This is a genomic window from Chryseobacterium soldanellicola (assembly GCF_900100115.1).
Taxonomy (GTDB): Bacteria; Bacteroidota; Bacteroidia; order Flavobacteriales; family Weeksellaceae; genus Chryseobacterium; species Chryseobacterium soldanellicola.
Genome location: NZ_FNKL01000001.1, coordinates 922,742 through 980,412 on the forward strand (window position 1 = coordinate 922,742; position 57,671 = coordinate 980,412).

Below are 57,671 nucleotides of genomic sequence, written 5' to 3' on the forward strand. Positions count from 1 at the left end.
ATTCTTTTAATGTGGCATCGCTGTCACGTTTTACAAAGACTACACTTCCGTCTTTTCTTTCAAAAGAATTCGTCATCCATTCAAAAAGATCCGTAGAGCCTGTCCCTTCGATGACAACCTCAATTTTTCCGCCTCTTGTTACGGTAGATGGCCTTCCCGTTGCATCAGTTTCCTGAAATAATCCGTAGCTTACATTTAAAATATTGTATTCTTTTCCTGCTACTTTTAATTTTGCTTTAAATGACATAATATGTGTTTTTTATATTAATTTATAATTGTTTTTGTAATAATATTTTTTAGAAGCCGGTAGTTTTTCTTCATTAATATATTTCCCTGATATTTATGAATTGACTGAAGATATAAAGCATTCCGTCCTCAAGCTTTAATTATTTTTTTGTTATAAAAGAACGGGCAATAAATTATTCATTACCCATTCAATACTAATCAACTATGAGATGTTATACCCATTCATTGACGTGTTTACCAGTCCCTAGCTGTATTTCCTTAGCCGAAAGAGTAAATGTTTCGGTTAAAGGATTTACTCCTGTAGAGTCAAAATTTTCACGATACTGATTAATATAAGCTTCTTTGAATTTAAGTTCTTTTAAAGTAGCGTTTCCATCACGTTTATAGAAAACGACGCTTCCGTCTTTCCGTTCAAATGAGTTGGTCATCCATTCAAAAAGATCAGTTTCACCGGTTCCTTCAACCGTGATTTCTATTTTTCCGCCTCTGGTAACGGAAGACGGCCTTCCTGTGGGATCAGTTTCCTGTAACAGGTCGTAATTAATGGACAATACGTTGCGGTCTTTCTCGGCAACATTAAGTTTGGTTTTAAATGACATAATAAATATATTTTGTTTAATAAATAATACCAAGAATGGAAATATATTTACGCTCAAAATTATGAGCTATTTTCCATTTTACAAGCTTTGGGGTTATTATTTAAAATTTAATCTAATATTCGCTAGAATTAACATAATAATCAATAAATTATTAATTACTTTTGCTCATATTCAGTATTCCATTCGTTTCCTTCATCACCTTTATGGCCATCCATTTTAATAAGAAAATTTTTCGCAGGAAAATATGGTTTCATATGAATATCTAAATGAATTCTGTCTTTTTGTAAAGGATCTTGCTCAAATTTCTTTATTTCAAAGTTTTCAATTAATTTTCCCGGGCCTGTAATATCATCAAGAAAACGAACAATCTGTCCCATAATTTCTTTTCTGGTAACGGCTGTAAAGTTTTCAAAGGCTCTCCTGTTCAGGAAATCCATCAAAACCTTGGTCACATAATCAAAAACCCTTACCACGGAATAAGTCTGAAGCCCTAAATTATCTCCACTGAACAATGTTTTTCCGGAGAAGGCCATTACTTTTCCGTATTCATTTACCATAGGAATTAATCCAAGGTTTTCAAGATTGGCAATTTCACTTTTCTTTAAATCAAATTTTACTCCGTCGATCTCGTTAATTCCGCCAAACTTTTTACCTGCAGTAACCTGCGACATTAATGTCTGATAAATTTTGCCCGCCAAAGCTCCCGAAGGCGGTATAAAAAGATCTTCATTTTCGTTAATTTCCTCAAATCTTCCTCTGCCAACCAGCCAGTTGCATGTCATCAGAACATTTGCCCTGTAAATATCCCCACCCGTAAGATATGCCTGGTCAAACATTTCCATTACATCATCCGGCTCATCCAGATGCTCAAAATCCGTTACCAGCATTACCTTATTTTCATGCGCGATCTTGGCCCATTTTTCAACAACTTTATTTGAACCCAGATATCCAGGGATGACCAGAATTCCGTAATTATTCTTAAGATCCAATCTGTCATAATTATCGGCAAGCTCGGCATGAATAGAATCGATGAACCTTGTATTATCAAGATCTTTCAATTGCTCAAGATTGGCATTGACTATGGTAACATTTTTTACTTTTTCGGCATCTGTATTTTTGTAAAACATGGCGACCGTTCTGTAATTGGCTTCAAGATCTCTCGTTACTTCGACAGCTTTGGAGAGATTTTTTGTTAATAATTCTTCCGCATGCTTTCTCTGATCTTCGCAATCTGCCACCATATCAGTTAAAGAATCACTTTTATTAATTACTTCAACCCAAAGCTGTAATGTTTTTCTGAGTGTTTCTCTTTCCTTTTCCTTACTTTTTTCGGTTAAGAAAATTTTTCGCCTTGCCTTTCTGTCCGGGTTAATATTCTGCACTCCTTCAATGGAAGTTTCCAGAAGATCGAAACCTCCGTATTTTACTAATTTTTCTAAACTTTTTTCTACGGAAATTTTTTCAGAATATATTTTCTGATCTTCTAAAGCTGCTGTTTCCGTATTTTGCATTTGTGGTTTATTCGACATAATTTCTTTTTTTGTGATTTTTATTTATTATTCTCTAATTCGTTTATCAGAGATTCCAACGTGTTGTACAAAGCTTTTTTGGCATCGGGATCTTCAAGAGCAGCCTTTAAAATTTTGTTTGATTTTAACTGTTTAATTATTTTCTGATACTGATCCTTTTCAGTCTCTAAATCCGAAAGAAAATTACTTTGCCCCGTAATTCCTTTTGTTCCGAAATCACCAAGATTTCTGAATCTCAGATTTTCCATTTTCACGGCTCCGTTGCTGTCTTCAAAATCTACCCTGAACTCCGGCTTAAAATGCTCAAATACTTTATCAATAGTGTTGAGACCTTCTACTAGCTCGGGTTTTACAGGATCTTCCGCTGTAAGCTTGTGAGCAATTAATGTTCTGTTTTGAGGAATCTCAGCGATTGCCTCATTTGCGTCGCGTGGAACTTCATTTCCACCAATACCTTTGTTTGATAACATAATGTATGTGTTTTAAAAAATTGTTTATGATTTATTTTTCGAAAATTCTATAAGGATAAATATTTGCAGATTTTTTTTTGAGATTTAATAAAAAGCTTTCACATAGATAATCCCATTCCGATTCTGTTAAATTCTGTATTGTCTCATTATTTTTGATGAGATAAACATCTATTGTACGGCTAAAACCGCCTTTGAGTGAAACTTCTTTTTTGGTTCCTTTTTTCACTTCAATATCTTTGATTATACTTTTAAAATGGCTCATCCCAAAAGCTCTGATATCCGCTACGGTTACTAATCTGCCTCTTGTAAGAAGTGAATTTCTGTACTCCAGGATTTTATCTTGTGAAGAAAGGCTTTTTCGTCCTCCTACAGACGCTTTTATGATGACGGCAGATTTCGAATTCCCTGATTCTTCTGCAGAAAGTACAGTGCCCGGTTTTATATCATTTCCCTCATCGGCGAGGGTAAGCCAATAAGAAATGCTGCAGGTAACTTCTTTTTCCTGGGCATTTGACGTGATCACTAAATATGGATTATTTGCCTGGGCAAAACTTTTTTCTTTCGCCAACTGATGAAGCGCGGCAATATTCTGACTGATCTGCCGTAAAGTTTCCTTTGCAGAATCGCCGCCAATGCCTGCAAATGCTGCCGTTTCGTCTTTTATTAGTTCAAGCATATATTGTAAAAGCTCTGAAGCGCTTCTTTGATCAAACCTGGAAATCCCGCCTTTTCTTAAGACAACGGAAATATCCTGACCTTCAGCATTGTAATTTTTAAGGTCATATCTTTTTCCCATTTCATCTGAAACAAAATCAATATCCAGAAAATTATTCTCGGAAATAATCGGGATAATATTTAATCTTCCGGTTACCCGGTGAAATGATTTTGAATTACTGATATTTACAGCAGGAACACAATTCAGCGAAATATGTATATTCTCTAAAATATCATCTGTAATTGCTTCAGAAAATTTAAATTTAAGCCAAACAACCGTATCGTCTTCCGAAAGCTGATTATCAGTGAAATATTTGGTAAAAAGCTCTTTATTTTCCTGTTTTTTATGACTTAAATTACCGTTTAGTGTGAAAAAATTCGGGTAATAATATTGATTAACGTCGGTATAAATCTGTTCCAGGTCAGAATAATTTTTAGTGATAATATTTTCAAGATTTAAATCCTGATTATCTACGTTATATCCTTCTGATAAAGGAATTTCATGATCTTCAAAATACACTTTTGCCTGCTTTAAATAATAGAAAAAAATCTCCTTCTGATAGTTGTTATTGATATCAATATACAACATGAGCCGAGTAAGATCTTCTTTATTCGTGCACTTCAATCCCAACCATAATTCGCCGGATGGAATATATCGTTGGCTTTTTGCAATGGTTTTGCTGAAAAAGAAGCTCTCAATATGGTTCAGAACATTGCCATACGCAATATATTCTGCTTTGGCAGTGGTTAAATTTGCTTCTAAAGTCGGCGTAAAATATACATCTTTATGAAGATTTTCGGCAGGATTGTAAACATTATGAATTCTTTTTGAAGTCTTGAAATGATTGTATAATGAAACTTGAGCATTGTTTTCCAGAGGGGTAATCTGAAGGAGTGTTCTTGCCGGAATAACTCCGGAAACCTCTTCCGGGAACATAACTTCCAGAACGCGCTCAATAATTCTTGATCTTGAGCTTTCCAGCTCAAAACCCAATTTTTCCAATTCGGAGGCCACGGCCGACAGCAATAAGCTGACAATCGGGTCAAATGAAGTTTCTGCTTCGAGCTCATTGTATCCCCAAAGCCTGGCGGCGCGGCGGAGAATTCGGTCTTTAATTCTTTCCTGATTCATTTGTGTATTTTTTGTGTTTTAATTTTTATCCAAAGAAGTCCCAAAAAGCTTTCTTTTTAATCGGCTCCGGCTCATCTTCTGCCAGAAAGCTATTTTTTCTTTTTGGTCTATTCGCGAATTCCTGTTTTTGCTCTTCTGTAGGAATGTAACCCACTCTCCCATTAACTTTTATAAAATCCCAGCCGTTTATTTTATTTACATATTCTATTTCTCCTTTGGGCTGTATCTCTTTTGAAAAACTTGTAAAATCTGCGCGGTCGTAGATTCGTAAAACAGAAACAGAATTATTATTAGATTTGATTCTGCTTTTATGGATGTATCCTATTTTTCCTTCTTTAGTTTTTACATTGCACCAGTCTCCTGTATTGTCTAAAACCTCTACTTGTTCTCCCGATTGAACTTTTTGTAAAATTTCGGAAGTTGTATTTTTATCTTTTCGGAGGTTAGTATAACCGTCCGGATCACTAATTATCTCTTTATTACTATCTAATTTTATATAAAAATCTGCTAATATTGATAGTACTTTCGCTTCATAAAGTTCTTTTTCAGATTTACTTAGTTTTTCCAAAAAATCATTTCCAAACAATGATGATATATCCGTAAAAAATTCTTTTTTAGTTTCAAAATTAGTATAGAATGAGGGACCTAATTGAATTTCAATTTTTGAAAGTAGATCTATTTTTTTTACTAAAGATTTTAAGGTCAACAACTTAATGCTTTCTGGCTTTAAAAGTAACATATTATTTTTACCTTTCCTTATATATCCTAAATTCATTTCTAAAAATTCTTCATTTATAAGATAAGTTGGAAACATTTTCATAATGTAATCTAATAATGAAGAATCTTTGTATTTTGCACTTTGCTGAATATATAAATAAGGATTTTGAAGAAATGTTTCTATAAGAGTACTCTCATACAATTCAATTCCATTGTAAGAAATGATTTCTTCTTTTGATATTTCTGACAAAATGTAAAAAGCATTACTATCAGACAATTGAAAAATTCTTGTAAGTAATAGCTTACAAATTAATGTTGATTTAAAATTATCGTCTTCGGTTTTAACATCCTTGAGATATTCCATAAAATGAAATCTAAAATTTCTGTCAAGCAAATCTTTTATTTTTATATCTTCCAGATAAGTTTGATTATACTTATACTTCTTTAGATCAAAATCATTTTTATCAAACAAAAAATCACTTTCGAATTTAATCCCGTCTATCAATTTTGTATTATCATCTAGTTTTGTTATTTCGTTCATCGTTTTATTATTTTTTTTATCTTGACAACCAAGTATAAATAATGAAGCAAATAATAATATTGTTGCTAAACTTATTTTTGTCCTCATAGAATTATTTTTTAATTATTACCTTCCCAGGCTTTACATTTGGATTATTTTTATTAAAGTCTACCCACCATTCATAAAATCTTTTAGCATCTTCATCATATATTCTTATGCAGCCCTCAGTCCTTTTTAATGTTTTGAGTGAATATCCATCTTGCCTACCACCATGAATTCGTATTGCAGATCTTTTACTAATATCAGCTTCATCTCCACTACCATTAATAGGTTCAAAAACTAATCGTGGATTTGGTCCATAAGATTTTTTATTTTTATTTGTTGAACTATAGAAAGGTGTGTTTTTATTAATCTGATAAGTTCCATAAGGCACATCTGCACCCGTTTTGCCTCTATCTTCACCTTTTATACCTTCTAAAAGACAATCATTTATAGTTAAAACTATTTTTTGAGTATTATCATATACTTCTATTTTTCCTCTTCTACAATTATTTCTTATTGCTGTTCTTTCTATATGATTACATTTTTGTCCTGTATAGTGCTCTGTAATTATTACATTCCAAAACCCTTTTTCAGTTTCTATATTTGTGACTATTTTTTGTTTAGTACAACTAAAAACATTTGCTTTATTCTTTTTCCCCTTGTCAATATATATTTGAATACCTTTTTTGATTTCTCCTTTGGTTACCATTTTATCATCATTCCCATATTTAGGATTAGTATCAAATCCAGAATTTACTGAATAAGCATTTTTTCTTGCTTTATAATTCTTATCATCTTTATTTAATCCATTTCCATCTTTGCTAAATACAACATGGTCATCCGGTTTTCCCATTGATGCAGGGAATAATATTTTTAAATACAAGTCTACAAATTCATAATTTCTATCTTTTATTGGTGAAAAATATTTTTTAACATAATCTAATTGTCTCACTGCATCCATTTTAGCCAATTCCGCTGTTGTAGTTCCTAAATCCGTAGCCGTATCATTCATAAATTGAATTAAACCTGTTGCAGAAGATTTAGGATTTTTCACAGAAGGACTAAAGCTTTCACCAGTCTCCCATGCCATACATGCCATTAAATTATTTGCCATTTTCATATAATTATTAGGCCACAGATCTTTACAAATAGTAATCACTTTCTTTCTAAATTCACAACTCACCTTATTTCCCCAAATCAAATCATATTCTTTACAAACACAATTCTTATTATCCTTTTCATTATCATTTTTTTTAATCTTAACCGGGCTATTTGTAACACTCCTATTCTGTGTAGGCTCCTTATCCTTCGTGGCTGTTGCCTTTTCACTTTCTGAAAAATCAAAAAGTTCCTTCATCTTATCGATAAATCCTTTTTCCTCTTTCTTACTTTTAGGCTTTTGTTCCGCGGGAGAACCTTTCGCTTTCGGCTGATGACTAACTGAATTCTTTTGAGCAGTCGTATGTTTTGGTTCCTGAGATTTTCCGTAAAGAGGATGAGTTATGGTTACATTTTCAGATTCGTGCTTTTTATTTTTAAAGTATTCTACTGTTACATAAAATTCCAATTGTCCGTCATGCTCACCTCTCATTGCTTTTTTCATTAAACCTTCCGTGAGGGTAAATTCTGCCGTTGCAATTCCGTTGCTCATTTTCACTTTTGCGGTTTTTGAAGCCACCAAAAGATTTTTTGGATCGTGTCCTTTTCCCTTCGCATCATCTTCCCAAAGCGTAAAAAGTAGTTCTTCATTGGCAAGATTCACACAATGAGCTTTGGCAACTACCTTTTCCAGAAAACTAAACGTATTTCCTTTTGCATCATCCGCGTAATGAAGCTCTACTTTACTGATCCCAGGAACTTTATTTTGCTGAGGATTAATAATCAAAGACATCGGTTCCTTACCTTCCGGTGTATGCAGATAGGCCTCCAGCCTGTACGTGTATCTCCATGATTTTTCACCAAACGTAAAACTGTTCACCCCCACTTTTTTAATTCCCGTAGACGTAAATTTTCCGTTATCCCTTTTCCGGAACAGTTCCCAGGTAACTGCTGCAGGATTTCTTTCCAATATGGGTGTATCCGGATACCATTCTGCAATCGCATACAACGTTTCCACGCCTACTTTGGGCGATGTATTTCCGGCTATTCTATAGACTCCTTTTTTCAACATATTCTATAATTAATAAGCATCGATATCCTTTTCTTCCAGATCATCCAAAACCTCATCAACATTCATTAAAGGACTCATTAAATGAATTTTTAAAGAACTAACATTTTTAAGATTCTGCTTTCCGAGCTCTATGGTTTGTCCATGTTTTATAATGGTAATGCAGTCTTTACTTCCCATAGGGCAGGTTGCCTTACTGTCTTCGAGCAAAACTTTTCCGCCATTATCCTCGAGAATAATTTTCTCATAGTAACCGCTCCATTCTGTAACCGTGACCTGACAAGGGTTATTATTCATCTTGGAACAGTTTCCGAAAGTATTATTCTGAAAAGTCTTTCCGATATCTTTATGTGTAGCCGTCAATTTATAACTGCCGTCTTTATCGTTGATATACCGCTTACGCTGTGTTTTTACTTTGAGCTGATCCGGAACAGTCCCAAATTGGCAGGAACAGGTTGCTCCCTGACAGACTAAATATTTTTCACCCATTTTATGTGATTTGTGTTATGACAATATTTAAATTTTCAAACCAGTCTTTTAATTTTATCTCTGCAGACTGGAGAATATGTGTTTTTATATCTATATGATAATCAGCTTCGGCGACAATTTCTTCCGTGTGATCCGGTCTTGTTATTTCCTGCGAAATTGTATATGTCTGATCTTCTTTTTCACCTTTTACAACCCTGTTCATAAGATCAAAATTATAATTCAGCAAATTAATTTTCTTCTGATTTATTCCATCTGCATACCCTCCCAAATACGAATTCAAAAGCAGTTTCCAAAGCAGATTTTCATTCAGCATTTTTTTTAACTTCTCAATATCAGATAAGCTCGATTCTATTTTATCTAAAAATATTTTTCCGATATTTCCTTCAAAAAATTCATACAGATCTTCTTTTTTGCTTTTCCAGTTTGCTTTTAAATCATGAGAATTGTTAATTTTTTCAATGATCCCTAGCTTATTAATTATCAATTCTATCGGAAATAAATTTTCATTAATATCATCCGCCATTTTTTCCACAGAGCTATCGGGCTCTTCATTATTTCCTCTTTTCTGATTGATTTTCAGATGAAACTTTTCTTCATTTTCCATTACATGTTCAATTTCAAGAAGAAATGAACTGCTGTCATTTTTATCATTAACAGTGATCAGATATTGATGTCTACCCTTATAAAAAGGAAAATCAAAATACCTTTTGAGAAGTCTGTTTTGCTGCTTTTCAAACTGTTCATTAATTCTGCTTTTCCGTGTGTCCAACACTTTCAGAATATCTTTTTGCTGAGGAATAAAAAGCTCTTCTCCGGCAGCGACGGTCCACCCGATACAGTTTTTCACATTCGGCACATTGTTATTATGAAAATCGCGCAACATTTCAACCTCAGGAATATTATACATTCCTGCAATAAGCTCCAGGGTTTCTCCTTTTTCAACGATATGTGTTTTTATATAAAAATCCATAATCAATAAGATAAAGGTCCGACGAAAAAAGAGCTTTGAAACAAAAACGGACGATTGGTTTCCAACACAAGACCTTTTACAGAAATATGCACCTGTTTTTTCATTCTCTTTTTTCCTGATGTGCCGATGTTGTGGTCATTAATCAACACATCAACATCTTTTAATTCGAGTCTTTTTTCATGGATTACCACCGCTTTTTTTAATGAATTCCCTATGAATTCCTTCAAAATATTGTCGCTTTTAAGAAGGTCAAAATCCATTTCCCATATCTCTGATCCAAAAGATTCATCAAACTTGCATTCACCCAAAGATGTTGTGGCAATAAGAAATATTTGCTGCGCAATAGAGTTATCTATTGATATTTTTTCTGTATCTTTTCTTTCGGTTATGGCACCGAAATCAACCGGTATTTTATAATAAATTCCTTTCATTTGTGTTGGGTTTTATAAATAAATCAATTTTCTGATTTTTCCTTCTTCATCAATTTCAAAATTCTTCGGAATATTTTTCCTTTTTACAATGTGCAGCTCAATTTTCGGGGTAAGCTTCAGCATTTTTTCTCTGTACATCATGTTTACTATAAAACTTTGCCCATCATTATGATTTACGACGATAAAATATTGAGAGATATTTTCCTGTTTTTGAAAATCATTAATATTTCCTGCATAGATTATTATATTTTTTCCGTTTCCGTTTAATGTATAACTAAGGCTATTTTCTGAAAGGCTTCTATATTTCGACAATTCAAATTTCTCCAGATTTTCAGACTGTGGTTCAAATGGAATATTTTCATATAAAAAAGAAGTTTTATCAAATTTTTTAAACCCTAAAAAAGACAAAAAGCTCATTTTAGTTTTTGTCTGCATAAAATTCAATGTATCCCTTGTCACTTGAAAAACCTCTGTTTCATTGGTTTTATCATCTGTAACTGTTAATTTATAAGTGGGGATTTCAACTTCCTGATTTCCTATTTTCAGTTGAATTTTTCCTGCTTCCTGATCAGAAATTATTATTGTGATCGTGTACGTTTTAAGTTGAGAATCTGTTTTTACAATAATTTCGCCTTCATCTTTCGGTGATGAAGTATGTTGACGCGTTACAATGCCGAGATTCAGATTAAGTTCCGGAAGAGGACACATTTTCTTTTTGTTTTTTAATTTTAACCTGATCTGTTTTTTTCACGCCGTATGCTGAAAGACAATCTATCTGATTATCAAAATTGGTATTATCAGTATCACTTACATAATATTCATAGTTTTTTTTATAGGTATACACTTTAATTAAAGTGATCTCATTTCCGCGTAATTTTTCGAGCTCCTTCTTTGTTAATTGTTTGGCAAAAAAGCCTTCGCAATTCAAGGGATATTCATTTTTAAGAGTAATAATTTCACCTGATTTAAAATAGATATCTACATTTTTATCTTTCTTAATACATACATTTTTCGCTATAATCTGTAAATACAGGAATATTTTATTTTTCCTTTTCCCTAGCTGTATAGTGCTGTATGTAAGCTCCTCATTATTTGCCCTCAACTGCAATGGTGGTGTGCTTGCGAAAAACTCTCTGTCTAATTTCTGTTTATTTTGTACAATTCCGCAATCAAAACTGACAAAAGCAGAATCTGAAGAAAGCTTCTGTGCTTTAAGAAACACAGAAAACAAAAGGCAAAAGAGAATAATTTTAACTTTATTGTTATTCATATTGGAAATTTATTGTGCCTGATAAAGCTGTCTGCAGACTTCTAGATCAGTCTTCATCTTATCATATTCCGCTTTCAGTGTTTTATTGATCGAGCTCAGGCTGTCCATTGTCATTTGATTTCCAGAAAGTTGCTTGATCTGCTTTTTGGCATCAATTAAATCTTTATATCCGATAATCGCATTATTATACATCACTTTATTTTTCAGTGTATCTTTCGGAAGCTGCTTATACATATCCGCAAGAATTGACAGTGCCAGTTTTTCATTAAAAAAATCATTTTGCTGAGGTATGCCGATAGAATCTGTTGCTGCTTTTACTTTTTCCAGTTGAAATGAGAATTTATCCTGAGTTTCCATTTCTTTTTTCATTTTGGCATTTTCAGATTTCAATAAACTGTTTTCCTTAAAAGGAAAATAAGCATTGAATAAAATGGCTGTGACCAGAATAACAACCGTAATAATAAAAAACAGAATGAAGAATGAAAAAGCTTTTGAGCGTTCTTTTTTATTTAGTACTTCCATAATTTGTGTCAAATATTTTAATCCGCGAGGAAAGTTTTACTACGTTTTGCATGAACTACGGAATCCCTTTCATCTGTATTTTCAGATACGAAAATGCTTCCATCCCGTTTTTTACCAATATAATCAAGCCTGCTAAGTACAGAATAGAGCTCTTCCAATGTTTTCATAAACCTCAGAATCTTTGCAATTGTTAAATCCATCTGATTGTGAATATATTCTGTATTGATGACTTCTGAGAAAATTATTTCGAAATTACCCTGGCTTACATTGCACCATTCAGCGAAATAATTTAACATTTCTTCTTTTCCCGAACCGGATCTTGCGTCGATAAAATTTTTGATCGTACGTGCCAATGCGACAACCGACAATAACATGTTTGCAGGCTCAGAATGTGGTGACAGCCATCTGAATCTGTTGATTTCCATTCCAAGATAATTCAATGTTTTGTCTGTCATTAATTCCATCATGACAGCCAGTGAATTTGTTTGTTTTTTACTGTAAATTTTTTGGGCAATCTGTACTGAATACAATTCTATCTGGCCGTAAAACCGATCAATTTCCATATACAATTCCTGTAATTTCCTGTGGCTTGAAACGCAAACACATGGCGGAATATAGTTTTCGTCAATCCGTGATTCGTTTGCACTGACCAATATTTTTCCGATCGTTAAATAATTTGTACCCAGTCCCAACCTATTTTTTATTTCATTTTCGGGAATCAGGTTCAGGGAATATTCCGGTTGCGTAAATGGATATCTCGGAGGGTTTTCATCCGGATCAGGCTCTCCATGAGGCGTTCTTGTAAAATGACTGACAGAAAGACACGCTAAAAGAACGATGCTTTCATTGTCTTTAATTTCATAAGCGGCCTCCGGATAAGGCAAAGAAAGGGCAATCGATTCTGCCGTTCCTTCTCCAATATCAATTCTTGAACCATTGGGAGTAATGGCATAACACTGTTCTACTCTAATTCTTAACAATTTATGATTATCAATAATCAGATTCATCTTAATAGATTCATTTACAGGCAATAACCCGTAATTAATCATTGATGTGTGAATCCCTACCGAATCTCTCACAGAGTCACTTATAAAATCCTGAACCGCAGTGAAATGTGTTTTGTTGATTTTCATTCCGTCGATCCAGTTTACGGGGAAATGGTTTAATTTTTCTATCATTTTGTTGTTGTTTTTTATTTTTTATTTAATTTTTTTACTGTCCTTTTTTAAATAAAACAGTAGTATAACTATTAAATATTTTTTGTAATCTTTCTTTTAATCATTACATCTCTCTAATACAATTGGATTTTTATCTTTACTGAAAGGGTTTTCTAAGAAATCCATTTGATTTTTCTTTAGATTATAAAACCCTAACCATTTAAATTCTAAATGATTATTATCAATTACTTTAATTTCAGCAATTTCATCTTTCATTGAAAAATTATTCCAATCTAGGTCCTTATTTTCACCTGATACCCCAGTAAGAAAATTATATATTATACCGTAAATATTTCCGTTTTTTTTAGACGTTATAGAAATAGATACCCACTTATTTTAGGAGTATAAAAATTAAATTGCCCTTCATCATCTACAAAATAAAAGCTAGGTTTTGACTCAGAGCATTTACCATATTGATAGTTACCTGCAATTATTTTAGAATTTACTGAATCTTTATCTATAATATTATTTTGAGTGTCAATATATGTTTCATCTTCATTTATATAATTTAAAATACTTGCAATATTATTAACTTGTATATCATATATTTTAAAATTTTCTTCTACTTTTAAATAAGTACAGTTTAGTGATTTATCATAACTATTTTTAATGCACATTTTAAATAAATCATCTTTAACATGATTAATATTAATTGACTTCTGCCAGTTGGAATCTACATCTTGAGCATTTATGACTGGATCATAATCCATATCTATTTTTTTAAGTTTTTCATATAGCTTACTTGTCATATATTTTCGCTTAATTAAATCAAGATCATTTTCACTTGTATTATCTACGTTCTCCATTGCAGAAAAATAAAGGCTATAAAATTTATTTAATTCTTTTATTACTTTATCATTATATTGATAACCAATAGTAGGTTCAACCAATTTTTTTGTCGATTTATTTTCTTGACTACGAGCATAAAATGAAACTGTAATCAATAAAAAGATAACTATTTCTTTAATTTTCATATTAATATTGTTTATTTCCATCTATAAATATTATATCTAGGAGGATTATTTCTATATGAAGAGCCTGGCCACATATCTCTTTGTTTAAAATCAGAAAGCCATTGGCTCCCATTATACATACAAATATTATCCTTCTTTACTTAATTTTATCATATGTTTCGTATGGCTCAGTAGATATGGTTGCTTCTCCATTTTTATTTTTAGATAAATATCCCAAATCTCCTTTTATTCAATTTCATTTCCATACAGCGAAATTTTATTTAAAAAATCATGATTCCAATTCTGGATATAAATATTTTGAAGTTCAGATGCCCAACCCGATGTTTCTTTTTTGTCGTTATCAAAATAACATGAAGAATAGTATTTACCCGTAATAAAATTAAATGATTTAGTATATTTATTTTTATTCTCTTTAGAATAGGTCAGATCATATCCAATAATTTGTATTTTCTTACTTTTAAGATTAAATCTAATTTTAATCTTTTCAATTAAATTCTTTTTCTCTCCTGAGTTATTAGGTACTGTAATATGATCTGCATAATCTATCCGAAACTCTATGATTTTATTTTTAATTACAGGATCACTTATATAATACGCTGAATACTTATTATTGTACAAAATACTATTATTTAGTATAGGTATTTCAATTGATTTATTCAATGTAGATAAATGGACAGATAATTTAAAATTTAAAATTTTATTATCAGGTTTTGAAATAATTTCTACCTTATCTTTAATATCATCATCGTCAAAATATAATATTGTGGGTCGTTCAGATAATGTATCTATAGGAGATTTTGTGAAATTATCAATAATACCTTTTTTCTGACAAGAAATATTAATAACTGTTACACACACTACCAAAAAAAATATTTTTTTCATTTTGTTTATTCTTTTATTTCTGTTATTGGAATATTTGAAGAGCCACAGTGTAAATGAGCGCTGTGATGAGAATCTTCTTTGAAAGTTACAACACCACTAGGTTTTTTCAGTTTCATTCCTGGTTTATACAACATAGTTTTAAATCCAAATTTCGCCATGGAATTAACATATTTTTGAGTATTGGGTAAAATCAGATAATCTGTATCTATACTCTCTCCATTAGTATGTGATACACTTGGGAAACATGTACCATCTTTCATTGCAGACCCTTCCGAAATCAAAGACATGTTGCAATTTGCTAATGCTCCAATAAGAGCAGCAAAATGATCTCTTCCCATATAAGTACGAATCGTATTTTCAAATTTTAAATTTATTTTTACACTTTCCGAATTATATGATAAAGGCTCAGGCACTTTAATAATAATAACAGTTTTTCCACCTGCTTTAGCATATTTTCTTGTAATTGTTCCACCTCCTTCTCCTGCATCTCCGGAAGCAATAACTCTTCCATCTGCATATTTATAGACATGTTTCTGATTGACACCTTTGACATTAAATGTTTCGTGAGAAATATAACCTTTCTCAACTATACTTTTTCCAACATGTTTCACCTTATCAATTTCTATCCAATCTACAATGCAGATATCGTATTTTTTATCATTTGAATCATGATAGACATACTTGTATTTTTGCTCATATCCAGCCTTAATTTTTTTAGGAATATGCCTCTCTATCTTACCATCAGCATAAATATGATAAGTAGTAATATCATTTGCATCTACAGGCTGATCTTTTTTACCTCCATGATACCAATCATATTTAAAAATTCCGATCTTTAACAAATTATAATTGCTTTTTCTTTTTTCCCACCCAATTGGCATTCCATCACTCCCTCTTCCATTTAACAAGGCAGAAATCAATTCTAAATATTTATCTTCATAAACTGCCAATTCATTTAAAGATTTACCTAATGTTTCCTCTCCCCATCTTTCTATTGCCTTTGATTTCGGATTGTCTGTCATCTTTTGATTTATACTCCATATCCATCCTCCGCTATCAATAGCATATTGAACATTCGTAGCAATAATTTCAGGATTTCGTACTATATTTTGATCTCGCTTGTAATCAGCATATGATTTGTAAGGACCGGGTTCATTATATAATCCGTCGTTTTTATTTTTTTTAACACCTGTTAATTGTAAAATTCCTCTTCCTTTGTAAATACTTCTACTTGATGCATATTGTCCTTTGGTTTCTTCTGATAAGGTAAATGTTCCGGTCTCCTCACAAACCTGCGCCAGAAAGTGCATTTTTTGAGCACAAGTATTTATATTATATATTTTAAATGAATTGTTTAATACCTTAGTTAAAGTTCCAAAAGATTTGTCACTAATATTACATTCAGCTCTTTTGCCTCCTCTTAAAGCCTGTCCTTCCCAAATTGTTTCTGCTCCTTTCAGAAGTTTAACTAGTTTTCGGACATCTTTTTCTTCAAAATCTTTATTACAAAAACACTTTTCTTCCTTCTTCCGATCTTTCTCATCAGGTTTAGCAACCGTCACCACCTGATTCCCAGTACCCACAGGCGGATTAGTCCCCATTTGCTTTTTAAATTTTCCTTTAATAACAACCTCCTCAATCAAAGTCTCCCCATAAGTTTTCTCAGTATCAACACCACTGCTTACGGTTTGAGAAAAAATATAATCCGGGTTTTGTACTTCTACATTTTTACTTACCGATTTATGTTCGGCAGTTTCCACGACTACATAATATTCATGGAGCTTGTCGTGGCTGCCATCCATAACGGCATTGGAAATTTTTGTAAAATCAATATTCAGTTTAAATTCATGCCACAGAAAACCTTTCTTATTCAGCGCTTTTGTGATGTGGGCTACCCTATTATTCTTATTTTTGGGGCTGTCTCCCCCACCCTGAGCATCATCTTCGTAAAGACTTACTTTTACCATTTCTCCCTGCATGTTTTCGGTATAGACCTTTACTTTTATGGTCTGTCCGTACTTCATGACCGTATCCTCTTTAATAGGACTATTGTCAGCTTTAAAGAGTTCTACGCGCGATATTTTCTTCTTTAATCCGGGCAGAACTTTAATTCTTAATCCCGGAGGAATCCTTTTTTCGGGTTCATAAATGTAAGCTTCCAACATCAGCTCGCTCCCAACCAGCGACTGCTTTGTTATTTTTAATGGAATTCGATAGCCTATTTTGGGAAGCGTTCCCGCTTGAGGTTTCAGCTCGCGCCAGTTATCGTGATGCTTAAAATCTAAAACATACAATTTCCATCTTGCAGCATCCACCTTCTTTTTATCATCCAGGTCATAAATTCGGCTCACTTCGTAATAAGCCGTCTCACCAAGACGAATCTCGGAAGGACCTTTGATTTGTGAAATACCTTTCTTGCTCATGAGTGTCTTTATTTCTGGTTACATATAATCGGCTTCCTCCTCTTCCATTTCCATATCGTCTGCGATCTCCATAAAATCTATGAACGGGCAGATTTCAACCAAAACATCATTATCCGCATTTTTGAAATTCTGGGAAGTCACTTCACTCGTCTGTCCGTGATTGATAATCTCGATACAGTCTTTTCCGCCTATGGGACAGGTGGCTTTGCTGTCTTCCAGCAAAACTTTTCCTTTATTGTCTTCTATGACTATTTTTTCATAATAACCGCTCCATTCTGTGACTACAGCCTGACAGGGATTGTTATTCATTTTGGCACAGCTCCCGAAAGTGTTTTTTTCAAAGGTTTTTCCGAGATCCATATGCGTGGCTGTCAGTTTTTCTTTTCCCTCTTTATCATTGATAAAGCGTTTGGTTTGGGTTTTTACCTTCAGCTTGTCCGGCGTTGTCCCAAATTGGCATTGGCAGATGGCTCCCTGACATACTAAATGTTTTTCGCTCATCTTATTTTGTACTTATTGGGTTCAGTTTAAAATTTATTTTGCGTGTATTTTTTTCTTCATCCTGAAAAAATATTTCTGCATTTACAGAGAAAATAGAACCGTCTGCCCTATTAAATTCATATTCGAAATCTATTTCTCCGGAACATGTACTTTCTTGTACTTCTGTAGCTGTTTTGTTATTGATAATCTGTACAAAACTTCTTACATCTGTACATTTTCCGGACAATTTCAGCTTCAGATTTCCGGTTTCTGTTAATTCCGGTTCTGCAGCAGCTATACTATATCTCACTTTATTTTTGAAAGGAAAAATTGGCAGATACAAATCAAAATCCTTGTCTTCTTCGTTTAAATAATCACGGAACGGCAAAAAATAAAGACGATAAAAAAAACTGTTCAGTATCCTGTTTTGTATTGTATTTTTCGACCCCAATTCATTTTCTGTGCTTGACATCAGCCTTTTCATCTTTTCACCTTGATAATATTCACTAAGCTTTGGTTTCAACGATTTCCAACTGTTGACAATATCTTTCAGGTTACAGATTTGTTTAAGATTTCCGTTCTCTGATGTTTCAACTTCCAAGGGAGAAAAGAGGCTGCCAATTTTCGCTGAAAGCTTCTCTATAACAAGATCCGGAGCTTTATCATTTATCAGGATATTATTCTTTTTGATATTATATTTGAAATGACTAGCCCTTTCAATTTCCGCAAGAAAAGTAATCTTTACTTTCTGTTCACCATTTTCATCAACAGTCTGGACAGCACCATATTCTTTATGAAAAGGATATCTTTTTTCTAAAATTAACTGATTCATTCTACTGATTTTGGTTGATAACTCCTACTTCTTCCTCATTTTTACCCAACCTTTTTCTTTCATCTTCTCTTGTAAATTCGTAATCTGCAGGTAAGACATTGTGGGTTTTCAGGATCACCTGATCTGTCCGCATACAGAAGATCACGCTGTTTTCTTCAATTCCGTTCATATAAAGAGTCAGTTCCGGATCTACGTATTTTGTAGCTTCATACCATTTTGGCTGTAAAAAAAACACCCAGCTGAACAAGCCGTTTTCGTCTTCCGTCTGTATCTGGTTTTCAGTATGCCTTTCATTATAATCCATCACAAAACTGTAAAAAAGCTTCCCAAAATCTATTCGAGTAGGTCCTTTTGCCCTGTAAACACTGTATTTTCTAGCTTCTGTATCCTTGTCTATTAAAAAAGTAAAGACAACCAGATCCCTCATTTCTGCATCATCCAAACCAGCCAGTTGACGATAATTTTGAGGAAATTGCCAGGTTTTATAAATTTTGGGAGGAATCGTAATCGCCCGGTTAAAAGTATCGTTAAGAAATGTCGGAATAAAGAAAACAATGAAATGCCCCAATATCAGGAAAATGAAATCTGCCCCGTTTAAAAAAGTATAGATCAGGGAAAACGGAATTACAGCATAAAATACTGATAATAAAGCAAAAAGATATTCTGCACCTATCTTATCTGTCTCAAATTTTCTGAAAATACTTCTGTAAAAACTGCAATGAATTATTCCTAAAACCAAAGAACTCATTTGATAAAAAACGAATTCATACAATTTTTCATCAGAGAATAATTTATTGTACCCAAGTAAGGCAATCACTACATAAATAAAGGCAAAAGCGAATACATATGTGTAAAATTTACCTTTATATTGCTTAAAGCCGGGCGCTTTTTGACTGAACAGCATTGTCAGGATCACGCAAAGTGCCAAAACGATGAAAACCATCACCAACAGTTTGGGATCAAGAAGGTGTATGAAATATTTTTTGATATTTATTTGTCTCATATCATTTGTTTTAAATTCTGGTATTATATCCTAAAACAGGGCATTCCGAACTGGTAAAATTAAAATTCTGCTGATCTTTAGGGAGAAGAATTATCGTATTTATTTCTACTTCAATAGGAAAAAAATGCTCATAAAACATCCGGACAAATTTTATCCTGTTCCCCTCATGAATATAATTGGTAAAAGAAGAGTTTTTCAAAGGTCCTATCGTGATATCCAGGTGATTTGAATAATCATCATAGCTTGTTCCGGCAATCGTATCCAGGCCAAGCCTGTTTTCACCTAATTCAAAACTTTGATTTTCATCGGTATATTTTTGATGTCCCCGATACGTAACTTTTACTTCTTCTTCTATTAAAACAGAAAGAATATGGCACGTTTGCTCAATATTTCCTACAATTTTATAAGCAAAAGGCAATAATCTGATGAATTTTGAAATCAACAAAACAGGAAAACCTTTATCAATGCCCCAAAAATCATAAAACATTTCTGGAGCGAGATAACTGTTCAATTCAAACAAAAAGTTATTCTCTAAATTTTCAATGCTTACGCCATAGCTGAACATTTCATTTTCAAAGGGTTGAAAAAAATTTCTTGCCTCTTTTTGTTGTTTTTTCTGCGTTTGATATTCTCTTATCATCACATCAACGTCCTTATTGGGAACATCATTACCGGTATGATGCGAAATATTCTCAGGAAGCATATCATAAATGCTGTCTCTTGATATATTCAGTTGCAGAATTTTTTTGCTGTCATAATCAAAATCAACAATTTCAGAGTGTAGAACATCGAAACGATAGGCACGGGAAAATTGACCTTCATTTTGAATAATATATTGATTTTCATCAACTTCATTATTATTAATCAGATCGTTAATAATTACTTCAGCTCTTATATCATGCTTTAAAGCATTGATCTGCTTTGTGATAGAGTCTAAATTTTTCATGATTGCTATTTTTGCTTTAAGCGTCCTGCTGCGACATATCTTAATTGAAAATACTCATCATTAAAGTCATAAATATTCAGGCCTTTTGAAGTACAGGCAACGATTCTGTCATGATGAAGATAGATCCCGACATCTGAAATAGGATGCATTTTATCATATCTGAAAAACAAAATATCACCTTCTTGCAAAAACGTTCTTCCTGTAAAAAGCTGGATATTTTTTGATCTGAAAATACCATCAGGAGTTTTCGAAAAAGTGACTCCGTAAACATCGCTGTACAGCGCCTGGACAAAATAAGAAGTTTCGACACCAACCCCTTTTTCAAGCATATTTTCTTTATAAGGAGTTTCAAGCCATTCATCCAGATAAGCGTATAATTTATAGTTTCTGATATCTTTAGGCATCGCGCCCAAAATAATAGAATATTTTTCTTTTACCCTTAAAGTATCATCATTTAAACCTTCCGAATTGTCTTCTACATTAGAATATCGAGAAGCATCAGGTTCTTTCTGCTGATATTTTTCTTTAAAATATTCATCAGAAGAATAATTATATGGAATTTCTTTAATATATTTTTTACTTTCGCATGAATAAAATACGAAATAAACAATAAATAAATAAAAATATCTATTAATATTCATCATATCACTTGTGTTTATGCAAATATATAAATTTTAGCATTCCATCATTAAATATTTTACAATTTGTTGAATAATATTTTTGCCAGTAAAAAAATACTGGATATATTTGCTTCATAAAACGCAAATTCACTGATGAAAAAAAATAATCGGACATTTTTCCCGAATGTAGATTATAGAATCTATATATGCTTTGGAGGTCTTTTGCTGGTAAGCTTCCTGTTGCTTTTATATCAATTTACAAGACATGTGGATTGTGATGATGCCCGCTTTTTCGTTCATGCAGATGAATATATAATTAATAGTGTTGTAGAATTTCAGGACAATACCGAAGGTGCCAAAAGCTGGGAATGGGATTTTGGTGACAGTACAGCGGTGGATAAAAGACAGGTCACTTTTCATAAATACAGTAAGCCCGGAAATTATCTGGTAAGGTTAAAAATTAATAACAATTGTGTCCACGAAAAAATGCTTACCATTACAAGCATTAGCCAGGAAACCGGATATTTACCTGTAATTCTCTCACCCAATGTTGTCGCTGTCGGAGAAAGCATCCGGTTTGGAGCAGAAAAAGATGGCGGGGAATCTTGGGAATGGAGTTTTGGAGAGACTTCAAATACTGATGCCTTGGGTAAAAACCCCAGTTATACATTCAAATCTGTGGGCGAGAAAAAAATTACATTAATTGTCAATGGCGATATTGAGCATACCGCTGTAAAAACAATTTATGTAGCCCCGAAAACCATTAAAGCAAAGCAAAAAATAGACATCAGATCGTATGAATTTGAAAAATCCGCAGTAGCTTTTTCGTTACCCCGCGGCGCGGCGCAGAAAGATCCGCTGGTTGATATGCTGCAATATATTCCTGTTTCGCCGAGATCAAAATCAGAAAAAGACTCAATAATTTCCGAGAAAAAAGCACCGGAAATTTCAAATGAACAGCTCCAGTTACTTCTCAATCAAGTTTCAGCACAGTTAAAAACAAAAGATGATTTTAAAGATTATCTGTGTGGGAATTTTGAAATTCCCGTCATAATTAACGATAAAAAATTATTGCCTTTCGATCAGTTCTGTCAAAATATTACGGGCAAAAAAATCAAAATATCAGCATTAAGGTTTACTAAGAATTCCAAAAATTGCATTCAGAATATTACTATTCAATACAAGGTTAAAAAATTAATGGTATGGGTAAAAGAATAATGTAGAAATATTGATTAATAAACATTCTTATGAATAACTAGGGATAAAATTTAAAACACAATTATGAATGAGATAACTTACAGCCAGGAAGTAAATAAAGCATTGAATATTGCTCAAAAAATAGGAAAAGAAAACCTTAATAAATATTTTACCGGAGCGCATTTGCTGAAAGCTATGCTTACAAGAGATCTCAGCCTTTTAAAACATCTGGAAACACTGGGTGCAGATGTATTTTATTTGGAAGAGTGGGCAGAAGTAAGGATTGAGGAATGCCCGAAATCTCCTAATCAGCTTTCTTGTGAGCCTCACGAAATTATTGACGAAATCTTTGCTGAAGCCGATTCCGTAAGGAAAATTTTAGGTCAAGATGAAATTTCATTATTTACTATTATCGTTGCAATTAGCTCGCCGGGCGTAGCTTTTAGCTTTGATCAAATGAAAACGTTTCCTATTTCCAGAAGTGAATTATTGAGTGATAATAATATAGATGAAAGAAATGAAAAAAATTTAAATCAATTAAACATAAAACAAAGTAAAAATTTCATTCAAAAATACTGTCTCAATAAAAATGAACTGGTAAAAAAGAAAAATAAAAAAGAACTTCTTGTCGGGCGGGATACAGAGCTTAATAAAATCACAGAAATTCTATGCCGATTCAGCAAACAAAACGTATTAATAATTGGTGATCACGGCATTGGTAAAACATCACTGATCGAAGGATTTACTCAAAAAAACATATTAAACCAACTTCCTGACGTTCTTTCCGGATTACAGATTTTTGAGCTGGAAATAGGAAATCTTATTTCGGGTGCTTCCTATAAAGGTGAAATTGAAGATAGAATTAAAAATATATCATCTGAGTTAAAAACAATCTCAAAATCTGTTTTAATTATTGAAGAATTTCATTCTCTCTTAGGAAATAATGGCTCAGATTCAGGGATTGTTAATCTTTTAAAAAGTGAAATTTCCAATGGCTTAACCATTATTGCAACAACAACAATTGAAGAATACACTAAGAAAATCGAAAAAGAGCAAGGCCTTGCAGGTATGTTTGAGCTGTTAAAACTTGAAGAAACCGAAGACGAAACTCATCTCAGAATGCTGAAGCAAACACTTGGAGATTATCAAAATCACCATAACATACAAATTGATGATGAGACGATGAAGGAAGCTATTCGCCTTTCAAAAAGATATATGAAGGAAAAAAGCCTTCCCGCTTCTGCTATTGATCTGATCGACCATACAATGTCTGTTTTAAGAACCGCAGGCGAATCCTTTTTAAAAGAACAAAATCATCTTCTTAATAAAATTATTGACCTTGAAAGCAACCATCAGAATCTTTCGGAAAAAGACCGGAAAACATATTCCGGGTGGTTTTTGAAAGATTTAACCGAAAAAACAAAATACCTGATCAGCACTACAGAAAATGAGAATGAAAATGATATTTTATACTTTGAAAATGCTGATGAAATTTTAAAGTATTCGCGGAATTTAATTGAAAAAATTCACCAAATTGCCCAACAAAAAAGGACACATATTACAGAATTAGATTTAGGATTAATAATTTCTCAAAAAACCAATATTCCGATCGGAAAATTAAAAGAAGAAGAAAAACAACGGCTTAACGACATGGAAAATGTGCTGGCAAAACGTGTTGTCGGACAAGATCACGCAATTTCCATTGTTTCGGAAGCCATCCTGGAAACCCGTTCCGGATTAAACAAAGCAGGACAGCCAATCGGTTCATTTTTCTTTCTGGGACCTACCGGAACCGGTAAAACAGAACTCGCAAAGTCGTTGGCAGAATTTTTATTTCAGGATGAAAATGCCATTATTCGTTTTGATATGTCTGAGTTTAAAGAAGAACATTCTGCCGCGTTGCTTTATGGCGCGCCTCCGGGATATGTGGGTTATGAAGAGGGCGGACTTCTGGTTAACAAAATTAGGCAAAAACCATATTCTATTGTTCTTTTTGATGAAATTGAAAAAGCACACGCTTCTGTTTTTGATGTCTTTTTACAAATTATGGATGAAGGCAAACTACATGACCGGCTTGGTAAAGAGGGTGATTTTTCAAATGCTATTATATTATTTACATCAAATATTGGTTCGGAATTTATCGTGGAATCTTTCGCAAAAAGGGAAATTCCTCCGTCTTCCAAGCTAATGGAAATAATGAGCCGTTTTTTCCGCCCCGAATTCTTAGGAAGATTAACAGAAACAATCCCTTTTGCCCCGATCAGTAAAGATAATGCCCTGAAAATTTTTGAAATTCATCTGAAAAAAGAGCTTTTAGATCTTGTTAAAAATTTACATATACAATTAAACATCACTCAGGAAGTCAAAGAACTTTTATCTATAGAAGGATACGGCATAAAATATGGTGCAAGACCTTTAAAAGCAGTTATCAGAACACGATTGAGAAGGCCTTTAGCAAAAAAAATCATCTCAGGAGAGTATAAAGAAGGCGATATAATTGAAGTTTCTGTGGAAAATAATAATTTAATCTGGAGGAAAATGAGTTAAATGAAGTAGCTAAAAATATTTAAGTTTTGCTTTACTTTAAGAATGCTTAAAAATAAATTTGACTTTCTTAATTAAACTTACTTAATAAAAGCTCAATGGTTTATCAGTAGAATCTAAAATTTCCTTTTATCGGTAAAAAACGAATTCTGTTCTTTAAAAATTGTATAATTAAACGAATCTGCTATTCCTGCAAAATTCATTTTAATATTTTTCTTCCGGGCTAATTGAAATAAATGATTTATTTTATTTTTAAGTATAAAATACACATTATTTCCTATTAATAGACATAATTTAATTAAATTTACGTCAATAATTAACCTTAATTTTTTGGTTATAAAAACAGCAAGAAAAGAAACCTTTTATGAATAAAAAAAGTGCCACGATATATGATATTTCAAAGAAACTTAATGTAAGTGTGGCTACTGTTTCCAGAGCGCTCAACGACCATCCGAGGATAAGCCAGGCAACGAAAGAATTGGTGAAGAAAACCGCCAAGGAAATGAATTATAAGCAGAATAATCTTGCCAAAGCCCTCAAAAGCGGTGAAACAAAAAACGTGGGAATTATTGTTCCTTTTGTGAATACAAATTTTTTCTCCTCTGTTATCCGGGGAATTGAAGAAGAACTTTCTCCACACGGTTATCACGTTATTATCTGCCAGAGCCATGAAGATGTTATTATTGAAAAAAGGCATCTAAACACGTTGCTGAATGCTCAGGTTGACGGGATTTTCATGTCAGTTTCGAGAACAACAATTGATACCGAGCATATCCAAAGTATTCTGGATACAACCAACACCCCAATCATCTTTTTTGACAGAAAAAAAGACATTGCAGGAATCAGTACCATAACCATTGATGACTATCGAGGCGGTTATATGGCTACTGAACATCTCATTCAGGAAGGTTATAAAAATATTTGTCATTTTGCCGGAGATCTGAATCTTGAGATTTATCAAAATCGTCTTAACGGCTACAAACAGGCCCTGCTCGACAATAATTTCCAGGTAAAAGAAGACAATATTATTTTTACAGGAAGCTCGATCGATGCAGGAATTGATGCCATCAAAAAACTGTGGAACAGCAAATCAATTCCGGACGCGATATTTTCATCGAGTGATTTTGCAGCGTTGGGTGCCTGTCAGGAATTGAAAAAACGCAAGATCAAAATTCCTCAGGAAGTCGCTGTTATCGGGTTTTCTAATGAACCTTTCACCCAATTTATGGAGCTTCCGATGAGCTCTGTAGATCAAACGCCTGTTATTATGGGGAAAATGGCCGGACAGGTATTTTTGGAAAACATAAAAGAAAATGGTTCCGGGATGTCTATTGAGAAAAAAGTGGTGTTGACGCCGCAGCTTTATATTAGGAAGTCTTCGAAAAGGAAGTAGGTTTTTTTGATTTTGATATAAATTTCTTTTGTCTTGAAACAAAAGAAACAAAAATTCAAGACTTGGAAACGAAAAGCTAAAAATAATCTATACTCTCTAAAAATTCTAAAACTTGCGCGAATTCAAGATTTATCCTTCGATTCTAAATTTGTGTCGCGCTTCAAACAGTAGAATTTTCTTAACGTTCGCATAGCTTATTCTATTAACGCATTCGTTTCCTATGTCAATTGACAACTCAACGTATAGTCTGTCATTCTGACAAAGGAAGAATCTAAACTTTATTATTGTTTTGGCTAAAGCCAATCTGGATTCTATATTTATTAAACGGGCTAAAGCCCGTTCCTATTGATACAAGCTTTGTGTTTATTCGTGAAAAACATTTGTGTATTTGTGGTTAAAATCAACCTTAATTTAACCAAAAGAAAATGCCTCCCACAAATGTAGAAAGCATTTTCAACCCTAATATTATATAATTAAAACAATTATAAGCTTACTCCGCGTCTCCAGGGAATAAAATCGTTTTGATTCAAAATTGCGGCTTTTGTTTTTATCTCTCCGCTTGCGACTTCGATGATAAATTCTAAAAGCTCTTCTGCCTTTTCGTCGATTGTTTTTTCGCCTGTAATCACATCACCTGTGTTGAAATCGATGATGTCAGGCATTCTTTGTGACAAAGAAGTGTTTGACGAAATTTTCACTACCGGAACAACCGGATTTCCCGTTGGTGTACCCAAACCTGTTGTGAATAAAACCACATTTGAGCCTGAACCAACCAAAGCAGTTGTACATTCCACATCATTTCCGGGAGTACATAACAAGTTTAAGCCCGGTTCTTTGATGTATTCCGTGAAATCAAGAACGTCATTTATCGGTGATGAACCACCTTTTTTAGCGGCTCCGGCAGATTTCATGGCATCGGTTATTAATCCGTCTTTAATATTCCCCGGCGATGGATTCATATCAAAACCTGAGCCTGCAGCAACGACGGATTCTTCAAAATCCTTCATTAACTGTAAAAATCTTTCGGCATCATCTTCATTCACGCAACGGTTCACCAATTCCTGCTCTACTCCACATAATTCCGGGAATTCTGAAAGGATGGTTGCACCTCCGATTCCTGCCATTAAATCTGATAATTGTCCTAAAACCGGATTGGCAGAAATTCCTGAGAAACCATCTGAGCCACCACATTCCAATCCTAAAACAAGTTTTGAAATGGGTGCCGGTTTTCTTTCGATTTCGTTAGCTTTTTTAATGGCTTCGTAAGAATCTTTGATGATTCCGTTCAGCATTTCATCAACCGTTCCTGATTTTTGCTGTTCGTAAACGATGATCGGCTTTTTATTATTCGGACTTATTTTTTGCAATGCATCTGTAAAAATCTGAACCTGTAAATTCTGACAACCCAAGCTCAAAACCGTTGCTCCGGCTACATTCGGATTATTCACATAACCTGCCAATAACCTTCCCAACGCTTCCGCATCCTGACGAATTCCGCCACAGCCGCCCTGGTGCGTGATGAATTTAACTTCAATATTTTTAAAAACTCTTGAATCCTGGTCTTCTTCAACAACAGTTTCTACCTCAGAATTATTGATCAATGATCTTAATAATAATTGATGCTTTGTTGCTTTTTCGAACAATAATTCTTTTTCAAAAACATCTTTTAAAATCTCAACATTTCTATTTTCACAAAAAACCAAAGGGAAAAACAACCAAACATTTTCTGTTCCGACCTGCCCGTCTTCTCTGTGATATCCCATGAAAGTTTTATCCTTCCATTTATCAACATTCGGAGCAGTCCAAGCCGTTGTTTCTGTTTTGCCTTCTACTTTTGCGCTTTGATGCTTAACATTTTCAGTCGTGATAACCTCTCCTTTTTGGATCGGCTGACTCGCTTTTCCCACCAAAACACCGTACATAATGATCTCGTCTCCAATCGCTAGATCTTCTGTCACGAATTTGTGTTTCGCCTTCGTGTCTTTTATAATGTCATACGTAAGATCGCCTAAAGTAACAGTTTCCCCCTGCGTCAGATCAACCAATGCCACTGCTACATTATCTTTGGGATTTACTTTCAGTACTTTCTTTTGCATAATTTTTAAGAATAAAATTGTATAAAGTTATGATATGCAGTTTCGATATCGTTGTGATCAATTTCCCACAATGCTTTTGCTACTGCAGATTTCAAACCGTTAACCTTTGTAAGGTCTGTATCCCAGAAAGTGGTTTCGCTTAACGCCAATTCTGCGACTTTTTCATAATCTTCGTTTGCCCAGATTTCTTTGAATCTGTTTACTATTGCTTCTTCATCATTTATTGGAAGAGATTTTTCACCAAAATTCCCTTGATAGAATCTGATTAAACTTGCCAATGAGAAGGTTAAATTAAGCGGTAATTTATGGTTAATTTCAACATATTTTAACAGACTCGGAAGAATTCTCACTTTAAATTTAGAAACAAAATATAAAGCGATACTTGCCTGATAATGCTTGATAAAAGGATTTCTGAATCTGTCGAAAACTTCTTCAGCAAAATCTTTCAGTTCATTTTCATCTAAACCTAATGTAGGATTTACTTCATTAAAAATCGTTTCATTTAAAAATTTACCTAAAAATTGATTATCGATAGATTCTTTTACCGTTTCTTTTCCTGATAAAATCGCCGGAGCCAACATCAATGTGTGACCACCATTCAAAATTCTCACTTTTCTTAAACGGTACGGCTGAATATCATCCACGACCAAAATCTGCTCGTCAATTTTATCGAAAGGAATTCTTTCTTTTAAATTTGCAGCATTCTGAATCACAAAAAGTAAAAATATTTCCGAAACGACCATCATCTGATCCTCATAATCCAACTGGTCTTCGTACGTTGCCGCATCATCTTTTGGGTAACCCGGAACGATTCTGTCTACCAGTGTATTATGGAAATAGTTATTTTGTTCAATCCATTGCACAAAGTTAGCTTCTAAATTCCAAAGTTGGGCATATTTTAGGATAATTTCTTTTAAAGCCAAAGCATTGTCTTCAATTAATTCACAAGGAATAATTCTCAACCCTTTATCTTCCGCTCCATTGAAATGTTTGAATCTTTCGTGTAATAAAACCGTCAGTTTCGCAGGGAAATTCTTGTGCGGACCAGCATAATCATTTTCTGATTCGTCGTAAGCAATTCCTGTTTCTGTTGTGTTTGAGAAGACAAATTCTAATTCTTCTTCTTTCGCCAACGCTAAGAATTCATTGTAATTTGTATAAGGATTGATTGACTTTTGGATCGCGGAAATCACCTGTTTTGTATCAATGATCTCGCCTTTTTTAATTCCTCTTGAGAAAAGCGTGTATAAATTATCCTGCTCTTCCAGCTTATGAACCGAACCACCTGCTGTAGGCTGAACGTTTACGATTCCTCCATTAAATCCTGCTTCTTTATTTAATTTATCAATTACGTAATCTGTGAATCCTCTCATGAAATTTCCGCCTCCAAACTGTACAATTTTAATGGGAAGTTTTTCCTGAGAACCTGTTAATTCACGATTTAATTTTTGTTTTGTCTGATTTTCCATCTTTCTATTGATGATTTATTTTTAACGCAAAGTCCGCAAAGATTTTTTGCTTGAAATGCCGTTTATTTTTCGTTCGCAAAGGCATTTGACGACGTCGAATCTTCGATTTCACTCAGCTAAGGGCACTACAACACTTGCTTCTTTATCTATTAAACCATTAAGGTTAATTTATTTACTTATCACTTTATATTTTGGAACTAACGATTTCATCACTACCCATGCAATAAGGTAAGCCACTGCACAGATTGAAAAAATAATCATGTACCCTTTGTCGATTCCGTCTGAAATTACGGCTCCTGACTTTTCCAATTGTTCAAAAAACCCTTCCGGTAAACGATCGTTGATGTATTGGGGATATTTTTCCAACAATGGAACTCCATCAATTGTCGTCCAGGCTTTATGAGCATGGTCAAATAGTAAACCAGATGATTTATTGATTAAAAAAGAACCGATACCGCCCGCCATTCCTCCAATTCCCGTGATGGTTGCAATGGCTTTTTTAGGAAACATATCACCGACGGTCGAGAAAATATTAGCCGACCAGGCCTGATGTGCTGCTCCAGCAATTCCGATAATCAAAACCGGAAGCCAATACGTAATGGTGCCCAAAGGTTGTGCTAAAAGTGCTAGCAAAGGGAAAAATGCGAAAATCAACATTGCTTTCATTCTTCCTGAGTAAGCGTTCATTCCTCTTTTTTCAACAAAATATTTTGGAAGCCAGCCTCCGATGATCGACAATAAAGTGATCATATAAAGTACAAATAATGGCAATGCACTTTGTGTGGAATCCATTTTGTAAACCGAACTTAAATAAGCCGGTGTCCAGAATAAAAAGAACCACCAAACGCCGTCTGTCATGAACTTTCCAAAGGCAAAAGCCCAGGTCTGTCTGTAGCTGAAACATTCTCTGAAAGTAAATACCTTTTCCGGAACAGAAGTATCTTCATTGGGAAGATCGTCTTGATCCTGATTAATATAGGTTAATTCATGCTCGTTAACTCTATGATGTAAATGCGGTTTTTTGTAATAAAATACCCAAAGCCCCATCCATAAAAATCCTAAAGCCCCAATAATGATAAACGCCCATTCCCAACCCATTGATTTTGCAATGAAAGGAATCGTAATTGGCGCTGCCAAAGCGCCAACCGTTGCTCCTGCATTCCAGATACTTGTAGAAAATGCTCTGTCTTTTTTAGGGAAATATTCCGCTGTAGTTTTGATCGCCGCAGGGAAATTTCCTGCTTCACCAATAGCCAATACGAAACGTGCAAAAATAAACAATGTTACACTCGTACTAATAATAGCAGAAGCACTTCCCACGGTTCCTATGATTTGCTTAGCTTCATGAAAACCTACAAACCATTTTCCTGTAAGGATTCCTGAAGTTCCGATTCCGCAGAAAGCGTGTAATACCGCCCCAACAGACCAGATTCCGATTGCCCAAAGGAAACCTTTTTTAGTATCCAGCCAATCCACGAATTTTCCGGCGAAAAGCATTCCTACTGCATAAAATATAGAGAATAATGCTGTGATATTTCCATAGTCATTATTATTCCAGTGAAATTCCGGAGCGATAAAGTCTTTCCATGTTAATGACAATACCTGACGATCCAAATAATTAATGGTCGTGGCAATGAACAGCAAGAAGCATATCGTCCATCTGAATTTACTTGGTTTAAGAGACTTAACTGAACTCATATTAATATTCAGAATTTAGTTATTATTTAAAGTCTGAATAATCTCCAGCACTTTTTTTGTTTCATTTTCAATCGTTGCATAATCTTTAGCAAGCATCAATTCTTTGCTTACCAATTTGCTTCCCATTCCCACGGCAGCAACACCGGCTTTAAACCAGCTTTCAATGCTTTCTTTAGTCGTATCAACACCACCCGTAGGCATAAATTTCAGATTCGGGAAAACATCTTTAATGGCACTCATAAATCCCGTTCCTAAAGCGTTTCCGGGAAATAATTTAACGAAAGTTACTCCTGAATTTTCAGCTTCAATAATTTCTGTCGGAGTCATACAACCCGGACTGTACAATAGGTCTTTTGGAATTAAAAATTCTGCAACTTCCGGCACAAAACCCGGACTGATAAAGAAATCGGCGCCTACTTTGTAATATTCTTCAGCTTGCTGTATATTCTTTATGGTTCCGATTCCCAAAAGCATTTCCGGCATTTCGGCATTACGGATTTCTACCATCTTTGTGAAATTACTTAACGCTGCTTCACCGCGGCTAGTATATTCTACAGCACGGATTCCTGCTTTGTAAAGTGATCTCAATATTTCTAACGTTACCGTTTCATCAGCATTATAATATAGAGGCAAAACGCCTTGTTTGATGATGGTATTTGTAACTGATTGAATTTTTGTCATTTTAATTTTTTTATTGAAATTATTTTCAAAAAATAAAATTGTTTTTTTTTAATCTTTAATAGGATTGCATCCTATTCTGTTTTAAGTCGTCCCTTCGGGACTCCCTCAGGAATTCAGATAATTAGAATTTTTATCTTTTTATTCTTCCGCCCGAATCTCCGTTCATCACTTCCAGAATATCTTCTGCACTGCAGTAATTGATATCTCCAGGAACCGTATGTTTTATGGCGCAGGCTGCATTGGCAAATTTCAATGCTTTTTCGTCATCAAAATTGATTAAACCATAAATCAGACCTGCTGCAAAAGCATCGCCTGTTCCGATTCTGTCGACTACAGGATTTACTTCCAAAAGCTCGGTTTCAAAATAATTTCTATCAACCAAAGCTCTTCCCTGTGTCTGCTGTGAACTTGCTGTAACGCCAATTCTTATCTTGTCAAAAATTTTATGAATAGAAGGAACTTGTTTTTTCAATTCTTCACAAGCTTCAATGAAACCTTGTTGGTCTGATGGAAACTGAGTTCCAAGAATTTCATTAATTTCATTCACTCCACCGATGAAAATCGTTGAGTAAGAAACCAATTCTTTTAAAACTTCGTTTCCGTTTTTGCCGTATTTCCAAAGGTTTGAACGGTAAGCCGGGTCTGAAGTCACTTCAATTCCCAGTTCACGGGCTGTTTGTAAACCTTCTTTCAAACTTTCATAAGCCGATTCGGAAATTCCGGGGCTGATTCCTGTCCAGTGGAAATATTTGCAGTCTTCAAGAGCTTTTTTCCAGTCGATTTGTTCAGGTTTAATGTTGGCGAAAGAACCGTTCAATCTGTTGTAAGCGATTCTGCTGGCACGAACTGATGAACCAACTTCCAAAAAGTACAACCCTAAAGGATGTTCATTTTTGTTGATAAAAGTTGTATCGATTCCAAAACTTTTAATGAAAGAAACCGCCGATTCACCTACGAAATCATCAGAAACACTGCTGATATGTCTTACGTCACAACCCATTGTTGCCAATGAAGATGCTACATTAAGCTCTGTACCGCCGAAAAAAAATTCCATTTCGTGGCTTTGCTTCATTGTTCTGTTTCCGGGTGGCGAAAGTCGCATGATGATTTCTCCGAAAGTGACTATTTTGCTGCTCATTTTTTGTTTAATAGACTTGTTCTATTTTTAATTTGATATTTTTTATTGAAATTAAGACATAAACACTTCGACAAGCTCAGTGTGACAATCCTAATACTAACTGTAAGTTTCAACGCTGTCATGCTGAGCTTGTCGAAGCATTTCGCAATTTCAACTTTTAATTATTTAAAAATCAAAATAATTTTTAGCATTATGATAACAAATATCTGAAATTGTTTTGCCAATCAGCTCGATATCGTCAGGTAATTCACCATTTTTCATTTCTTCACCGAAAAGATTACACAATACTCTTCTGAAATATTCGTGTCTAGGGTAAGAAAGGAAGCTTCTGGAATCCGTTAACATTCCAACGAAACAGCTGATCAATCCCATGTTTGAAAGGGCATTCATCTGCTTGATCATTCCGTCTTTCTGATCAAGGAACCACCATCCTGAACCGAACTGTACTTTTCCTTTGATACTGCCGTCGTTGAAATTTCCGATCATTGTCGCAAAAATCTCGTTGTCGGCAGGATTTAAATTATATAAAATGGTCTTTGTTAATTTGTCTTTTCCGTCTAAAGTGTTTAATAATTTAGACAAAGTTTCAGCCTGAACGAAGTCACCGATAGAATCCCAACCCGTATCCGGACCAAGAATTCTGTGCATTCTTTCGTTATTATTTCTCAATGCTCCCAAGTGGAACTGCTGAACCCATCCAAATTTGTGATAAGCCTCGCCTAAAAATAATAAAATGGCTGTTTTGAATTGATTTACCTGCTTTTCAGCAATCACTTTTCCTGAGATTTTATCATTGAAAATTGTGCTTACTTCCGCTTCTGTAAATTCTTCGAAAGAAATATTATTCAATCCGTGGTCGCACAATCTGCATCCGTTTTCGTGGAAATATTCAATTCTTTTGATTAAAGCATCACATAAGGTCTGGTAAGAATTAATTTCAATTCCAGCCGATTCGCCTAGTTTTGAAATATAATCTGCGAAGTTGTGATTTTCAATCAAAATCGCTTTATCAGGACGGAAAGCGGTGCTTACTTTAATGCTGAAATCGCTTTTCGCCAAATCCTGATGATAATTTAATACATCTGTAGGATCTTCCGTTGTGCACAGAGATTCTACGTTCATCATTTTTAATAAACCTCTTGTCGATTTTTCAGGAGTCTGAAGCTGAGCGGTGATGTTTTCGTAAATTTCTGATGCATTATTTTCGTTTAACAATTCATCGATTCCGAAATATCTTTTTAATTCTAAATGCGTCCAGTGATACAGAGGATTTCTCAATGTATAAGGAACCGTTTTTGCCCAGGCTTCAAATTTTTCTTTGTCTGAAGCATCTCCCGTGATGAATTTTTCGTTCACGCCTAAGGTACGCATCGCTCTCCATTTGTAATGGTCGCCTGCAATCCAAACCTTTGAGATATTTTCGAAAACGGTATCTTCTGCGATATCTTTAGGTATCAAATGATTATGATAATCAATGATCGGTTGCTTTTCTGCATACTTGAAGTATAATTCTTCAGCGTATTTATTTTGTAATAAAAATTGATCTGTAATAAAAGGTTTCATTCTAATCTAATTCTGTTGTTACTCATTAGCCGGTTTCCCGATCGTCGCCAAAATTCCTCCATCCACGTAAATAATTTGTCCGTTGATGAATCTGCTTGCGTCCGAAGCAAGGAAAATAGCCGTTCCGGCAAGATCTTCGGGGTTCCCCCATCTTCCTTCCGGAGTTCTGCTAATGATAAAATCGTTAAAAGGATGTCCATCCACTCGGATTGGTTCTGTCTGAGAAGTCGCAAAATATCCAGGACCGATTCCGTTCACCTGAATATTGTGTTTTGCCCATTCCGTCGCCAGATTTTTGGTAAGCATTTTCAGGCCGCCTTTTGCAGAAGCATACGCCACTACATTGTCACGTCCCAGCTCACTCATCATCGAGCAGATGTTAATGATCTTTCCGGATTTTCTTTTAATCATATGTTTGCCTACTAATTTCGACATGATAAAAGGTCCTGTAAGATCTACATCGATTACTTTTCTAAAGTCTTCCACTTCCATATCAATCGCCGGAACACGTTTTATGATTCCTGCGTTGTTGACAAGGATGTCTATTTTTCCATGGGTAGCTTCCATAAGCGCTACTTTCTGAGCGGCTTCCAGCTCGTCCGTCACATCAAAAAGATAACCGGTTGCTTTGTATCCTTTAGAATGATAATAATTTAAAGCTTCCTCTAATTTTGACGGAGTTGTGCTTGTGATTGCCAGTTCAGCGCCTGCCTGGGCAAGACCTTCTGCCATTGCCATTCCTAATCCGTGAGTACCGCCTGTAACGACTGCCACCTTGCCGGATAAATCAAATAAATTCATTAGAAAAATTACTTTAGTTCGTTAGTTTTGATACCGTCCATATCGCCGTAGTCCATATTTTCCCCGGCCATACCCCAGATAAAAGTATAATTGGAAGTTCCGACTCCTGAGTGGATAGACCATTCCGGAGATAATACCGCATCATGGCTTTTCATAAAAATATGACGCGTCTCATTGGGTTGTCCCATGAAGTGACTTACCGTTTGCCCATCTTCCAAATCGAAATAGAAATAAGCTTCCATTCTTCTGGTGTGAGTATGCGCAGGCATTGTGTTCCAGACACTTCCCGGTTGAAGTTCTGTCATTCCCATTTGTAATTGACAGGTTTCGAGAACAGAATTTACAATCAGCTTGTTGATCGTACGCTTATTGGCGTATTTTTCTTCGCCTAATTCTACAATTTCGGCTTCGTTTTTCGTGATTTTTTTTGTCGGATAAGTGTGATGCGCCGGAGCCGAGTTGATATAAAAATAAGGTTGTGCATCACCAGATTTCTCAAAAACTACTTCTTTTGCCCCTTTACCTATATATAGAGCCTCTTTGTTGGCAAGCTCATATACTTCGCCATCTACCGTTACTTTTCCGGCACCGCCTACGTTGATGATTCCCAATTCTCTTCTGTCAAGAAAATGCTGAGCCTTCAAATCGTCTGTAGGTTCCAGCTTCAAGGCCTGTGTTGAAGGCATGATCCCTCCTACAATCAGCCTGTCGTACATAGAATAGACTAATTTTATCTTATCTTCATTAAATAAATCATTGATTAGAAACTCCCTCCTAAGATCTTCTGTTGAGTACTTTTTTACATCTTCAGGATGATGGGCGTAACGAAATTCTGATTGTGTCATACTACTTGATTTTTATACTTTTTCTTTTTGCGGTTTTATCAAAACCATTAAACAAAGCGTAATCGATTGCATAAAATTACACTAAAATTTGATAGAAATACTTATGGGATAAATATATAATTATTCTTTTATTAGTTAACAAAAAATTAATTTTAATTTATAGTAAATTGATTTTCAATAATATAAAAATTAAAAATTGAATTAATAAACCTAAATTTTAAAGAAAACAGCAGATTTGATTTAACCAAAATTTAATCTCATCTTTCAATTTGGAATAAAATCATGCCAAATAAAACCGCAAAAACAAGAATGCAAATTTAATAACAATAACCTAAATTCTATTCATATATTATATAGATTAAGTTTAAATACTATTAACTAAGAAATTTGGTTAAAAATAATAACCTGAAAATATGACAAAAATCAGGAAACTTATTAAAATTTGCCTTCTGAGTATAAAATTTGGGAAAAACTGATTGTCAAAATTGTTCAAATTTTAACTAAATTTTAAGTTTTCGACCGATAATCAGCTGTAAATTTTTATTTTTTTGAATTTATTTATGAATAATTAAAATTTTATTAAATAATTGATTATTAAATATTTAAACATAATTTTCAAAATCACATTCTGTGAATTTTAACAATTTGAGCACACAAATTAATGAAAAAATAATATTTTTTTCTTTGCGTAATGAAAAATAATATTAGTTTAGAAGCCAAGAATATAATATTGTGAAAATTTACGCAATCGATTGCACTCATTAAAGCGTAAAGTTTCACAGATTATTATACCACTAAAATTAGAAATACTTAAAAAAAATCCACAAAAAACAATGAATTGAGAAACTTTTCAAAACAATTAAAACTATAAGGATACAAAATGGATAAAAAAGTACAATCAGTAAAGTGGTTATATTTAACTGTCTTTCTACTTCCTGTCCTTGCAATGGCCCAAGAAAAAGAAACAAGAAAGGAAAAAGAAACTAAAATCGATGAAGTGGTTTTGGTAGGATATTCCAAGGTTTCTAAAAAAGATGTGACCAATGCAGTAGGCTCGGTAAAAGCCGACGAGGTAAAGGATATGCCTGTAAATAGTGCCGCGGAAGCCATTCAGGGAAGAGTTGCCGGGGTTCAGATCATGGCAAGCGAAGGCTCTCCCGGAGCAGAAGTTGAAATTAAAGTAAGAGGCGGGACTTCGATCACACAAAGTAACGCTCCTCTGTATATTGTGGACGGAATCCAGATGGATAATGCACTATCCATCATTTCTCCCAAAGAAATTGAATCTATCGAGGTATTGAAAGATGCCGCTTCAACTTCTATCTACGGATCAAGAGGGGCAAACGGTGTTGTTTTGATCACAACGAGGGGCGGCCGTAAAAAGGTAGGAACAACCATTAACTATAACGGCTACACCGGTGTAAGAAAAATCACGAACACACTTCCTGTTCTGGATCCTTACGAATTTGTAATGTATCAGTACGAGCTTTACAATAAAAATGGCGTGGCTGAAGATATTACAACCTTTGCAACAAGATACGGCAACTATAATGATCTTGCCAATAAATATCAGAACATTAAAAAAAGAGACTGGCAGGATGAGCTTTTTGGAAAAGAAGCCTTCAACTTCACCCATAATCTGAGTTTAACGGGAGGTTCCGACAAATCTGCTTTCGCATTGACATTAAATCATGTGGAAGAAGACGGAATCATGCTGAATTCCGGGTTCAGAAGAAGTATGGCCAACTTTAAATATGATTATGATATTTCTAAAAAATTAAAAGTCGGTTTCAACGCAAGATACAGCCGTCAGCTGATTTCCGGAGCAGGAACTTCTGCAACAGGCTCTCAGGGAACAAACAGACTGAGAAATGCAGTGAGATATCAGCCTTTTGAAGGAGGCAGCAATGTGCCGGTTGATGATTTTGACCCGAACTACGCAACGCTGACCAATCTTGTAAACCCTTTAATTTTAAATGACAATGAGGTAAAAGATGCCAGAACCAACGATTTATTATTAAATGGATACATTAACTATAACATTACGAAGGATTTAACTTTCAGAAGTGTGATCGGTTATGTACAAAAGGATAATTCCGTCAATCAGTTTTGGGGAACGGTAACCAGTGACGCGAGAGCCAACAACAACCAGCCGATTGTACAATTAACAAGAAGCCAAACAAGAAGAATCACCAATACCAATACTTTAAATTATACCAAAAAATTTGGAAATCATAAAGTAGATTTCTTATTAGGTGAGGAAACAGTACAAACGGATGGCGAAACGTCCAGCACATACACAAAATGGCTTCCGAGCTCTATCATGCCGAATGAAGCTTTTTCAAATATCCAGTCTGCAATTCCACCTTCAGGAATGATTCAGGATGCCCCGAAAACTGCGGCTTTACCACCGGACAGATTATTGTCTTTCTTTGCCCGAGCAAATTACATTTACGACAACAAATATATTGTCACGGCTTCCATGAGAGCAGATGCGTCGAATGTTTTCGGACCTGGAAACAGATGGGGAACTTTCCCGGCGGTTTCGGTAGCATGGAAACTTAAGGAAGAAAATTTCCTTAAAAATAAAGAATGGCTGGATGAATTAAAGCTGCGTTTTGGATATGGTCTTGCAGGAAACAACAGAATTCCGGCGTACCTTTATGACACATTCTTTACAACATCTACCGATTACGGATATACATTCGGAAGCGGTGTAACGCCGGGAGCAACAACAGGAAACACTTTGGCAAACAAAAATGTGACCTGGGAAGCCACGGTTTCTAAAAACTTAGGTCTTGATTTCGGATTTTTCAACGGAAGATTATACGGAAGCATCGACGGATACATTACCGATACAAAAGATTTGTTGATCTTAGCTAAAATCCCTCAGACTTCAGGATACGAATATCAGTACCAGAATTCAGGGAAAACCCAGAATAAAGGTCTGGAATTTACTTTAGGCGGAATTATCGTAAATAAAGAAAATTTCACATGGAAAACAGACTTCAATATTTCTACCAATAAAAATATTATTAAAAGCTTAGGAGCCAACGTTTCCGGAGGTAATGATTACTATCTTGTCGCATCAGGATGGGTAAACAATCTGTATGATTTCATTGCTAAAGTCGGAAATCCGGTAGGAACTTACTACGGCTATGTAACAGAAGGAAGATATGAAATCAATGATTTTGATTTTAACCCGACAACACAGGCATATACTTTAAAAACAGGAGTTCCGAGCAGCAGCGCTGTTGCCAACGGTTCTAAGCCCATTCAGCCGGGAGATCTTAAATTAAGAGATTTAAATGGTGACGGACAGATCACAACAGCCGACCAGACGGAACTGGGAAGTGCTCAGCCAAAATTCTACGGAGGGTTCAACCAGACGTTCAGATACAGAAACTGGGATATGAGCTTATTCTTCAATTTCTCTGTCGGAAATAAAGTTTATAATGCCAATAAAATCGAGTTCACCACTCAATATTTATACAGAGATAACAACATGGCTGCAGAAGTTGCAGACAGATGGAAGTGGTTTGATAATAACGGGGTAAAAGTGACAGATCCTACTGCGCTGGCTGCTTTGAACGCCAACACAACAATGTGGACGCCGCCACAGGGAAGCTATATTCTGCATTCTTATGCGATTGAAGACGGATCCTTCTTACGATTGAATAACGTAACCATCGGATACACGCTGCCAAAAGGCTCCTTGGAAATGCTGGGCATTAAAAATTTCAGATTGTATGCTACCGTGAACAATTTATTCACCATTACAGGCTACAAAGGATATGATCCTGAGGCAAGTACCAGAAAAAATCCTTTGACTCCGGGAGTTGATTATGCTGCGTATCCAAGAAGCAGATTTATTTTAACAGGTGTTGATCTAACCTTTTAATTGAACGAACATGAAAAAAACAATAATTATTTTAAGCTGCATCCTTTCGCTGACCACCCTAAATTCATGCAGCGATTATCTGGAGCCTGAAAACTATTCAAGTGTTTCAGAAGCACAGCAATTTGACAGTGTATCAGATACATTTACGGCTTTGGTTGGGGTTTACAGCCAATTGGCAGGCGATGATGGATACGGACAAAGATTAGCATTAATTTATCCTCACTCAAGCGACGATTTCAGAACTTCGGGAGATTATAACTGTAACGACAGAAGAGGAATCTCAACTTTCGGATCTTGTCCCACCAATACAGAATTAAACAAACCTTTCTTAAAATTATATTCAGGAATAGAAAGAGCGAATCTCTGCATTAAAAACATTCCGCTTTCTCCGGTGTATCAATCCGGTTCTGATGCCGACAAAAAATTAATGGACCGCTATCTTGGTGAAGCTTTAACCTTAAGAGCGCAATTTTATTATGAATTAATCAGAAACTGGGGCGATGTTCCTTTTCAGGACAAGCCTTCTGCAGATTATGACAACCTTTATTTAGCAAAAACAGACAGAGACGTTATTTACGAAAAAATGATTGCCGATCTTGCGCAGGCGGCTACTTTAGTTCCTTGGAGATCTGAAGGAAACACCCCAAACGCAAGAATTTCCAAAGGTTTTGTTAAAGGTTTAAGAGCCAGAATCGCATTGGCGAGAGCAGGATATTCTCTAAGAAGAAATCCTCAGCAGATGGTTCAGGGAACAAATCCTCAAACATACTATCAAATCGCTCTTGATGAATGTAAAGACATCATGAATCACACCGGTGAGCATAGCTTAAATCCAAGCTACGAAGCCGTCTTCAAAGCGCTGCACACCAATTCTCAAGATGCTACCAACGAAATTATTTTCTGCGTCGGGGCTTTCGGAGGTAATGCAAGAACAGACAGTAAAATCGGTTACTACAACGGATTAAAGCATGATGACAATTCCAACTGGAAAGGTGGCGGCGGTATCAACGCGCTTCCAACTTACTTCTACGAATTCACAAAATATGACCTGAGAAGAGACATGAACGTAGGAATTTTCAAAGTAAACAATACCAACCAGGCAGAATTGGTAACGGCGATTTCTTTTACAGATTCTAAATACAGAAAATCTTGGACGAATATCACTGGTCCTTCTCAAAATCTTGCCGTTGACTGGCCTTTGCTGCGTTTTTCAGATGTTTTATTAATGTTTGCCGAAGCAGATAACGAGATTCACGGAGCGCCTTCTACAGAAGCAATCAACGCAGTAAAAGCGGTAAGAAACAGAGCTTACACAGGAAATTTAGACCAGGTGGGAACAATTCCTACGGATAAAGTTGGGTTCTTCAATTATGTTGTTCAGGAAAGGTTACTGGAATTAGGTTCTGAAGGAATCAGAAAATATGATCTGATCCGTTGGAATTTATTAGCTTCCAAAATCACGGAAACAAGACAGAAATTAACTGATTTCATGAATGGAACCGGAGCTTATGCGAACGTACCCTTAAACCTTTATTTCAAAAAATCAGTGTACGATCCTACAAAATCTGCGCAGCAAAATATCAACGATATTGATATTTATTACACCGGTACAGACAAGTCTCAGGTATTTTATATGCCGGCACAGACCACAACGCCGACCGGTTATACAAAAATTGCATGGAGAGCTGCCGTTTTGCCGACCTACATCAGTGATCCAGTGAAAGGTTTTGCACAATATTTTCAACCTAACAAGAGAGAATTATTGCCAATTTACAGTGACATTATTCAATCAAATTACAATCTTACACAGGATTACGGTTATTAGATAAAAAATTTCACATTCATATCAAAGAAATACAGGCTTCCTCCCACAAAGAGAAGTCTGTATTTTAACTAAAAAATTTTCAATGAAAACTTCAACTTTTATTAAAAATTTAAAATCATATTCAATCTTTTCAATCATCTTGTTAAGTCTTCTTTCTTTCAAAGCCAATGATAAAACAATCGTGGTTTCGAAAGACGGAAAAGGCAACTTCACGACAGTACAACAAGCCATTGATGCCGTTGAAAATGGTTCTTCGACGAGAACAAAAATTTTAATTAAAGCCGGACTTTACAAAGAAAAAATTACTATTCCAGATGTAAAAGGATCGATTTTGCTGGAAGGGGAAAATCCTGAAAATACAATCATCACCTATAACGATTTTGCATCAAAAAAGAATTTGGAAGGAAAAGATATTGGAACAACAGGCTCTTCAACGATTTTTATTCACTCAAATGATTTTACGGCGAAAAATATTTCATTTGAAAACAGTTCAGGAAAAGTCGGACAAGCCGTTGCTGTTTTAACTTCAGGCGACAGAATCGCTTTTGAAAACTGCCGGTTTTTGGGAAATCAGGACACGCTGTATTTAAAAGGTGTTCAGGATTCACCCGACAAAACAAAATCTTCAAGAAACTACTTTAAAAACTGCTACATCGAAGGCACAACCGATTATATTTTCGGAGCCGGAACCGCCGTTTTTGAAGACTGTACCATTTATTCCAAAGAAACGGCAAGTTATGTGACGGCCGCCTCTACTCCACAGGAAAGCGAGTTCGGATTTGTTTTTATCAACTCTAAAATTATCGGAAATGCTACAGAAAATTCCGTCTATTTAGGAAGACCGTGGAGACCTTTTGCAAAAACCGTTTATATCGATTGTGAAATCAATTCCACCATAAAACCTGAAGGTTGGCATAATTGGAGTAAACCTGATGCAGAACAAACAACGTTCTATGCAGAATTTAATTCCAAAGGAACAGGAGCAAATGCTTCAAAAAGAGTTTCCTGGTCACATCAATTATCCAAAGAAGAAAGAAAAAAATACACTACAGACAATATTTTAAAAGGAAAAGACAACTGGAATCCGAAAAAAAGTTTAAAATAATTTTTAAAATTAAAAATCAGCATTAAAAGAATTTTCAGTCATGAAAAAACACTTCACAAAATTATTGACGATAGGGATTATATGCGGAATTTCAATTTTTGCTGAAGCTCAAAATATTATTAGTTTTCCCGGCGCAGAAGGTTTTGGAAGATATACAACCGGCGGTCGTGGCGGAAAGGTTTATTTTGTAACGAAATTGACAGACGACGGTTCAGAAGGTACTTTAAGATATGCATTAAACCAAAAAGGACCGAGATATATTGCTTTTAAAACAAGCGGAACGATTTATCTTGAATCTCCGTTAAAAATAAAAGAAGGTGATGTCACCATTGCCGGACAGACCGCTCCCGGAGACGGAATTACAATCGCCAACTACGAAACTTTTGTAGGCGCCAATAATGTCATCATCCGATACATGAGATTTCGGATGGGGGATCAGAAAAAGTATGAAGGTGATGCTTTTGGAGCAAGATTTATGAAAAATTTAATCGTAGATCATTGCTCGATGAGCTGGTCAACGGACGAGACAGTTTCCATTTATGTCAACGAAAATACAACCCTTCAATGGTGCGTGATCGCAGAAAGCCTGAGAAACTCTTTTCATCAGAAAGGTCCACACGGATACGGCGGAATTGCAGGCGGAAAATTTGCCTCTTTTCATCATAATATTTATGCTCATCACGATAGTAGAAATCCGCGATTAGGAGAATATGCAGGAAGCAAATTTGCTCTGACCGACCTTACCGATTTCAGAAATAATGTCATTTACAATTGGGGACACAACAATGTGTACGGCGGTGAAGGAATGAATGTGAATATCGTCAACAATTACTATAAACCCGGCCCTGCAACGATGACAAAACAACGAATTGTTGCCATCGATAAAAACGAAAAACCCGAAACCGAAGTCTATAACATTTGGGGGAAATATTACATCAACGGAAATGTTGTGGAAGGTAATTCTGAAGTCACAAAAGACAATTGGACGGAAGGTGTTTTTGGTCAGATGAAGCCATCTTATAATCTCACGGAAAAAGATAAAAATGCTATAAAAATCAATCAGCCGCACGATATTCAGAATAATGTAAAAACGCAGTCTGCAAAAGAAGCTTATGAGAAAATTTTACAGATCGGAGGTGCAAGTTTGGTAAGAGATGCAGTGGATTTACATGTTTTGAAAGATGTAAAAAATGGAAGTTTCACGTACAAAGGTTCAAAAGGAAGCAAAAACGGAATCATCGATTCTCAAAAAGATGTCGGCGGATTTCCAGACCTGAAACAAGGGGAACCTTTACCCGATTCAGATAACGATGGAATGCCCGATGAATGGGAAATTAAAAATAAATTAAACCCACAATTGTCCAATGCAAATGGACATGATTTAGATAAAAACTACGACAATATCGAAGTTTATTTTAATGATATTGTTAAAAAAATAACAGAAGGACAAGGTTAATCAAATAAAAAATCAATTGTAAAGTTAAAAAAATGAATTTCATTAATCAAAAAATAAAAGCACTGGCATTTGTCGCTCTAAGTTCAGGACTATTTTTAACCTGCGCTCAATCAAAAGTTGCAACTCAGACAAAAACTACAACATCTCAATCAGGAAAAGTAGTTCCAACCAACCTAAAATGGTCTGAAAGAATGCTCCTTTCCGAAATGCACAGATTCCCGGAAGCCTGGATGCTTGATTTCAGTAAAAGTCCAAAATGGACCTATCCGTCAGCAATTGTCTTAGACGGCGCAGAAAAAGTATATGCCAAAACAGGAAAAAAAGAATATTATAACTATATCAGCGGTTTTGGTGAAGACCTGATTAAAGAAGATGGTACCATTCTTACCTACGACCTTGATAAGTATAATATTGACATGCTCAACAGCGGAAATGTTCTTCTTTACCTCTATGAAAAAGAAAAAAAAGAGAAATATCTGAAGGCACTTCAAACTTTACGTCTGCAAATCGACGGACAGCCCAGAACCAATGAAGGATCTTTCTGGCATAAAAAAATCTATCCCAATCAGGTTTGGCTGGATGGGCTTTATATGGGAATGCCTTTCTACACGCACTATACAAAAGATTTCAGCAAAGGGGCAGATGCTCAAAAAGCATATGATGATATTGTTTTCCAGTTTGATTCTGTTCAGAAAAATCTTTTAGACAAAAAAACGGGATTGCTGTATCACGCTTGGGATGAAAGTAAAAAAGAAGCCTGGGCCAATAAAGAAACAGGACTTTCCCAAAATTTCTGGGGAAGAGCGATGGGCTGGTACGGTATGGCCATGGTAGATGTCCTGGATTATTTACCTAAGGATCATCCGGGAAGAGCAAGATTAATTTCTTACATAAAATCTTACGCCGATGCTGTTATAAAAGTTCAGGATAAAAAATCCGGTCTTTGGTATCAGGTGTTAGACAAGCCTTTGGAAAAAGGTAATTATGAAGAAGCAACAGCATCATCAATGTTTGTGTATACCATCATTAAATCGGTTAACGAAGGGTATCTTCCAACATCATACAAAACTGCTGCAAAAAAAGGATATGACGGAATTATCAAAAATTTAATCACTGTTGATGAAAATGGTGTCGTGAATTTAAATAAATGCTGTGCTGTAGCCGGATTAGGAGGAAAACCTTACAGAGATGGTTCTTACGAATATTATGTAAATGAAGAAATCCGTTCCAACGACGGAAAAGGGACGGGACCGTTTATTCTGGCAAGTTTAGAATTTGAAAAATAAGATACAAAGCTGTCATTCAGAACAAAGCGAAAGCAGAGTGCAAAATCTATAAAAGCATAATAGATTTTTACTTTCGTCGAAATGACAATGCAATCAACATTCACCCTTTGCTGAGTGAAACGCCTTTGCGAACGAAAAATATTTTCAAACATTTCAAAAAAACTTGCGCCCTTTGCGCTAAAAACAAATGAATCTGGATTTATGAAGAAACAAATTTTAAACATAGCAACCATCACATTATTTTTAGTTGCTTCAACATATCTCAACGCACAGGAAAAAAACTATGTTTCCGATGTCTGGACTGCAGATCAGGGGAAAAATTACAGAAATCCTGTTTTATATGCAGATTATTCCGATCCCGACGCAATTCGTGTGGGTGATGATTATTATATGACGGCTTCAAGTTTTAATGAAGCTCCGGGTTTGCCCATCCTTCATTCAAAAGATATGGTTAACTGGAAATTAGTGAATTATGCACTTCCTGACGTTCTTCCAAGCGAACATTTTTCCACTCCAAAAAGAGGTGACGGGGTTTGGGCACCAAGCATTAGATTTCATAAAGGTGAATTTTACATTTATTGGGGCGATCCCGATTTCGGAATTTATATGATTAAAACCAAAGATCCTCTGGGAGCTTGGGAAAAACCTGTTTTGGTCATGGAAGGAAAAGGATTGATCGACTCCTGCCCGTTTTGGGATGAAGATGGAAACGCTTATTTAGTCCATGGCTGGGCGGGAAGCCGTGCCGGAGTGAAAAGCATTTTAAGCCTAAATAAAATGAATCCTGAAGGAACAAAGGTTTTAGATAAAGGCGTTCACGTTTTTGATGGTCACGATGCTCATCCAACCGTTGAAGGTCCCAAAATGTATAAAAGAAACGGTTATTACTATATTTTTGCCCCTGCTGGCGGAGTGGCCACAGGTTGGCAATTGGTTTTAAGATCAAAAAACATTTACGGTCCTTACGAAGAAAAGGTTGTGTTGGAACAGGGTGCCACAAAAATCAACGGACCTCATCAGGGAGCTTGGGTAGATACGCCTTCAGGTGAAGATTGGTTTTACCATTTTCAGGATGTGGATACGGGTGGAAGAATCGTTCACCTACAGCCTATGAAGTGGGAAAAAGACTGGCCTGTCATCGGAATAGACAATAATAAAAACGGAATTGGTGAACCGGTTTTAACCTATAAAAAACCAAACGTCGGACAATCCTACCCTATCGTTACTCCGCCGGAAACAGATGAATTTGATGGTGAAAAATTAGGAATCCAATGGCAATGGAGTGCGAATGAAAATATCGTCTGGTCATCCAAACTTCCCGGACAGAAGTTTTTGCGATTATTCTCGATGAAAGTTCCCGAAGGTGAAAAAAATCTATGGAACGTTCCGAATCTGTTAACTCAAAAATTTCCGGCTCCGAATTTTGCAGCATCAACGAAAGTTAAATTAACGCCCGAAGATGCCAAAGAAGGAAAAACCGCAGGATTATTAATAATGGGATTAGATCATGAATCCATTGTAATCACCAATAAACCCGACGGATATTATTTACAACTAAGAAGAGCTGAAAAAGCAGATAAAGGCGGTGAGGAAAAAGTTTTATTTGAAACAAAATTAAAAGGAAATGAAGCCTATTTAAAAGTAAATGTAAATGAACCGAACGGCTTGTGCCAGTTCAGTTACAGTGAAAACGGAAAAAATTTCACAAAAGTAGGCGACATTTTTCAGTCAAAACCAGGAAAATGGATCGGAGCTAAAGTTGGTTTATACAGCATAAGTACAAACAAAGCACCTCGCGGAGGATATGCCGATTTTGAATGGTTTAGGATTACTAAAAATTAGAGTCGGTAAATTAAAAGACGCAAAGAAAATGTAAAGGTATATGCATTAACTCAATAAAATTTAATACTTCAAAATTCACTGAAAAGCTATGTCATACTGAGCTTGTCGAAGTGTTCTTGCGCCTTAAAACATAATTAAGATTAAAAACTTTGCGTCTTTGCGATTACCAACAAGATATATTAGTCATGAAAAGAAAATTTAAGATAGTTTCATTTTTATTTGTTGTTTTGCTGTTGTCTGCATGCCAATCACAAAACAATGCCCAAAAGGCAGCGGCAAAACACAATAAAAAAGTTACTCATATTTATCTCATCGGAGACTCCACAATGGCAGATTATACGGGAGATTACGAACCGGGAAAAGATTATATGAAAGTCCGTTACCCGATTACCGGTTGGGGACAGGTTTTCCAGCCCTATTTTTCAAAAGACAGTCTGGTTTCTCTGAAACCTTTTATTACAACAGATTCTGTCGCTGTTATTGACAGAGCACATGGCGGAAGAAGTACTAGAACGTTTTTCCAGGAAGGAAGATGGAGATATGTGTATGAACATTTGCAGCCAAACGATTATGTGATCATGCAGTTTGGTCACAATGACGGCTCTGAAAAGCATACAGAACGATACGTAAATATTGAAGGATATAAAGAATTTTTAAGATTATTTGTAACTCAAACAAGACAAAAAGGAGGAAATCCTGTTATTTTAACACCCGTTGCCCGAAACTTTCCCTGGAAAGACGGAAAATTAGAAAATGTACACGGAGAATATGCTCAGGCTCCGATTGATATCGCCAAAGAAATGAATGTTCCTTATATAGATTTAAATAAATTATCAATGGAATATTTTACAAAAAAAGGACAGGATTTTACAACAAACCATTATTTCATGAATCTTCCGGAGAATGTTTATGAAGCCTATCCGAAAGGGCAAAAAGACAACACGCATTTTCAGCCGGAAGGTGCAAAAGTAGTAGCGTCCATTGTTTATCAGGAATTTAAAAAAGTAATTAAAACTCAAAAAAAATAAAATGAAGAAGTCTCTCAAAGTTATCGGTTTAGTAGCCGCAATGATGTTTTCAGGGCAAATTTATGCTCAGAATCTGGATATTTATAAAAATATTGAGTTTAAAATGCCTCAGGTTGCAGAAACTTCATTTGCAGCCAACACGGTTTCCATCACACAATACGGCGGCGTTGCAGGCGGAAATGTAAAAAATACGGAAGCTTTCAAAAAAGCTATCGAAGATTTAAATAAAAAAGGTGGCGGAAAATTAGTCGTTCCAAGAGGAATGTGGCTGACAGGTCCTATCGAATTAAAAAGCAATATCAATCTTCACGTAGAAGAAGGTGCTTTCATTATTTTCAGTAAAGATAAAGCAGATTATCCTTTGGTTGATGTAAGTTTTGAAGGACTAAATACCATCCGTTGCCAGTCTCCAATTTCAGCAAGAAATGTAACCAATATCGCCATCACAGGAAAAGGAGTAATTGATGGAAGCGGTGATGCGTGGAGAGCCATTAAAAAAAGCAAAGTTTCAGAATCTGAATGGAAAAATATCGTAAAATCCGGCGGAATTTTATCTGCGGACGGAAAGAACTGGTATCCTTCAGAAAGTTATAAAAAAGGATTTGAAAGCAGTTCAAGCTTCAATGTTCCTGATAAAATTTCTAAAGAAGAACTAACAACGGTTAAAGATTTTCTTCGTCCGGTAATGGTAAGTTTAGTCGGTTGTGATAAAGTGCTGTTAGACGGACCCACTTTCCAGAATTCTCCGGCATGGAACCTTCATCCATTAATGTGTACAAACGTTATTTTAAGAAATCTTACGGTAAGAAATCCATGGTTTTCACAAAACGGAGACGGTGTAGATTTGGAATCATGTAAAAATGTTTTGATTTATGATAATACGTTTGATGTTGGTGACGATGCAATCTGCATTAAATCAGGAAAAGATAAAGACGGAAGAAAAAGAGGGATGCCAACTGAAAATGTTATCATTAAAAACAATGTCGTATACCACGGTCACGGAGGTTTTGTGATCGGAAGTGAAATGTCCGGCGGAGCGAGAAATATCCATGTTTCCGACTGTACCTTCATCGGAACAGATATTGGTCTACGTTTCAAAACAACCCGCGGAAGAGGTGGAATTGTTGAAAATATTTACATCAAAAATATTGATATGATTAATATTCCAACTCAGGTTATTGGCTTTAATATGTTCTATGAAGGATCTTCTCCGGTATTGGAGGACGGGCAGAAAAAAGAAGGTAACAAAGCGCCGGAAAAAGTCTATCCTGTTACAGAAGAAACACCGGTTTTCAGAAATATTTTCTTTAAAAACATCAATGCTGTTAATTCTGATGAAGCCATTACGTTATTCGGTTTAGCTGAAATGAATCTTAAAAATATTGTGATTGAAGATTCTCAGTTTGATACGAAAAAAGCTCTGACAGTCGTAGATGCAGACGGCATTCAATTGAAAAATGTAAAACTGAAATATTCAGAAGGAACAGGAGCAACCATCTACAACAGTAAAAATATCAATCTTTCAACAGTGAAGTTTGAATCTGCCAATAAGCCTGTTGTGAAAGTTTTAGGAAATAAAACAGGAAATGTTCTGTTGCCGAAAGAAGTAACATCCGATAAAAATTTACTATATATCGGAACGGATGTAGCAAAAAATGCAGTTAAATAATTGGAGTAGCAAAGATTTAAACACCTTTTTAACACGTAAAACACTTCGACAGGCTCAGTGTGACATCTCTAATACTAAATGCTCTTATCTGCGACTTTGTGATTCCAACAAGAATAAAAAACAACATTAAAAAAATTCCATAAGCGAATGAATTTTAACAGAAAACTTACTTATATTTCTATTTTTTGGATAGGGACATCAGCATTCGGTCAAAGCACAAAACCGAATGCTACTCCCTACACCAATGAAGCGACGTACGAAAAATTAAAGAAAAAAAATCCTTTTATCACTCCTATTGACCGACCGGCTCCGCATAATATCAAAATTGATAAAAATGTAGAATATGCCAACATCAATGGGATTTCTTTAAAAGCCGATGTCTATTATCCTTCAGATCAGTCAAAAAAATATCCGGGAATCGCAATGGTTCACGGTGGCGGTTGGATTTCGGGGAGTAAAGAGAATGAAAAATTCATGGCGATGGAGCTGGCTTCGAAAGGCTATACTGTAATTGCAATCGGTTATCGATTGGCTGATGTAGCAAAGTATCCTGCCGGAGTTGAAGATATTGAAACAGGCATCCAATGGCTAAAGAAGAATCACGCGAAATATTCTTTAGATAAAAAGAAAATGGCAGTTTTGGGTGAATCTGCCGGAGCGCAGATAGCCACTTTGGTTGGGGTAAAGTCAAAGAATAAAATTAATGCAATTGTTAATATTGACGGAATTGTTTCGTTTATTCATCCGGAAGCTGAAGAAAGCACTTATGCTTCATATTGGCTTGGTGGCGACAGAAATGTTAATTTAAAAAACTGGACTGTAGCCTCACCTTTGGAATATGTGGATAAAAACACACCTCCTACTCTTTTCATTAACAGTTCGCAACCCCGTTTTCATGCTGGAAGAGACGATATGATGAAAAAATTGAAAAGCTATAATATCCCGACTGAGTTTCATGAAATCAAAGATACACCACATTCATTCTGGTCGGCAGAGCCTTGGTTTACAGAAACATTAAATTTGACAGTTAATTTTTTAGATAAAGTTTTAAAATAATAATTTTAAACGCAAAGATTTATAAAAAAAGCATTAAACCTTAAGGAGCAAAGATGAATCAACAAGTTGATTTGATTAATTTATCGTCAAAGCTTCGCGAAGCAAATTTTATTTGCCTTTGCTTTCTAAAAATTATAAGCTTCATTAAAATAAATCTTTGCGTTAAAAAATAATAAATCAGTTTATGAAAAAATTATTTTTAATTCTCTTCATTTCGATGGCAAATTTTCTCTTTGCAGGAAATGACCCATATATTAAAATTACTGTTTCAAAAGACGGAAGCGGAGATTTCACATCGATTCAGAAAGCGATCAATTCTATTAGAGATTTAGGTCCGGCAGAAGCATTGATTTTCATTAAATCCGGAACATATAAAGAAAAAGTGGTTATTCCCTCTTCAAAACATAAAATCACATTAGAAGGCGAAAATAAAGACAACACTATCATCACTAATAATGATTTTTCAGGAAAACCGGATGCTTTTAATGAAAAAATGACAACTTTCAATTCCTACACTTTGCTGGTGATGGGTGATGATATTAAAATCAGCAACCTGACGATTCAAAACAGTTCTTGCAACGAAGGACAGGCGGTTTCTCTCCATGTGGAAGGTGACCGTTTTATCATCAAAAATTCAAATATTCTGGGTTGTCAGGACACCATTTATTCTGCGACCAATCACAGCAGACAATATTTCGAAAACTGCTATATCGAAGGAACGACTGATTTTATTTTCGGACAGGCAACGGTTGTATTTAAAAGTTGCACGATTAAAAGTTTAGCCGATTCTTACATCACTGCAGCCGCAACAGAAGCCGACAGAAAATACGGTTTTGTCTTTTTTGATTGTAAATTAATTGCTAAAGAAGGCATTACAAAAGTATATTTAGGAAGACCATGGAGACCTTATGCCAAAACTGTTTTCATCAACACAGAAATGGGGAAACACATCCTTCCCGAAGGCTGGAATCCCTGGAAAGGCGACAAAATGTTTTCTGATAAAGAAAAAACCGCTTATTACGCTGAGTTTGGAAGCAAAGGCGACGGTGGAGATACAAAAAATCGTGTAAGCTGGTCGCATCAATTGACAAAAAAAGATTTGAAAAATTATACATTAGAAAAGATATTCGAAAATTGGAAACCTTAAAATATAATTGAGATGCTTCGACGGGCTCAGCATGACACTGTAAACATTATGCTAATTAAATGCATATTAAAATAAAACAGTTCGTATTAGCGATGTCATGCTGAGCCCGTCGAAGCATCTTAAGTTTAATTAAAAAATAAATTTACTTAAAATGAAAAAGCTTACTGCACTATTTTTATTTTTGTCAATACTGACATTTGCACAAAAACCAACCTTATTTTTAATCGGTGATTCAACGATGGCCAACAAAGAAAATCCGGATAAAAACCCTGAACACGGCTGGGGACAGGTTTTACCACAGTTTTTAACAGCAGGAATTGAAGTTCAGAATCATGCGATGAACGGCAGAAGTTCAAAAAGCTTCCGAACAGAAGGAAGATGGGATAAGGTGGAAAAACAGCTGAAAAAAGGTGATTTTGTGATCATCCAGTTTGGTCATAATGACCAGAAATTGAAAGATTCTACCAAATTCACCAATCCTTATACGCAATACAGAGCCAACCTGGAAAGATATGTCAATGAAACCAGAGCGAAAGGGGCCACGCCCATTCTGATGACTTCTATTGTAAGAAGAAATTTCAATGAAAACGGCGTTTTGATCGATACCCATAAAGAATACCCTTTAGTGGTAAGAATGGTGGCCAATGATCTGAAAGTTCCGTTTGTAGATATGCAATTGCTGACAGAGCAATTAGAAATTTCTTACGGCCCTGAAAATTCAAAAAAACTACATTTGCATTACAAAGAAGGCGAAGATCCTTATTATCCAAAAGGAAAAGATGACGACACTCATTTGTCAAAATTTGGAGCAGAGTCTGTTGCAAAATTGGCTTTGAAAGATTTGAAAAGTTTAAAAATAGGTTTGGAAAAATATATTAAATAGTTTTTTTATCTCAATAATTAAATATCCAGTTTGTCATTCAGAGCGTAACGAAGTGTAGCGTGGAATCTCAACAGTAAAAAAACATATTTTAGATTCCTACGGAATGACAAATTGGACGTAAAATTTTAATTAAATAATAATTCAAAAACATACAAAATGAAGTTTAAAAAAGAGCCATTTTTCGACGGTAATTCCGAGTGGGAAGATTTAGGAGGTGGCGTCTCACGTCAATTTGTTGGCTATAACTCACAAATAATGATGGTGATTGTAAAATTTGAAAAAGATGCGATCGGAGCTTTGCATCAGCATTTTCATTCGCAGATCACCTATGTTGCTTCGGGAAAGTTTGAAGTGACGGTTGATGGTGAAGTTAAAGTTTTACAGCAAGGTGATGGATTTTTTGCGCAGCCGAATATTTTTCATGGCGTGAAATGTCTGGAAGCTGGACAATTGATTGATGCTTTTACTCCTTTTAGAGAGGATTTTCTTAAAGATTAATTTAAAGCTTAGCAAACCTCACAGGTTTTAAAAACCTATGAGGTATAGAATTCAAAAAAACATTCACCAAATTATTAACTATGAAAAAAATTACATTTCTGCTATTAATTTTCTTCATTCTTCAATTATCCGCTCAGGAAAAAATAATGGTCTGGCCAAAAGGACAAATGCCTAATTCCAAAGGTTTGTCCTTAAAAACCGAAGAAAAAGACGGAAGAATCATACAGATAAAGGAAACCGAACTCTTTGCTTTTTTACCTCCCAAAGAAGAAAGAAAACAGATGGCTGTCATCGTCATTCCAGGTGGTGGATATTACAAACTCACTTATGATTTAGGCGGTTATCAGATTGCAAAATGGTTTAATACATTAGGAATTTCAGCTTTTGTTTTAAATTATCGATTGCCGACCTCTCCAGATTTAAAGCAAAAAGAGATCGCTCCGTTACAGGATATTCAGGCAGCCATAAAATATCTCAGAAAAAATGCGGAGCAGTACGGAATTTCGCCGGAACAGATTGGGGTTATTGGAACTTCTGCAGGTGGACATTTGGCGGCTTCAGTAAGCAATATTTCTACAGATTACACAGAATTAAAAGGAGATTGGACTTCAATTCCGACGGTTCCCAATTTTGCAATTCTTGTCTCTCCGGTGATTGATTTGGGAGAATTTGCGCATGTAGGAAGCAGAAACAGTTTGCTTGGTGAAAATGCCTCTCCGGAAAAAATTAAAGAATATTCAATGCAGAATCGGGTAACGGAAAAAACACCGCCCACGATTTTATTTCATGCTGAAAATGATAAAACAGTTCCCGTAATCAACAGTATCTTATACTATCAGGAAATGGTAAAAAACAAAGTAAAAGGCGCCCTATTTATTTTCCCCGAAGGCGAACATAAAATCGGGATTACCAACAAATCTGAACTGACGGATAACTGGAAAAAATTGTGCGCAGACTGGCTTAAAACCATTGGCAATAAGTAATTTTAAAACTGACAAACCTTGAAGGTTTAATAAAATACTCTAAAATGCTCAAAATCATTCAACATAAAATATTTTTGCTGACTTGCGGAATAATCCTTTCCGTTTTTGTTCAAGCACAAAATTTAAAATTGATTTATAACAAGCCCGCAGAAAACTGGAACGAAGCCTTACCCATCGGAAACGGAAAATTGGGGGCTATGGTTTTTGGCGGAGCTTCGCAGGAGCATCTTCAGCTTAATGAAGAAACAATCTGGGCAGGAGAACCGGGAAATAATGTTCCTAAAAATACATTCGACAGCATCCAAAAAATCAGAAAACTGTTGAATGAGAATAAGTTTGAAGACGCTCAAAAACTCTCTAATACAACGTATCCCAGACAAGCTCCAAAAGATTTGAATTACGGAATGCCTTACCAGACAATGGGCGATCTTTTCATAGATTTTAAAGGCCATGAAAATTTTAAAAACTATACCCGGACGTTAGACATTGAAAAAGCTGTAAGCGCGGTTTCTTACGAAGTAAATGGAGTAACTTTCAGGCGTGAGATTTTCGCTTCTTTTGTTGACAATGTCATTATCATTAAATTATCTTCAAGCAAAAAAGGAAGTCTGAATTTTTGTATCAATGCTTCTACTCCACATTTGAAGAAATCAATTTTTACGGAGAAAAATCAATTGATGATTACCGGAACGAGTGGTTCGGTTGATAACAAAATCGGGAAAATCAATTTCAAAACGGTTGCTGTTCCTGTTTTAAAAGGCGGAAAATTAACCTCAACAAAAGATCAGCTTGAAATTTCCGGAGCGGATGAAGTGGTGATTTATCTTTCGATTGCTACAAATTTTAAAAAATATAATGATATTTCAGGAAATCAGGATGCAAGAGTTTCGGAATATTTACAATCAGCTTTAAACAAAAAATATGAGGCTGAATTAAAAGCACATATTGAAAAATATCAACAATATTTCAAACGGGTAAGCCTTGATTTAGGAACAACAGAACAGGCAAGGAAAACAACCGACACCAGAATAAAAGAATTTGCCACTTCAAAAGATCCGGATTTGGTAGCTTTGTATTTCCAGTTTGGGCGTTATCTTTTGATCTCATCTTCGCAGCCGGGAACGCAGCCAGCCAATCTTCAGGGAATCTGGAATGATCAGCTGAATCCGGCCTGGGACAGCAAATACACGGTCAACATCAACACAGAAATGAATTACTGGCCCGCTGAAAGCACAAATTTGAGTGAGATGCACGAGCCTTTATTTGACATGATCCAGGATTTATCGGTTACAGGACAGGAATCTGCCAAAGAAATGTACCACGCAAGAGGCTGGAATATGCATCACAATACCGATTTGTGGAGAATTACAGGAATTGTAGACGGTGGCTTCTACGGAATGTGGCCGATGGGTGGCGCGTGGCTTACACAACATCTCTGGAATCATTATTTATACACCGGAGATAAAGAATTTTTGAAAAAATATTATCCGGCCTTAAAAGGTTCTGCTTTATTTTATTTAGACGTTCTTCAAAAAGATCCTTCGAAAAAATATCTTGTGGTTTCGCCATCGATGTCACCGGAAAATACATATTTTAAAAGTGTCGGAATTACCGCAGGAACAACGATGGATAATCAATTGGTTTTTGATGTTTTTACTAATTTCATTAATGCTTCGAAAGTTCTTAATGAAAATAAAAATCTTTCAGGTGAAGTAAAATCTGCTTTAAATAAACTTCCGCCCATGCAAATCGGACAACACGCTCAATTGCAGGAATGGCTGAAAGACATGGACAAAACTGATGACAAACACAGGCATATTTCACATTTGTACGGGCTTTTTCCTTCAGGGCAAATCTCTCCTTTCAGAAATCCTGATTTAACGGAAGCTGCAAAAAATTCCATGATATTTCGCGGTGATAAATCTACAGGCTGGTCGATGGGCTGGAAAGTCAATTGGTGGGCAAGATTATTGGACGGAAACCGGGCTTTTAAACTAATTTCAGATCAATTAACGCCCGCTCCTATTGATAATAAAGGAGAATCCGGAGGAACATATCCGAATCTTCTGGATGCACATCCGCCCTTTCAAATCGACGGTAATTTTGGCTGTACATCGGGCATTGCAGAGATGCTGCTTCAAAGTTATGACGGCTTTATGTATATTTTACCGGCGCTTCCTGATGCTTTACCCAATGGAAATATCAAAGGTCTAAAAGCAAGAGGCGGTTTTGAAATCGATATCGAATGGAGAAATTCTCAATTGACAAAATTGACTATCAAATCTACTTTAGGAGGAAACTGCAGAATCAGAGTTGCGAAAAATATCAATCTGAAATCTAAAACTCAATTAAAAAATTCAACAGGAGAAAAT

At 35.2% G+C, this 57,671-nt stretch carries 48 protein-coding genes (2 of these 48 running past the window's edge); 17 read left to right on the top strand and 31 right to left on the bottom strand.

The window, feature by feature from the left end; genetic code table 11:
• The 23 genes from tssD (BLT04_RS04040) to BLT04_RS04145 all read right to left on the bottom strand — a co-directional run.
• On the bottom strand, nt 1-247 hold the 5' portion of the coding sequence (tssD, locus tag BLT04_RS04040) for a type VI secretion system tube protein TssD (protein WP_089753891.1). The gene continues 140 nt to the left of window position 1, outside the view; only the first 247 of its 387 coding nucleotides appear in the window; its start codon is at nt 245-247; its stop codon lies off the left edge, out of view.
• 211 nt (nt 248-458) lie between these two features.
• Nucleotides 459-845, bottom strand: coding sequence for a type VI secretion system tube protein TssD (tssD, locus tag BLT04_RS04045; RefSeq protein ID WP_089753893.1), 387 nt, complete (start codon nt 843-845; stop codon nt 459-461).
• A gap of 155 nt (nt 846-1,000) precedes the next feature.
• Complete coding sequence (locus tag BLT04_RS04050; RefSeq protein WP_170828422.1) at nt 1,001-2,374, bottom strand: DUF5458 family protein; 1,374 nt, start codon at nt 2,372-2,374, stop codon at nt 1,001-1,003.
• 20 nt (nt 2,375-2,394) lie between these two features.
• Complete coding sequence (locus tag BLT04_RS04055; RefSeq protein WP_089753897.1) at nt 2,395-2,844, bottom strand: hypothetical protein; 450 nt, start codon at nt 2,842-2,844, stop codon at nt 2,395-2,397.
• A gap of 31 nt (nt 2,845-2,875) precedes the next feature.
• Nucleotides 2,876-4,690: a type VI secretion system baseplate subunit TssF gene (locus BLT04_RS04060; RefSeq protein ID WP_089753899.1), complete on the bottom strand. Its 1,815-nt coding sequence runs from the start codon at nt 4,688-4,690 to the stop codon at nt 2,876-2,878.
• 25 nt (nt 4,691-4,715) lie between these two features.
• Entirely contained in the window at nt 4,716-6,035 is a 1,320-nt protein-coding gene (locus BLT04_RS04065; protein ID WP_089753901.1) for an SH3 domain-containing protein, read from the bottom strand.
• A 4-nt stretch (nt 6,036-6,039) separates the two neighbouring features.
• Complete coding sequence (locus BLT04_RS04070) at nt 6,040-8,139, bottom strand: L,D-transpeptidase (RefSeq protein ID WP_089753903.1); 2,100 nt, start codon at nt 8,137-8,139, stop codon at nt 6,040-6,042.
• A 9-nt stretch (nt 8,140-8,148) separates the two neighbouring features.
• Nucleotides 8,149-8,625 (bottom strand): DUF4280 domain-containing protein, encoded by a 477-nt coding sequence (locus BLT04_RS04075; protein ID WP_089753905.1) that lies wholly within the window; start codon nt 8,623-8,625, stop codon nt 8,149-8,151.
• A 1-nt stretch (nt 8,626) separates the two neighbouring features.
• Nucleotides 8,627-9,595, bottom strand: a complete 969-nt coding sequence (locus BLT04_RS04080; RefSeq protein WP_089753907.1) for a LysM peptidoglycan-binding domain-containing protein — start codon at nt 9,593-9,595, stop codon at nt 8,627-8,629.
• A 2-nt stretch (nt 9,596-9,597) separates the two neighbouring features.
• Nucleotides 9,598-10,026: a GPW/gp25 family protein gene (locus tag BLT04_RS04085; RefSeq protein ID WP_089753908.1), complete on the bottom strand. Its 429-nt coding sequence runs from the start codon at nt 10,024-10,026 to the stop codon at nt 9,598-9,600.
• A 12-nt stretch (nt 10,027-10,038) separates the two neighbouring features.
• Nucleotides 10,039-10,734, bottom strand: a complete 696-nt coding sequence (locus BLT04_RS04090) for a hypothetical protein (protein ID WP_089753910.1) — start codon at nt 10,732-10,734, stop codon at nt 10,039-10,041.
• Nucleotides 10,712-11,296, bottom strand: coding sequence for a hypothetical protein (locus BLT04_RS04095; RefSeq protein ID WP_089753912.1), 585 nt, complete (start codon nt 11,294-11,296; stop codon nt 10,712-10,714). The genes BLT04_RS04090 and BLT04_RS04095 overlap by 23 nt, the downstream gene beginning before the upstream one ends.
• 9 nt (nt 11,297-11,305) lie before the next feature.
• Nucleotides 11,306-11,818: a type VI secretion system TssO gene (tssO, locus tag BLT04_RS04100; protein ID WP_089753913.1), complete on the bottom strand. Its 513-nt coding sequence runs from the start codon at nt 11,816-11,818 to the stop codon at nt 11,306-11,308.
• Between the two features lie 17 nt (nt 11,819-11,835).
• Nucleotides 11,836-12,996, bottom strand: coding sequence for a hypothetical protein (locus BLT04_RS04105; RefSeq protein WP_089753915.1), 1,161 nt, complete (start codon nt 12,994-12,996; stop codon nt 11,836-11,838).
• A 96-nt stretch (nt 12,997-13,092) separates the two neighbouring features.
• Nucleotides 13,093-13,251 (bottom strand): hypothetical protein, encoded by a 159-nt coding sequence (locus BLT04_RS18850; RefSeq protein ID WP_170828423.1) that lies wholly within the window; start codon nt 13,249-13,251, stop codon nt 13,093-13,095.
• Between the two features lie 95 nt (nt 13,252-13,346).
• On the bottom strand, nt 13,347-14,009 hold the full coding sequence (locus BLT04_RS04110; RefSeq protein ID WP_139166209.1) for a hypothetical protein: 663 nt from the start codon (nt 14,007-14,009) through the stop codon (nt 13,347-13,349).
• 225 nt (nt 14,010-14,234) lie between these two features.
• Nucleotides 14,235-14,891, bottom strand: a complete 657-nt coding sequence (locus BLT04_RS04115; protein ID WP_089753919.1) for a hypothetical protein — start codon at nt 14,889-14,891, stop codon at nt 14,235-14,237.
• A gap of 5 nt (nt 14,892-14,896) precedes the next feature.
• On the bottom strand, nt 14,897-17,314 hold the full coding sequence (locus tag BLT04_RS18980; RefSeq protein ID WP_089753921.1) for a hypothetical protein: 2,418 nt from the start codon (nt 17,312-17,314) through the stop codon (nt 14,897-14,899).
• 18 nt (nt 17,315-17,332) lie between these two features.
• The gene (locus BLT04_RS04125) at nt 17,333-17,815 is read right to left on the bottom strand and encodes a DUF4280 domain-containing protein (protein ID WP_089753923.1); all 483 of its coding nucleotides are present in this window, start codon (nt 17,813-17,815) and stop codon (nt 17,333-17,335) included.
• Between the two features lies 1 nt (nt 17,816).
• A complete protein-coding gene (locus tag BLT04_RS04130; protein ID WP_089753925.1) occupies nt 17,817-18,626 on the bottom strand; it encodes a hypothetical protein in 810 nt (269 codons plus the stop codon).
• A gap of 1 nt (nt 18,627) precedes the next feature.
• Nucleotides 18,628-19,629: a TssN family type VI secretion system protein gene (locus BLT04_RS04135; RefSeq protein WP_089753926.1), complete on the bottom strand. Its 1,002-nt coding sequence runs from the start codon at nt 19,627-19,629 to the stop codon at nt 18,628-18,630.
• Between the two features lie 10 nt (nt 19,630-19,639).
• Complete coding sequence (locus BLT04_RS04140; RefSeq protein WP_089753929.1) at nt 19,640-20,575, bottom strand: type VI secretion system baseplate subunit TssG; 936 nt, start codon at nt 20,573-20,575, stop codon at nt 19,640-19,642.
• 5 nt (nt 20,576-20,580) lie between these two features.
• Nucleotides 20,581-21,219 (bottom strand): NlpC/P60 family protein, encoded by a 639-nt coding sequence (locus BLT04_RS04145; RefSeq protein WP_228421901.1) that lies wholly within the window; start codon nt 21,217-21,219, stop codon nt 20,581-20,583.
• A 129-nt stretch (nt 21,220-21,348) separates the two neighbouring features.
• Here BLT04_RS04145 and BLT04_RS04150 point away from each other — a divergent pair, with 129 nt between their 5' ends.
• From BLT04_RS04150 to BLT04_RS04160, 3 genes are all read left to right on the top strand, one after another.
• The gene (locus BLT04_RS04150; RefSeq protein WP_089753933.1) at nt 21,349-22,413 is read left to right on the top strand and encodes a PKD domain-containing protein; all 1,065 of its coding nucleotides are present in this window, start codon (nt 21,349-21,351) and stop codon (nt 22,411-22,413) included.
• Nucleotides 22,414-22,476: 63 nt separating this feature from the next.
• Nucleotides 22,477-24,939, top strand: a complete 2,463-nt coding sequence (locus tag BLT04_RS04155; RefSeq protein WP_089753935.1) for an AAA family ATPase — start codon at nt 22,477-22,479, stop codon at nt 24,937-24,939.
• Nucleotides 24,940-25,300: 361 nt separating this feature from the next.
• The gene (locus tag BLT04_RS04160) at nt 25,301-26,329 is read left to right on the top strand and encodes a LacI family DNA-binding transcriptional regulator (protein WP_089753937.1); all 1,029 of its coding nucleotides are present in this window, start codon (nt 25,301-25,303) and stop codon (nt 26,327-26,329) included.
• Between the two features lie 482 nt (nt 26,330-26,811).
• Here the strand turns inward: BLT04_RS04160 and BLT04_RS04165 are convergent, their stop codons facing one another.
• The 8 genes from BLT04_RS04165 to kduI all read right to left on the bottom strand — a co-directional run bounded on the left by BLT04_RS04165 (nt 26,812) and on the right by kduI (nt 36,620).
• Complete coding sequence (locus BLT04_RS04165) at nt 26,812-28,425, bottom strand: UxaA family hydrolase (RefSeq protein WP_089753939.1); 1,614 nt, start codon at nt 28,423-28,425, stop codon at nt 26,812-26,814.
• 5 nt (nt 28,426-28,430) lie between these two features.
• Complete coding sequence (locus BLT04_RS04170) at nt 28,431-29,894, bottom strand: tagaturonate reductase (protein WP_089753941.1); 1,464 nt, start codon at nt 29,892-29,894, stop codon at nt 28,431-28,433.
• Between the two features lie 168 nt (nt 29,895-30,062).
• Entirely contained in the window at nt 30,063-31,592 is a 1,530-nt protein-coding gene (locus BLT04_RS04175; protein ID WP_089753943.1) for an MFS transporter, read from the bottom strand.
• A 15-nt stretch (nt 31,593-31,607) separates the two neighbouring features.
• A complete protein-coding gene (locus BLT04_RS04180) occupies nt 31,608-32,273 on the bottom strand; it encodes a beta/alpha barrel domain-containing protein (RefSeq protein ID WP_089753944.1) in 666 nt (221 codons plus the stop codon).
• Nucleotides 32,274-32,403: 130 nt separating this feature from the next.
• On the bottom strand, nt 32,404-33,411 hold the full coding sequence (locus BLT04_RS04185; protein ID WP_089753947.1) for a sugar kinase: 1,008 nt from the start codon (nt 33,409-33,411) through the stop codon (nt 32,404-32,406).
• 165 nt (nt 33,412-33,576) lie between these two features.
• Nucleotides 33,577-34,974, bottom strand: coding sequence for a glucuronate isomerase (gene uxaC, locus BLT04_RS04190; RefSeq protein WP_089753949.1), 1,398 nt, complete (start codon nt 34,972-34,974; stop codon nt 33,577-33,579).
• 18 nt (nt 34,975-34,992) lie between these two features.
• The gene (locus BLT04_RS04195; RefSeq protein WP_089753951.1) at nt 34,993-35,775 is read right to left on the bottom strand and encodes a gluconate 5-dehydrogenase; all 783 of its coding nucleotides are present in this window, start codon (nt 35,773-35,775) and stop codon (nt 34,993-34,995) included.
• Between the two features lie 8 nt (nt 35,776-35,783).
• Nucleotides 35,784-36,620 (bottom strand): 5-dehydro-4-deoxy-D-glucuronate isomerase, encoded by an 837-nt coding sequence (gene kduI / locus BLT04_RS04200; protein ID WP_089753953.1) that lies wholly within the window; start codon nt 36,618-36,620, stop codon nt 35,784-35,786.
• Between the two features lie 880 nt (nt 36,621-37,500).
• Here kduI and BLT04_RS04205 point away from each other — a divergent pair.
• From BLT04_RS04205 to BLT04_RS04270, 14 genes are all read left to right on the top strand, one after another.
• The gene (locus BLT04_RS04205) at nt 37,501-40,521 is read left to right on the top strand and encodes a SusC/RagA family TonB-linked outer membrane protein (protein WP_089753955.1); all 3,021 of its coding nucleotides are present in this window, start codon (nt 37,501-37,503) and stop codon (nt 40,519-40,521) included.
• Nucleotides 40,522-40,531: 10 nt separating this feature from the next.
• Nucleotides 40,532-42,346 carry a RagB/SusD family nutrient uptake outer membrane protein gene (locus BLT04_RS04210; RefSeq protein ID WP_089753957.1) on the top strand — a complete coding sequence of 605 codons (1,815 nt, stop codon included), beginning with the start codon at nt 40,532-40,534 and terminating at the stop codon, nt 42,344-42,346.
• Nucleotides 42,347-42,428: 82 nt separating this feature from the next.
• Nucleotides 42,429-43,451 (top strand): pectinesterase family protein, encoded by a 1,023-nt coding sequence (locus tag BLT04_RS04215; protein ID WP_089753959.1) that lies wholly within the window; start codon nt 42,429-42,431, stop codon nt 43,449-43,451.
• 40 nt (nt 43,452-43,491) lie between these two features.
• Nucleotides 43,492-44,907 (top strand): pectate lyase family protein, encoded by a 1,416-nt coding sequence (locus tag BLT04_RS04220; RefSeq protein ID WP_089753961.1) that lies wholly within the window; start codon nt 43,492-43,494, stop codon nt 44,905-44,907.
• A gap of 32 nt (nt 44,908-44,939) precedes the next feature.
• The gene (locus BLT04_RS04225; RefSeq protein WP_089753963.1) at nt 44,940-46,193 is read left to right on the top strand and encodes a glycoside hydrolase family 88/105 protein; all 1,254 of its coding nucleotides are present in this window, start codon (nt 44,940-44,942) and stop codon (nt 46,191-46,193) included.
• Nucleotides 46,194-46,394: 201 nt separating this feature from the next.
• The gene (locus BLT04_RS04230) at nt 46,395-48,035 is read left to right on the top strand and encodes a glycoside hydrolase family 43 protein (RefSeq protein WP_089753965.1); all 1,641 of its coding nucleotides are present in this window, start codon (nt 46,395-46,397) and stop codon (nt 48,033-48,035) included.
• A 185-nt stretch (nt 48,036-48,220) separates the two neighbouring features.
• On the top strand, nt 48,221-49,063 hold the full coding sequence (locus BLT04_RS04235; RefSeq protein WP_089753967.1) for a rhamnogalacturonan acetylesterase: 843 nt from the start codon (nt 48,221-48,223) through the stop codon (nt 49,061-49,063).
• 1 nt (nt 49,064) lies between these two features.
• Nucleotides 49,065-50,732, top strand: a complete 1,668-nt coding sequence (locus tag BLT04_RS04240; protein ID WP_089753970.1) for a glycoside hydrolase family 28 protein — start codon at nt 49,065-49,067, stop codon at nt 50,730-50,732.
• A 147-nt stretch (nt 50,733-50,879) separates the two neighbouring features.
• Nucleotides 50,880-51,788 carry an alpha/beta hydrolase gene (locus BLT04_RS04245; RefSeq protein WP_089753972.1) on the top strand — a complete coding sequence of 303 codons (909 nt, stop codon included), beginning with the start codon at nt 50,880-50,882 and terminating at the stop codon, nt 51,786-51,788.
• 184 nt (nt 51,789-51,972) lie between these two features.
• A complete protein-coding gene (locus BLT04_RS04250; protein ID WP_089753974.1) occupies nt 51,973-52,935 on the top strand; it encodes a pectinesterase family protein in 963 nt (320 codons plus the stop codon).
• A gap of 151 nt (nt 52,936-53,086) precedes the next feature.
• A complete protein-coding gene (locus tag BLT04_RS04255; protein ID WP_089753975.1) occupies nt 53,087-53,818 on the top strand; it encodes a rhamnogalacturonan acetylesterase in 732 nt (243 codons plus the stop codon).
• A gap of 156 nt (nt 53,819-53,974) precedes the next feature.
• On the top strand, nt 53,975-54,316 hold the full coding sequence (locus BLT04_RS04260) for a cupin domain-containing protein (protein WP_089753977.1): 342 nt from the start codon (nt 53,975-53,977) through the stop codon (nt 54,314-54,316).
• 80 nt (nt 54,317-54,396) lie between these two features.
• Complete coding sequence (locus BLT04_RS04265; RefSeq protein WP_089753978.1) at nt 54,397-55,299, top strand: alpha/beta hydrolase; 903 nt, start codon at nt 54,397-54,399, stop codon at nt 55,297-55,299.
• Between the two features lie 44 nt (nt 55,300-55,343).
• Nucleotides 55,344-57,671 carry the 5' portion of a glycoside hydrolase family 95 protein gene (locus BLT04_RS04270; RefSeq protein ID WP_089753980.1) on the top strand. 144 nt of this gene lie beyond the right edge of the window, so the window shows 2,328 of its 2,472 coding nt (coding positions 1-2,328); the start codon lies at nt 55,344-55,346; the stop codon falls past the right edge of the window.

Coding starts and splice junctions, on each gene's coding strand:
- BLT04_RS04070 (WP_089753903.1), bottom strand. CDS start 8,139: ATGTTGAAAAAAGGAGTCTATAGAATAGCCGGAAATACATCGCCCAAA.
- BLT04_RS04235 (WP_089753967.1), top strand. CDS start 48,221: ATGAAAAGAAAATTTAAGATAGTTTCATTTTTATTTGTTGTTTTGCTG.
- kduI (WP_089753953.1), bottom strand. CDS start 36,620: ATGACACAATCAGAATTTCGTTACGCCCATCATCCTGAAGATGTAAAA.
- BLT04_RS04085 (WP_089753908.1), bottom strand. CDS start 10,026: ATGAAAGGAATTTATTATAAAATACCGGTTGATTTCGGTGCCATAACC.
- BLT04_RS04215 (WP_089753959.1), top strand. CDS start 42,429: ATGAAAACTTCAACTTTTATTAAAAATTTAAAATCATATTCAATCTTT.
- uxaC (WP_089753949.1), bottom strand. CDS start 34,974: ATGAAACCTTTTATTACAGATCAATTTTTATTACAAAATAAATACGCT.
- BLT04_RS04145 (WP_228421901.1), bottom strand. CDS start 21,219: ATGATGAATATTAATAGATATTTTTATTTATTTATTGTTTATTTCGTA.
- BLT04_RS04210 (WP_089753957.1), top strand. CDS start 40,532: ATGAAAAAAACAATAATTATTTTAAGCTGCATCCTTTCGCTGACCACC.
- BLT04_RS04195 (WP_089753951.1), bottom strand. CDS start 35,775: ATGAATTTATTTGATTTATCCGGCAAGGTGGCAGTCGTTACAGGCGGT.
- BLT04_RS04260 (WP_089753977.1), top strand. CDS start 53,975: ATGAAGTTTAAAAAAGAGCCATTTTTCGACGGTAATTCCGAGTGGGAA.
- BLT04_RS18850 (WP_170828423.1), bottom strand. CDS start 13,251: ATGAAAGATGAAATTGCTGAAATTAAAGTAATTGATAATAATCATTTA.
- BLT04_RS04230 (WP_089753965.1), top strand. CDS start 46,395: ATGAAGAAACAAATTTTAAACATAGCAACCATCACATTATTTTTAGTT.
- BLT04_RS04155 (WP_089753935.1), top strand. CDS start 22,477: ATGAATGAGATAACTTACAGCCAGGAAGTAAATAAAGCATTGAATATT.
- BLT04_RS04180 (WP_089753944.1), bottom strand. CDS start 32,273: ATGACAAAAATTCAATCAGTTACAAATACCATCATCAAACAAGGCGTT.
- BLT04_RS04110 (WP_139166209.1), bottom strand. CDS start 14,009: ATGAAAATTAAAGAAATAGTTATCTTTTTATTGATTACAGTTTCATTT.
- BLT04_RS04170 (WP_089753941.1), bottom strand. CDS start 29,894: ATGGAAAATCAGACAAAACAAAAATTAAATCGTGAATTAACAGGTTCT.
- BLT04_RS04055 (WP_089753897.1), bottom strand. CDS start 2,844: ATGTTATCAAACAAAGGTATTGGTGGAAATGAAGTTCCACGCGACGCA.
- BLT04_RS04205 (WP_089753955.1), top strand. CDS start 37,501: ATGGATAAAAAAGTACAATCAGTAAAGTGGTTATATTTAACTGTCTTT.
- BLT04_RS04245 (WP_089753972.1), top strand. CDS start 50,880: ATGAATTTTAACAGAAAACTTACTTATATTTCTATTTTTTGGATAGGG.
- BLT04_RS04130 (WP_089753925.1), bottom strand. CDS start 18,626: ATGAATCAGTTAATTTTAGAAAAAAGATATCCTTTTCATAAAGAATAT.
- BLT04_RS04065 (WP_089753901.1), bottom strand. CDS start 6,035: ATGAGGACAAAAATAAGTTTAGCAACAATATTATTATTTGCTTCATTA.
- BLT04_RS04090 (WP_089753910.1), bottom strand. CDS start 10,734: ATGTGTCCTCTTCCGGAACTTAATCTGAATCTCGGCATTGTAACGCGT.
- BLT04_RS18980 (WP_089753921.1), bottom strand. CDS start 17,314: ATGAGCAAGAAAGGTATTTCACAAATCAAAGGTCCTTCCGAGATTCGT.
- BLT04_RS04240 (WP_089753970.1), top strand. CDS start 49,065: ATGAAGAAGTCTCTCAAAGTTATCGGTTTAGTAGCCGCAATGATGTTT.
- BLT04_RS04075 (WP_089753905.1), bottom strand. CDS start 8,625: ATGGGTGAAAAATATTTAGTCTGTCAGGGAGCAACCTGTTCCTGCCAA.
- tssO (WP_089753913.1), bottom strand. CDS start 11,818: ATGGAAGTACTAAATAAAAAAGAACGCTCAAAAGCTTTTTCATTCTTC.
- BLT04_RS04225 (WP_089753963.1), top strand. CDS start 44,940: ATGAATTTCATTAATCAAAAAATAAAAGCACTGGCATTTGTCGCTCTA.
- BLT04_RS04160 (WP_089753937.1), top strand. CDS start 25,301: ATGAATAAAAAAAGTGCCACGATATATGATATTTCAAAGAAACTTAAT.
- BLT04_RS04105 (WP_089753915.1), bottom strand. CDS start 12,996: ATGATAGAAAAATTAAACCATTTCCCCGTAAACTGGATCGACGGAATG.
- BLT04_RS04125 (WP_089753923.1), bottom strand. CDS start 17,815: ATGAGCGAAAAACATTTAGTATGTCAGGGAGCCATCTGCCAATGCCAA.
- BLT04_RS04185 (WP_089753947.1), bottom strand. CDS start 33,411: ATGAGCAGCAAAATAGTCACTTTCGGAGAAATCATCATGCGACTTTCG.
- BLT04_RS04175 (WP_089753943.1), bottom strand. CDS start 31,592: ATGAGTTCAGTTAAGTCTCTTAAACCAAGTAAATTCAGATGGACGATA.
- tssD (WP_089753893.1), bottom strand. CDS start 845: ATGTCATTTAAAACCAAACTTAATGTTGCCGAGAAAGACCGCAACGTA.
- BLT04_RS04255 (WP_089753975.1), top strand. CDS start 53,087: ATGAAAAAGCTTACTGCACTATTTTTATTTTTGTCAATACTGACATTT.
- BLT04_RS04135 (WP_089753926.1), bottom strand. CDS start 19,629: ATGAGACAAATAAATATCAAAAAATATTTCATACACCTTCTTGATCCC.
- BLT04_RS04095 (WP_089753912.1), bottom strand. CDS start 11,296: ATGAATAACAATAAAGTTAAAATTATTCTCTTTTGCCTTTTGTTTTCT.
- BLT04_RS04265 (WP_089753978.1), top strand. CDS start 54,397: ATGAAAAAAATTACATTTCTGCTATTAATTTTCTTCATTCTTCAATTA.
- BLT04_RS04115 (WP_089753919.1), bottom strand. CDS start 14,891: ATGAAAAAAATATTTTTTTTGGTAGTGTGTGTAACAGTTATTAATATT.
- BLT04_RS04165 (WP_089753939.1), bottom strand. CDS start 28,425: ATGCAAAAGAAAGTACTGAAAGTAAATCCCAAAGATAATGTAGCAGTG.
- BLT04_RS04250 (WP_089753974.1), top strand. CDS start 51,973: ATGAAAAAATTATTTTTAATTCTCTTCATTTCGATGGCAAATTTTCTC.
- BLT04_RS04150 (WP_089753933.1), top strand. CDS start 21,349: ATGAAAAAAAATAATCGGACATTTTTCCCGAATGTAGATTATAGAATC.
- BLT04_RS04080 (WP_089753907.1), bottom strand. CDS start 9,595: ATGGATTTTTATATAAAAACACATATCGTTGAAAAAGGAGAAACCCTG.
- BLT04_RS04220 (WP_089753961.1), top strand. CDS start 43,492: ATGAAAAAACACTTCACAAAATTATTGACGATAGGGATTATATGCGGA.
- BLT04_RS04050 (WP_170828422.1), bottom strand. CDS start 2,374: ATGTCGAATAAACCACAAATGCAAAATACGGAAACAGCAGCTTTAGAA.
- BLT04_RS04060 (WP_089753899.1), bottom strand. CDS start 4,690: ATGAATCAGGAAAGAATTAAAGACCGAATTCTCCGCCGCGCCGCCAGG.
- BLT04_RS04140 (WP_089753929.1), bottom strand. CDS start 20,575: ATGAAAAATTTAGACTCTATCACAAAGCAGATCAATGCTTTAAAGCAT.